The organism is Thainema salinarum CENA647 (assembly GCF_057732415.1).
The window spans coordinates 1-57671 of the sequence record NZ_JBYJZJ010000013.1; the positions used below are offsets into that span (position 1 = coordinate 1).

The following is a 57671-nucleotide window of genomic DNA, read 5'->3' on the forward strand; positions in this document are numbered from 1 at the left end:
AGATGTAGGATTGAAGCTTTTGAGTGATGTACTATGAGCTCCTTCACTGCTGTCCTCTTTTTTGACTATTCATTTTATTCTTGATTGAATTATGGATTTTCTTATCTTTTAGACGGTAATGGATTTATAGATAAGGACGCGTGGGTAAGCATGGAGAGAGCATGAAGATAGAATATTTTTGCAGCTGAAAGGTTTGTACAGCAACGACTTTAGGGTGTTTGTTTTGAACTTGAGTAGCGATCTTGAGGATGTTCCCATGCTTGACACCAAAAGATAGGATAAGATAAATAGGGATAAAATAGGGCGAACAGGCAAGATAAGGATGATGGATAAGATAAAAATAGTATTGATGTCGTGTGCCACGATAATTGTCAAGATTGTGCCAGGATAATGGCCATAGGTGCTAGAAGTACGCTATATCAAGGGTTTCAGTTGATTGGTGTTGAATTAAGCGGGATCGTTAGGGTCGATTTTTGAAGGCTGAGGCTGAGGCTAAACCGTTTATATTACGAGAGTTTCGAGGTTTTGATGGCAAATAACGTGGCACGAGTTGGATGACAAAAAGCGTGGCACCGGAGCGAGGCTGGTAAAGAAGGGTGAAGAGGATGTGCTGCGGTTGATGAAGAGCATTTAACGTAGCGGCATCAAATTTCTAAGTGATGACAAATAACGTGGCACATGAGAGTAGCGAAAAAAGTGAACCTCTGGCCCTGCCGCAACTAGAGGCGCTGTCTTCTGAAGAACGCCGCCGCCTAGAGGTCATTCAACGTTTAGAGAGCCATCGGGGGCAATCCACGTATCGAGAGGCCGAGACCGAAGCGGCGGCCACCCTGAACCTGAGTGTGCGGAACATCAAGCGCTTAGTGCGTCAGTATCGCGATCGCGGTATCGCGGGCCTGAAACGCCAACCTCGGGCGGACGAAGGCCAATCGAAAGTGGATGAGCGCTGGCAGAAATTCATCCTGGAGACCTACCGCAAAGGCAACCGAGGCACCCGCCAAATGAGCCGCGCCCAAGTGGCCAAACAGGTGGAAAGCCACGCCGCCGAACTAGCCACCACTGATTATCCGAGCCGCCGCACGGTCTACCGCATCCTGTCCCCCATCATCGAACAACAAGAACAGAAACAGAAAAAGCGCTCGATTGGCTGGCAGGGCGAGCAGCTCCATCTGACTACCAAAGCCGGTATCGAGATTGCCGTTGAATATAGCAATCAGGTGTGGCAATGCGATCACACCCCTGCCGACATCTTTGTCGTCGATAGCCACGGTGACCCCCTTGGTCGCCCCACCCTGACCACCGTCATTGATACCTACTCCCGGTGCATCATGGGGATTTACCTGGGCCTGGAGCGTCCCAGTGCAGCTGTCACCGGGCTCGCTCTGCGCCACGCCATCCTGCCCAAACAGTACCAACGGGGCTACGAACCCCAAAATTTGTGGGAGAGCTACGGCGTTCCCCAATACCTCTATACCGATGCCGGTTCCGACTTCACCTCCGCCCACATTGACCAAGTGGCTAGCCGCTTCGGCATCGTCCTGTGCCTACGTCGCCGTCCTGCCGAAGGCGGTATCGTCGAACGGCCCTTTGGCACCCTCAACCGAGAATTCTTCGCCACCCTACCGGGCTATACTACCGCTGAAGCCAAGTCCCACCTGAAATCCATCAAAGCGGATGCCTGCCTAACCCTAGAGCAACTCGAGGGCTTGCTGATCCGCTACATCGTGGATAACTACAATCAGCAAATCGATGCCCGCGATCGCCAACAGCGCCGGATTGATCGATGGCGATCGGGCCAGATGGCCCGAGGCGTGCCTCCCGAGGAGCGCGAACTGGATTTACTGCTGATGCGCCAGAGTCGTCGTCGGGTTTACCAGGGCGGCTACCTGCGCTTTGCCAACCTGATTTATCGCGGTGAATACTTGGCTGGCTACGTCGGAGCTGAAGTGGTCTTGCGCTATGACCCCCGCGACATTACCACTGTTTTGGTCTACCAACCCCAGGGAGCCCACGATGTCTTTCTGACCCGTGCTCACGCCCAAAACCTGGAAACCGAACGCTTGTCGCTCGCCGAAGCCAAAGCGATCAGTCGGCGCTTGCGCGAGGCGCGTACCGAGATTACCAATCAGTCAATCCTCAGCGAAATCCGCGATTGCGTGCAGTTTATCGACGAGCTGCTGTCAGAACCCTCTCAGCCCTCTCAACCCCCTCCTGTCGAGTGCGACGACGCCACCACCTCTGCTGAGGAAACCAAACCTGAATCGTCCCAGACCCCTAAGCCCTTGCCTGCCATTCGAGTCTACGACTACGAGCAACTGCGTCAAGAGCATGGCCTTTAAGTGCTACCCAATGACTGACGTTCTATTCTGGAGCTTCTACCGATGTCTAAAACCCCTGATTCTGACCCCAGTGATGCCAATAACCTCAATATCGCCATTGCCGATACCAATGAACGCATTCGACAACTGGGTCGGCGTCGCGTCCTGGAATTGCCTCAGATGGTGGAATTTCATACCTGGCTAGACGGTAAACGGCTGGCCAGACAATCCTGCCGTGTTGTCGGTGAATCGCGGACGGGCAAGACGGTGAGCTGTGATACCTACCACCTCAAATCCAAAGTGACGCAGCGGCCAGGGGAAGCTCCCATCATTCCGGTGATGTACTGGCACTGCCGTGAGAATCTCTCTGTCAGTAGCCTGTTTGTCGGCCTGCTAGAGAGTCTTCAGTATCAAGCCACGCGAGGGCGCGTCCCCGAACTCCGTGAACGGGTTTACCACGTGCTCCGGAGTTGCCAGGTGGAGATGATTATCTTCGACGAAGCCCAACGGGTATCCGCTCAAGCGATGTCTGAAATCAGAGACATCTCAGACATTTTAGAAATTGCGGTGGTGTTGGTGGGCACCGATTGCCTCAATGCGGTCATCAATCGAGATGAACAAGTGCTCTATCGATTTTTATCGGCCTATCGCTTTGCTCGACTCGGAAGTGAAGAACTTCAGGAGATGACAGCCCTCTGGGAAGAACATGTTTTGCAACTACCGGAACCCTCGAATCTAGCTAACCCGAAAGCGCAGAGCTTGCTGCTCCAGGCCACACGCGGTTATATCGGTGTCCTGAATCAAATCCTCTGTGAAGCGGCGATTCTGAACCTTGCAACGGGGGCAAAAACGCATTGAGTTGCCCTTACTGAGACAGGTGGTGAAAGAATGCTCATTGGCGGTTAAGTAAGGACGAGGACTGATGCCGCTAATGAAAACCTCCTCACAGTCCTCAGTCGAGCCTTGGCTGTTTCAGGTCGAGCCCTACCCGCAGGAAAGCTTTAGCCACTTCCTGGGACGTTTTCGGCGAGCGAATCATCTCAGTAGTGCTCATCTGGCCGCGATGCTGGGAGTGCGATTCGATGTCGTCGCTTATTGGGAAAGCCCCTCTCGTCAGCGGCGACCCGACCCCTCCCAGCTGCAACAACTCTCGCAATTCACGGGTGTGGAGATTGCCCAACTCCAGTTAATGTGGTTATCATCCGACGTCCCGTTATGTTGGCCCACGCGGTTGTGTCCTGACTGCTACGCTGAGGCTCCCTGGCATCAACTCACCTGGCAACTGGCCGACCAACTCCATTGCGAAGTCCATCAGCGATTGCTCGTTATCGCAGTGTCCTCGCTGTCACCATGCCTTTCAACTGCCTAGTTATTGGGCAACAGGCCAGTGCGATTGCTGCCAGCTTGCGTTTGTACAGATGCGGTTTTACCAGGCCGCTGCCGAAACAACTTGAAGCTAAGGGGCCAATTTAATGGACCAGATCACCTCACGTCCTGCCACTGGCTCGTGAGTTTGTTGAAACTGTCGCTTTTGCTGCTTCAAGCGTTGTTCTTGTTCAATGATGTTACTTGGGTAATCCCACTTGCCGGGAGTTAGCCGACGAAAGATGAGAGCCTGCTGATGTTGGAATTGAGAAGCCTCTTGAGTCATGCAGGCATCAAAGAAAGCCGGTTTCAGGGCCTCAATTTGGGATTCGAGTTGAGCGAGTTGTCTTCGGAGGGCCACCATTTGGTCAATCACATCGCTAGGCTTAGCCGCTGTTGTGTTCATAGATGCACCAAAGCATTTCGTTGCTCATCATGATAGGGGTGAGGCAGAATCCCTCATCCCAGTCTGGTTATTCTGACCACTACTACAACACATTGAGATCGCTATGCCCTAACGGTTGAGATCGTGCTTTTGAATCAGTCTGTTGAGGCAGTCAGCACCAGGACCTTAGCGGAATAACCCAAGTGCGATCGCAGGACAGAGATCGCACTTGGTGTGATTATCTGTCCTGCCACGATAAATGCCCGAAAGAGTGTGTCACGATATTTGGGCTTATTCCAACATTAGGTGATGATCTAAGAAGCTGATCAGGAAGAGGATCGGAAGATTTTGAGCGTCGATTCGATGTGCGATCGTAACCTATGCAACCTCCCTCGCTGTTGATCAAGAGTGAGTTCGACTGTGGGTTATGGTATGAGTCTGCAATTCTATGCTGTGCGCCCTCTTATCTTATCTTATCTTATCTTATCTTATCTTATCTTATCTAATTGTTTGATTCGGACTTAACTTTAGAGACGCCGCGATTGCAGAGAATCCAGGCTATCCAATGAGTTCATGTTCTGAAGTAGAAGAGTGTATCCGCACGACTTTAGTTAGTTGCTACTAGTGGTGCGTCAACAAATAGATGACGGCCAGCTAAAGTAAGAAAAACACCTCTTACTTTCGGTCATGGTCAAGAAATACATCGTGGATTTGAGTGCTGAAGAACGGACTTACTTAGAACAGTTCGCGACAACGGGCCGTCGCGCGGCGGATCACATTACCCGTGCGCGCATTCTGCTCAAAGCCGACTGCAATCAACCCAACGGCAGTTGGTCAGATCAGGCGATTGCGACGGCCCTCGACGTCGGGGTTCGCACGGTCGAACGCGTCCGCCGTCGCTTTGTGGAGTTCGGGCTGGAGGCATCATTAGTGCGACGCACCGGGGGTGGACGGAAACAAAGCTGCTTGAATGGCGAACAAGAAGCCCATTTGATTGCCTTGGTCTGTAGTGAGGCTCCGGCGGGTCAGGCACGGTGGACATTGCGCTTGCTGGCAAGTCACATGGTGCAACTCGGCCATGTTGAGAGCGTGAGTCATGAAACCATTCGGCAAACGCTGAAAAAAACGAATTACAGCCTTGGAAACAAGACTGCTGGGTAATTCCGCCAGAACAGAATGCCGAATTTGTCTGCCAAATGGAATCCGTGCTGGAAGTTTACCAGCGCCGCTATCACCCTGACTTCCCCATCATCTGCCTTGACGAAGCGATGAAACAGCTCGTCAAAGAAACCGTCGCACCAGTGCCGGCACAACCGGGACAGCCACAGCGACAGGATTTTCAATATGAGCGCAACGGCACCGCCAATCTATTCATGTTATGTGAACCGATAGCGGGGTGGCGACACGTTGAGGTGACGCGACAGCGCACCGCTGTTGATTATGCTCATTTGCTCAAAGATGTTGTCGATTTGCATTATCCCGATGCCCTGCTCATCACGGTGGTGCAAGACAATCTCAACACCCATACACCCGCCTCTCTCTACAAAGCCTTTGAACCGGCCGAGGCGCGTCGCATTCTCAATCGCCTGGAATTTTGCTATACCCCTAAGCACGGCAGTTGGTTGAATATGGCCGAGATTGAGTTGAGCATTCTGGCTCGTCAATGTTTAGACCGACGCATCGCTGAATTTGAACCCCTGCAACGTGAAGTTTCAGCCTGGGTAGAGACCCGCAATCAGCAGCAAACGTGGATTGATTGGCGCTTCACCACCGAGGACGCACGCATTAAGTTGAAACGACTTTACCCGTCAATTAATTCTTGACTAACCACTAGAAGCTCTCTGGTTACCAACAAGCGTTAGAACCAATGATAGAAGCAGCCAAAGACTCCCATCGGCGATCTCATCCTCTGCCAAGAGCACACATTCTAGACAAATGTCATTCAATTGTCGACCTGCGATTGCCGATGTTGAGCGAAGCGATTAAATTGCTGAAGTCAGGAAGCTAAAAGAATATAGGCTTTGGTGATTTGAAGGCTGGAATGAGCTGATGACCTGTCAGAAGCCTGTTTTTGTGCAATGCTGATGTATCTCAAACGGGTTCTGAATTGGATGTAGGATTGAAGCTTTTGAGTGATGTACTATGAGCTCCTTCACTGCTGTCTTCTTTCTTTACCATTCATTTTATTCTTGATTGAATTATAGCCTTTCTTATCTTTTAAGTAATAATAAATTTATAGATAAGGATGTGTAGGTAAGCATGAAGATAGAATATTTTTGTAGCTGAAAGGCTTGCACAGTAACGTTTTTAGGGCGTTTGTTTTGAACACGAGTGGCGATCTTGAGAATGTTTCCATGCACACCAAAAGATAGGATAAGATGTTTAGAGATAAGAATAGACAGGATAAGTAAGATAAGGATAATGGATAAGATAAAAATAGTATCAGATACTATTTTTATCTTATCCATTATCCTTATCTTACTTATCCTGTCTATTCTTATCTCTAAACATCTTATCCTATCTTTTGGTGTGCATGGAAACATTCTCAAGATTGCCACTCGTGTTCAAAACAAACGCCCTAAAAACGTTACTGTGCAAGCCTTTCAGCTACAAAAATATTCTATCTTCATGCTTACCTACACATCCTTATCTATAAATTTATTATTACTTAAAAGATAAGAAAGGCTATAATTCAATCAAGAATAAAATGAATGGTAAAGAAAGAAGACAGCAGTGAAGGAGCTCATAGTACATCACTCAAAAGCTTCAATCCTACATCCAATTCAGAACCCGTTTGAGATACATCAGCATTGCACAAAAACAGGCTTCTGACAGGTCATCAGCTCATTCCAGCCTTCAAATCACCAAAGCCTATATTCTTTTAGCTTCCTGACTTCAGCAATTTGATCGCTTCGCTCAACATCGGCGATCGCAGGTCGACAATTGAATGACATTTGTCTAGAATGTGTGCTCTTGGCAGAGGATGAGATCGCCGATGGGAGTCTTTGGCTGCTTCTATCATTGGTTCTAACGCTTGTTGGTAACCAGAGAGCTTCTAGTGGTTAGTCAAGAATTAATTGACGGGTAAAGTCGTTTCAACTTAATGCGTGCGTCCTCGGTGGTGAAGCGCCAATCAATCCACGTTTGCTGCTGATTGCGGGTCTCTACCCAGGCTGAAACTTCACGTTGCAGGGGTTCAAATTCAGCGATGCGTCGGTCTAAACATTGACGAGCCAGAATGCTCAACTCAATCTCGGCCATATTCAACCAACTGCCGTGCTTAGGGGTATAGCAAAATTCCAGGCGATTGAGAATGCGACGCGCCTCGGCCGGTTCAAAGGCTTTGTAGAGAGAGGCGGGTGTATGGGTGTTGAGATTGTCTTGCACCACCGTGATGAGCAGGGCATCGGGATAATGCAGATCGACAACATCTTTGAGCAAATGAGCATAATCAACAGCGGTGCGCTGTCGCGTCACCTCAACGTGTCGCCACCCCGCTATCGGTTCACATAACATGAATAGATTGGCGGTGCCGTTGCGCTCATATTGAAAATCCTGTCGCTGTGGCTGTCCCGGTTGTGCCGGCACTGGTGCGACGGTTTCTTTGACGAGCTGTTTCATCGCTTCGTCAAGGCAGATGATGGGGAAGTCAGGGTGATAGCGGCGCTGGTAAACTTCCAGCACGGATTCCATTTGGCAGACAAATTCGGCATTCTGTTCTGGCGGAATTACCCAGCAGTCTTGTTTCCAAGGCTGTAATTCGTTTTTTTCAGCGTTTGCCGAATGGTTTCATGACTCACGCTCTCAACATGGCCGAGTTGCACCATGTGACTTGCCAGCAAGCGCAATGTCCACCGTGCCTGACCCGCCGGAGCCTCACTACAGACCAAGGCAATCAAATGGGCTTCTTGTTCGCCATTCAAGCAGCTTTGTTTCCGTCCACCCCCGGTGCGTCGCACTAATGATGCCTCCAGCCCGAACTCCACAAAGCGACGGCGGACGCGTTCGACCGTGCGAACCCCGACGTCGAGGGCCGTCGCAATCGCCTGATCTGACCAACTGCCGTTGGGTTGATTGCAGTCGGCTTTGAGCAGAATGCGCGCACGGGTAATGTGATCCGCCGCGCGACGGCCCGTTGTCGCGAACTGTTCTAAGTAAGTCCGTTCTTCAGCACTCAAATCCACGATGTATTTCTTGACCATGACCGAAAGTAAGAGGTGTTTTTCTTACTTTAGCTGGCCGTCATCTATTTGTTGACGCACCACTAGTAGCAACTAACTAAAGTCGTGCGGATACACTCTTCTACTTCAGAACATGAACTCATTGGATAGCCTGGATTCTCTGCGATTGCGGCGTCTCTAAAGTTAAGTCCGAATCAAACAATTAGATAAGATAAGATAAGATAAGATAAGATAAGATAAGATAAGAGGGCGCACAGCATAGAATTGCAGACTCATACCATAACCCACAGTCGAACTCACTCTTGATCAACAGCGAGGGAGGTTGCATAGGTTACGATCGCACATCGAATCGACGCTCAAAATCTTCCGATCCTCTTCCTGATCAGCTTCTTAGATCATCACCTAATGTTGGAATAAGCCCAAATATCGTGACACACTCTTTCGGGCATTTATCGTGGCAGGACAGATAATCACACCAAGTGCGATCTCTGTCCTGCGATCGCACTTGGGTTATTCCGCTAAGGTCCTGGTGCTGACTGCCTCAACAGACTGATTCAAAAGCACGATCTCAACCGTTAGGGCATAGCGATCTCAATGTGTTGTAGTAGTGGTCAGAATAACCAGACTGGGATGAGGGATTCTGCCTCACCCCTATCATGATGAGCAACGAAATGCTTTGGTGCATCTATGAACACAACAGCGGCTAAGCCTAGCGATGTGATTGACCAAATGGTGGCCCTCCGAAGACAACTCGCTCAACTCGAATCCCAAATTGAGGCCCTGAAACCGGCTTTCTTTGATGCCTGCATGACTCAAGAGGCTTCTCAATTCCAACATCAGCAGGCTCTCATCTTTCGTCGGCTAACTCCCGGCAAGTGGGATTACCCAAGTAACATCATTGAACAAGAACAACGCTTGAAGCAGCAAAAGCGACAGTTTCAACAAACTCACGAGCCAGTGGCAGGACGTGAGGTGATCTGGTCCATTAAATTGGCCCCTTAGCTTCAAGTTGTTTCGGCAGCGGCCTGGTAAAACCGCATCTGTACAAACGCAAGCTGGCAGCGATCGCACTGGCCTGTTGCCCAATAACTAGGCAGTTGAAAGGCATGGTGACAGCGAGGACACTGCGATAACAGCGATCGCTGATGGACTTCGCAATGGAGTTGGTCGGCCAGTTGCCAGGTGAGTTGATGCCAGGGAGCCTCAGCGTAGCAGTCAGGACACAACCGCGTGGGCCAACATAACGGGACGTCGGATGATAACCACATTAACTGGAGTTGGGCGATCTCCACACCCGTGAATTGCGAGAGTTGTTGCAGCTGGGAGGGGTCGGGTCGCCGCTGACGAGAGGGGCTTTCCCAATAAGCGACGACATGAGATCGCACTCCCAGCATCGCGGCCAGATGAGCACTACTGAGATGATTCGCTCGCCGAAAACGTCCCAGGAAGTGGCTAAAGCTTTCCTGCGGGTAGGGCTCGACCTGAAACAGCCAAGGCTCGACTGAGGACTGTGAGGAGGTTTTCATTAGCGGCATCAGTCCTCGTCCTTACTTAACCGCCAATGAGCATTCTTTCACCACCTGTCTCAGTAAGGGCAACTCAATGCGTTTTTGCCCCCGTTGCAAGGTCCGAATCGCCGCTTCACAGAGGATTTGATTCAGGACACCGATATAACCGCGTGTGGCCTGGAGCAGCAAGCTCTGCGCTTTCGGGTTAGCTAGATTCGAGGGTTCCGGTAGTTGCAAAACATGTTCTTCCCAGAGGGCTGTCATCTCCTGAAGTTCTTCACTTCCGAGTCGAGCAAAGCGATAGGCCGATAAAAATCGATAGAGCACTTGTTCATCTCGATTGATGACCGCATTGAGGCGATTGGTGCCCACCAACACCACCGCAATTTCTAAAATGTCTGAGATGTCTCTGATTTCAGACATCGCTTGAGCGGATACCCGTTGGGCTTCGTCGAAGATAATCATCTCCACCTGGCAACTCCGGAGCACGTGGTAAACCCGTTCACGGAGTTCGGGGACGCGCCCTCGCGTGGCTTGATACTGAAGACTCTCTAGCAGGCCGACAAACAGGCTACTGACAGAGAGATTCTCACGGCAGTGCCAGTACATCACCGGAATGATGGGAGCTTCCCCTGGCCGCTGCGTCACTTTGGATTTGAGGTGGTAGGTATCACAGCTCACCGTCTTGCCCGTCCGCGATTCACCGACAACACGGCAGGATTGTCTGGCCAGCCGTTTACCGTCTAGCCAGGTATGAAATTCCACCATCTGAGGCAATTCCAGGACGCGACGCCGACCCAGTTGTCGAATGCGTTCATTGGTATCGGCAATGGCGATATTGAGGTTATTGGCATCACTGGGGTCAGAATCAGGGGTTTTAGACATCGGTAGAAGCTCCAGAATAGAACGTCAGTCATTGGGTAGCACTTAAAGGCCATGCTCTTGACGCAGTTGCTCGTAGTCGTAGACTCGAATGGCAGGCAAGGGCTTAGGGGTCTGGGACGATTCAGGTTTGGTTTCCTCAGCAGAGGTGGTGGCGTCGTCGCACTCGACAGGAGGGGGTTGAGAGGGCTGAGAGGGTTCTGACAGCAGCTCGTCGATAAACTGCACGCGATCGCGGATTTCGCTGAGGATTGACTGATTGGTAATCTCGGTACGCGCCTCGCGCAAGCGCCGACTGATCGCTTTGGCTTCGGCGAGCGACAAGCGTTCGGTTTCCAGGTTTTGGGCGTGAGCACGGGTCAGAAAGACATCGTGGGCTCCCTGGGGTTGGTAGACCAAAACAGTGGTAATGTCGCGGGGGTCATAGCGCAAGACCACTTCAGCTCCGACGTAGCCAGCCAAGTATTCACCGCGATAAATCAGGTTGGCAAAGCGCAGGTAGCCGCCCTGGTAAACCCGACGACGACTCTGGCGCATCAGCAGTAAATCCAGTTCGCGCTCCTCGGGAGGCACGCCTCGGGCCATCTGGCCCGATCGCCATCGATCAATCCGGCGCTGTTGGCGATCGCGGGCATCGATTTGCTGATTGTAGTTATCCACGATGTAGCGGATCAGCAAGCCCTCGAGTTGCTCTAGGGTTAGGCAGGCATCCGCTTTGATGGATTTCAGGTGGGACTTGGCTTCAGCGGTAGTATAGCCCGGTAGGGTGGCGAAGAATTCTCGGTTGAGGGTGCCAAAGGGCCGTTCGACGATACCGCCTTCGGCAGGACGGCGACGTAGGCACAGGACGATGCCGAAGCGGCTAGCCACTTGGTCAATGTGGGCGGAGGTGAAGTCGGAACCGGCATCGGTATAGAGGTATTGGGGAACGCCGTAGCTCTCCCACAAATTTTGGGGTTCGTAGCCCCGTTGGTACTGTTTGGGCAGGATGGCGTGGCGCAGAGCGAGCCCGGTGACAGCTGCACTGGGACGCTCCAGGCCCAGGTAAATCCCCATGATGCACCGGGAGTAGGTATCAATGACGGTGGTCAGGGTGGGGCGACCAAGGGGGTCACCGTGGCTATCGACGACAAAGATGTCGGCAGGGGTGTGATCGCATTGCCACACCTGATTGCTATATTCAACGGCAATCTCGATACCGGCTTTGGTAGTCAGATGGAGCTGCTCGCCCTGCCAGCCAATCGAGCGCTTTTTCTGTTTCTGTTCTTGTTGTTCGATGATGGGGGACAGGATGCGGTAGACCGTGCGGCGGCTCGGATAATCAGTGGTGGCTAGTTCGGCGGCGTGGCTTTCCACCTGTTTGGCCACTTGGGCGCGGCTCATTTGGCGGGTGCCTCGGTTGCCTTTGCGGTAGGTCTCCAGGATGAATTTCTGCCAGCGCTCATCCACTTTCGATTGGCCTTCGTCCGCCCGAGGTTGGCGTTTCAGGCCCGCGATACCGCGATCGCGATACTGACGCACTAAGCGCTTGATGTTCCGCACACTCAGGTTCAGGGTGGCCGCCGCTTCGGTCTCGGCCTCTCGATACGTGGATTGCCCCCGATGGCTCTCTAAACGTTGAATGACCTCTAGGCGGCGGCGTTCTTCAGAAGACAGCGCCTCTAGTTGCGGCAGGGCCAGAGGTTCACTTTTTTCGCTACTCTCATGTGCCACGTTATTTGTCATCACTTAGAAATTTGATGCCGCTACGTTAAATGCTCTTCATCAACCGCAGCACATCCTCTTCACCCTTCTTTACCAGCCTCGCTCCGGTGCCACGCTTTTTGTCATCCAACTCGTGCCACGTTATTTGCCATCAAAACCTCGAAACTCTCGTAATATAAACGGTTTAGCCTCAGCCTCAGCCTTCAAAAATCGACCCTAACGATCCCGCTTAATTCAACACCAATCAACTGAAACCCTTGATATAGCGTACTTCTAGCACCTATGGCCATTATCCTGGCACAATCTTGACAATTATCGTGGCACACGACATCAATACTATTTTTATCTTATCCATCATCCTTATCTTGCCTGTTCGCCCTATTTTATCCCTATTTATCTTATCCTATCTTTTGGTGTCAAGCATGGGAACATCCTCAAGATCGCTACTCAAGTTCAAAACAAACACCCTAAAGTCGTTGCTGTACAAACCTTTCAGCTGCAAAAATATTCTATCTTCATGCTCTCTCCATGCTTACCCACGCGTCCTTATCTATAAATCCATTACCGTCTAAAAGATAAGAAAATCCATAATTCAATCAAGAATAAAATGAATAGTCAAAAAAGAGGACAGCAGTGAAGGAGCTCATAGTACATCACTCAAAAGCTTCAATCCTACATCTCGGCACTGGTCGGCTAAAAGGTGATAGAGTGTAGACCTTGCGTGGTCAGGAGTTCGTGGGTTGAGATGGGGCGATTACAATAGCCCATCGCCATCGCGGGTGTGGTATTGCCGCCGAGGCTCCAATGAGGCCGAACCCAGTTATGCAGCAAGCGCTGCACGTCCAACACCCGTTGCAGTGCGTCCACCGTCTTGGCATAGAGATTCTGCCGCCGTCGGTAGGCACTGGCTCGTCGTCGGATGGCTGCATTGTGTGCCTCGTTGTGGTTCGCATGCACTCCATTGACAGGACTCAGTGCTGTATAGGGATGCTCCGACTTCACCCATACAACCCGCCGCCTGCCTTGAGACCCCTTCACTTTCATCGCCACTTCTAAGCCAAATCTCCAAACCTTGCGGTGCGGGTAACTCGCAGGGGTCTCTGTACGCTTGAGCCAAACGCTGGCAAGTTTCCATAAGGCCAACCCATAGCGCCGCTCCCCATCGGTGAACCAGCGAATGAACCGGGCTGACTTCGCCCAACCCCACGCTGCTGCCGTCCCGGTTTCAAACAACTCCTTATCCTTGCGACCCGCTCGAGCTTCAACCCAGTAGCGGCTGTCTCGTTCGATGAAATGAATTGTCCAGCCTTCGCTCTCACCGGGGGGGAAGGTTCTGCCCTACACGGGTATAGACTTCATCGCCTTCGAGCGTCACATCCAACTCCGCTGGTGCAGGGGGCGACCAGTGGTCGATATGACCTGCCAACCGCCGCTCCCAATTGATGATGGTCGAATGAGACTTCGCGAATGAGCGCCCGGTGGCTCTCACTCCGAGTCCTTCACCCCGTACGTTGATGGCAGCGGCTACAATGGCTGGGGCAGTTCTTAAGCGAGCCATCGGCGTATGGGTGCGTTCGTTGAATCGTTTTCGGCACTGCCTGCATAAATATCGTTGTTGACGACTCCCATCCTTGAGGGTGGCTGTGCCATTCTTTACGGTTTGTTCACTCTGGCAGTGCGGACATCTCATCGCCTAAAACCAATGCATCACATCCATCTTAGCAATCACCCTCTAGACGACCAGTGCCGAGATGTCTTTGAACCAATGGGGTTTGACGCTTTTGGCATTCACCGCGAAAACTTTGTCATCAAACAAGGCATTCATCCCCAGCAGCTTACGGCTCAGAACGTCGAGCGATTCCGCGAAACTCAGTTAAAACACATTGGCAATCGCTTTGCCTGGAAGGCCGAAGTCCAAACCACTGATCCGGCTTATTACAAATGGACGCAAAGGACAGTGGAAATGAGTCTGGATAAAGCGCTCGCCCGCTAGATCTGGGCTATTCAGGGGGTTACAGGATCGACTAAAACGCAAACTCAACCCCCAGGCGAATGAAGAATCCTTCTAGGCTCAAATCGCCTTCATCTTGAGTGATCACGCCTGTGCCGGAGTTATCGACAAAGCGAGTGGTATCGGCAACGTTGAACCAGTTTTGCAGCTCATAGCCTGCGGCAAAAGTAAGGTTGGCATTGTCACCAATGCTCGGCTGCCACTGTAAACCAGCAGCAACTTCGACAACCGGAACAACTCGCTCATCTGCGCTCCGTTCTAGCGCCACGATTAAATCGGCTCCATTGTTGTCGGTTTCTTGCAGCCGGGAGTCAAAGTTCCCGACCAGTAAAGACCCTGCGGCCCGACCAAACAGGCTGACGTCACCACCGAAGTTAAGATGTGCTTCACCACCAGCCCGTAAGCCATAGCCCGTAAAGTCGCGAGCAATCTGAATTTCCGTGTTGGTGAAGTCGCGACCGCCGTAGCGAACCACATTGTCTTGATGGATATCAGCAAAGCGTAAGCCACCAAATAGCCTTGCATCTAAGCGATCGCTATCGGTCACAGCATAGCCCACTTCCACATCGGTGACAGCATGGTTTAAATCAATCTCAGAGCTAGCGGTGTCGGCGTTTTCGTTCTGTACCGGAGCAGCCAGCGTTGACAACAGAAATCCATTGGGGTCGCGCTCAACCGCTAGTGAGCCGGAACTGCTCAAGGTTGTATGGGTGACGCCGATATCGACGCGGCTGTCCGGTAGATGATAGTTGGCTCCAATGCGGATCGCAGTATCGCGATCATATTCCGGTGCAACGACTTCTCCACCAGCAAATAGGGCTGTACCTGGATCGACAATGGCGAAATCCTGGGGCTGACTGGTGTTGGGTTCCAAGAACAGCACTTCTGTAGAGATTTCAATACTTTGAGGTCGATCAACGCTGCGGTTAATAGCTGTCTCTGTATTGGGATCAGTCTGGGTAACACTAGGTCGATTAGCCGGGTCGTTGATCTGTTGCCGCAGGTTTTGTAGTTCCTGCTCTAGCTCTTGCTGCTGGCTTTCCAGCTCTTGCAGGCGCTGCTGTAGTTCTTCGTTGGTGGGTTCGGAGGCGATGGTGATGGGTTGGTTAGTGGTTGATGGGTTGATAGTTGATGGAGAAGTGGTTAATGGGTTAGTAGTTGATCGGCTGATGGTTGATGGATTAGTGGTTGATGGGTTGGATGGTTGGTTGGTGCCGTAGTTGGGTAGGGATGTGGTGGGAGTTGGGGCTGTGATTGGTTGGTTGGAATCTGCTTGATCGCTGCTTTCTGGAGAATCAGCTTGGCGGTTGCTGTGGCTGGTGGATTCGGTAGGAACGACGATGGCAGCGGGAACTTCAGTGACTGAAACAACAGTGACGGCGGAATTGCGATCGCGATTTCCATCCTCCGCTTCATTCTCCTCTACAGCCACGACTGCATCTACAGTGTTTGATGCTGTGTTGGGCTGATTAGCTGCTTCTACAACCGATTCAGTTACCTGATTGATGAGGTTGCTAGCGGCATCAACATCAGCCGTAACAACGGCTCTAGCCGATGGAATAGAACGTTCTGCTAAAGTCTGTTCCATCTGTTCTGGCTGAGCAATTTGAGCGTCTGGTTCGATTTGGACGACTGCGATCGCAACTGAAGACTGCTCATCACTTGCTTCTGCCGGATCTAGCGGTTGCTCGTTGGGGTTTTCATCAGTAAGGGGCAAAGGAGAAGCGGTTGCGGCAGCCTGAACCGTTAGCAGTGCGGCAAATGCGGCGGTGAATCCCAGCGTTGTCTCTATCTTTTTCATGGTTTCTAGTTTTTAATCTCCCCACAGTGTTTCGTCATATAAAGTCCGGTTGAAAACCCATAATTTATTTTTTGCGAAATGCTTGCGGAGCAAGCGTTTCACAAAAAATAAATTGGGTTTTTATACGCGGATTGATATCATTTGTCGGTAGGTCATGCCATCCCGGATATTGCAGCCACCTTGCGAAACTGGAACCCTGGGAGGCTATTTTGCCGCCGCGCGGCGGCAAAATAGTCCTTTGGTTTGGCTGCAAGATGGGAGTTTATGATCTTTTTTCTTCTCCGGTAGCGCTAATTCAGGATGGTTCCAAAAAGTTTACCGTTGAGGGCTGGTGTGTTTTGGAACTGCACGATTTCTCGCAGATAGCTCTGCATGGCTGGCGACAGTAGAGCGGCTAGATGGGCATCGATCACAGGTGCGATCGCAGTTTCATCCTGACGAGCCGGATTAGTGGTGCGAATCACATTTTGGCCGCTACCGCCGTTGAGCTGATCGGCTTCCTTACCGCCAAAGATAAAGTCGTTGCCGTTTTGACCAAAGATGGCGTCAATGTTGCTCAAGCCGAACAGGATATCGTTGTTGTTGCCGCCGCCGATCGCGTCTTGTCCCAGCGTTGTGCTACCGACTCCAGCTTGCCGATAGAGGTAGTCATAGGCTCGCGGCAGCAGATGACGGAAGTTATGGGCTTCGTCGCGGGTATCAAGATTGCCGTTTTGCAGCGCTAGCGACAGATCAACCTGATTGGCGACCCAGGGCAGGATAAAGGTTGCCGCATCACCCAGAATGAGATCATCGCCATTATCACCTCGTAGGGTGTCGTTACCCGCCGATAGGCTATTAGCCTGATTCTGCTGGTTGAAGTTGATGCCGAAGGTGTCCTGATGCAGGTCGCGGATGAAAGCATTAACGTCGGTGATTAACAGATCGAGACTCTGCTCCAACACCAGTCGCTGATTGGCATTGCGCGGTGCCGTGTTCACAATCGGCGCGAGAATAATACTATAGTCGCCCTCAATCAGGTCGTTACCGTTACCGCCATTGACGGTATCGTTGCCAACTACGAGATTATAGCCCCGCAGCGGCTGAATACGGCTGCTAAGCTGATCGCCAAAACCATAGTTCCAGAAAGTGTTGCGCTGATAGGGTAGTGGATCAACAATCGGTGCCAGCAGGAGCTGATCATCACCTGTAATCTTGTCGTCGCCGTCATCACCATTGATTACATCAAGGCCAATCCTGAGCGTATGGGGCTGATAGCCTGAACCGTTCACTGAAAGGCTAGTGCGTAGGCGATTGACCGATCTGCTAAAGTCTGTAATCACCTGCCGCAGTTGCGTTACCGTTTGACCCAGACTGCTCTGCAAGCTCAGTGACTGAGTTGAGAACGGCCCGATTGCGAAGCTATCATCGCCCACGATTGAATCTAGCCCGCTACCGCCAGAGATGGCGTCTTGACCAAAGGCAAAGGTGTGAGCAGATGTGCGATCGCGATAATCTAAGCCCAGTTCTAGATCCTGTAAGCCAATGCCCAACTGGTACACATCACGAGTCAGCCGATCCAGTTCTTGGTTAAATGCTCCATTGGTTGAGCGCAGCGGCACAGCATTGGTATAGTTATCACCCACGATGGTATCCTGACCATCTGCACCTTGAATCGTGTCATTGCCCGATAGCAGATCATAGTGCCCCGTCATATCTGGAATGACTGAAGCAAATACCGTTAGCTCTGTCCCGTTCAGTCGTCGCAAGTTGCCAATAGTTGGCACAGGTGAAGCATCCCGCGTCAGGGTTGGCATCAGCGCGATCGGCGAGAAGAGGCCCTGAATCATCTGCGGCGCAATCTGAAGATGGGGAAGGACAACCGTGCCGTAAGTCCCCAAGTTCAGGTCAACTCCAGTCGCTGCATTAATTAAATGGAAGCCGCGCTGCACAATGGGTTGCTGGGTGCTGAAGGCGGCCAGATTCAGGCCGTCATCTCCAATCAGGAAATCATCACCAGCTCCACCATTTACGCTGTCATTACCCGCATTGCCCTCAACATAGTCTTGACCGTTGCCGCCCTGCACTATGTCGTTGCCGCGCTGACCAAAGACCTGATCATTCCCGTCCCCGCCATCGACAATGTCGTTGTTGGCTAACTCCAAATCAATCCGCTGAATCGTGGAGTTGCTGACGCCACCTTGATTGGCTGCTCCAGTGAGTAACAGGATATCTGCGGCAATAGCTGCTTCGGGTAGCTGGGCACCTGAATTCGCTGTGCCAACGACTGTTCCGACATCGGTCAGAATCACATCACGGTGCCAGGAGCCGTCTGCATTGATTCGCGGTCGGCCATTGGCTAAGTAAGCACGGGTGATGATACCAACATCGCCCAGCATTGTATCCTGACCGGCATCGCCATTCATGGTGTCGTTACCGAGTTCACCATACATCTCATCATCGCCAGCCCCGCCTCGCATACTGTCGTTGCCGCGCTGACCATGCATGATGTCGTCGCCGGTGCTGCCCTGCATGACATCGTTGCCAAAGAACTGCGTAAAGCCCTGTACTGCCTCGGCATCGTCGAACCGAACAACATCCCGAATCACATCAGCAAAGGGAGCTGGATACCGCTGCCAGGTACCGTTGATGCCGGGGCGGCGCGTAATTTGGCCGTTGTCTCCCAGCATGACATCCGCTTCGCTACCACCATTCATTGTGTCACCTGCATCGGCTCCACCTTGGACATTGTGGCCGCCCAGCATATCATCCTCGCCACTGTTGCCGTAGAGGAAGTCGCTGCCCTGCTGACCTAGAATCGTGTCGTCGCCTTCATTACCGTAGATCAAATCGTTGCCGCCACCGTCACCTGCACCAGTGTGGATAGAGAGGTAGTTCTGTTCAGCAGGTAAAGCTTTATAGAGTGCTCCGTGGTCGCCCAGAATTAAATCATCAGCACGGGCCGGTAGCAGATGACTGCGATCGGTAATAGTGAGGCTGTCATCTAGATACCAGATCACGGTTTGACCTGTTTGACCATTGCGCCAAGCGAGATCAGCAGAACCATCTCCATTCAGATCGCCGCTGGCCTCCACTTGCCAGCTTAGATTTCTCACAGCAGAACTTAAATCGCCACTGTCGATCTGATCGAAGCCGTCCATAAACCAGACGCGATTGATGCCATTGATCCGATTCCGCCAGAGGATATCAGCCTTACCATCCTGATCAAAGTCGGCTACCGCTTCCACCTGCCAGTTAGATGGAGGAGCAACACTCAGCTGACTGCTATCTAATCGCGTAGCACCATCCATCAGCCAGATAGAGAGCTGATTTGTGGACAGATTCCGCCAGAGGATATCAGCGTTACCGTCTCCATCAAAGTCACCTGCGCCTTGAATTTGCCAGTTCAGCGCGACGGGGGGCAGCAGATTGCCGCTTACTCGGCTGGAGTAATTCATCAGCCAAATTGAGATTTGTCCTGTTTGCTCATTGCGCCAGAGCTGATCAACATGACCATCACCATTAAAATCAGCGGTTGCATCAAGCTGCCAGTCTGAACTTGAAACCGTTGGCTGTATCGCCGTGACAGCATTGATCATAGAATGACCTGCAATATCGGCACTACCAAGCGCGGCGGCAAATGAGTGACCATTGAAGGTATTGCGCCAGAGCAAGCCGACGTTAGCGGTCTGGTCAATGGTTGTAATTCCAGCCAGTTGCCAACCTTGATTAACCGGATTCAGAGAATTAGTGCTGCTTAGGTTGAAAGGCTGTGTAGCCGTTCGGGACAAGCTATTCATGAACCAGGCTGAGGCTGCACCGTTATTAGCATTGCGCCAGAGCAGCTCGTCTTTACCGTCACCATTGAGATCGCCAGCGGTCGCCAACTGCCAATCCAACGTCGGTGATGCGCTCAGTGGGCCACCGCTTTGTTGAGCCAAACCGTTCATGAACCAGGCTACGGTTGTACCGTTATTAGCATTGCGCCAGAGCAGCTCGTCTTTACCGTCGCCGTTGAGATCGCCAGCAGTCACCAACTGCCACTCCAGAGTCGGTGATGTGCTCAGTGGGCCACCGCTTTGTCGAATCAAGCCATTCATGAACCAGGCTACGGTTGCACCGTTATTAGCATTGCGCCAGAGCAGCTCGTCTTTACCATCGCCGTTGAGATCACCAATTGCATCTAGCTGCCAGTCGAGGTCAGGTGAGAGGCTGAGCGCACCACCACTTTGCCAAATTAAGCCATCCATCAGCCAAGCTGACGTTTGCCCAGTTGAGCTATTGCGCCAAATAATGTCGGTGTCGCCATCGCCATCAATGTCGCCAATGCCCTGCACTTGCCAGTTCCGATTCAACACCTGCACATTTGGACTATGGGCCTCGTGCTGACCGTTGGCACGACGAATTTGTATGGTAATTTGTCCGGTTGCGGTGTTCTGCCAGAGAGTATCTTCTAGTCCGTCCTGATTGAAGTCAGCGGCTCCCATCAGTGACCAGTTTAAGTCGGATAGATTGAGTGATCCATCACCAAAAATGCTGTCACTGTCCGTACCTCCAAAGATGTCATCTTGGTCGTCACCGCCAGCGATATAGTCCTGACCACCTTGAGTGGGATCGGTACTCTGAATAATGTCGAGCGTTGTGCGATCGCTATCAGCTCCGACTTGGCTATCTCCAGCGAAGGTGTAGTCCAAGCGACCGTGATCGCCGAGAATAATATCATGATCCTCGTCACCATGCAGCACGTCGTCACTGGCACCACCCAGGATAATGTCGGAGCCAGCGTTTCCGGAGATGGCATCGCGACCACCACTGGTCGGATCAGTAGTCTCAATCACATCGATTTGATTGTCAACCAGCAGGATTTGGCCGTTATCGCCTAGCAGAATGTCGTTCTGCTGATTGCCCATAATCGAGTCATCGCCTGCACCCCCAATGGCAATATCGTCCGCCTCATTGCCTTCAATTACATCGTTGCCGCCAATGGTTGGAGCAGTACTTGCAACCTGATCGAGAGTTGTCAAGTCACTATCGGCTGCGTAATCCAATCGGCCATTGTCGCCCAGCAGAATATCGCGATCGCGGTTTCCTTGAATCTGATCATCTCCAGCCCCACCCAGGGCAATATCGTCACCATTGCCACCTGCGATCGCATCGTTACCGCCAATATCCGGATCGGTGGTTTCAATGTGGCTGATCTGCCCATCGGTGAAGACAACCTGGCCGTTGTCACCCAAAAGGATATCGTCATCTTCATTGCCGCTGGTATGGTCGTCATCGGCCCCACCCAGCACGACATCTTGACCTGCGTTGCCCTGAATCGTGTCCTGTCCGCCAATGCTTGGATCAGTGGTGGTGATGCGATCAAGGGTGGTTAGATTGCCATCTTCCGCATAGTCCAGCAGGCCATTGTCACCCAGGATAATGTCATCCTCACTACCGCCCGTGATGTCGTCATCGGCTGCGCCACCTAGAATTCGATCAGCACCGCTGTCACCTGCGATCGCATCGTTGCCGCCGATATTTGGATCGGTGGTTTCAATTCGGCTAATTTGGCCATCCGTAAACAGAACTTGGCCATTGTCACCCAGGATAATGTCATCCTCACTGCCGCCCGTGATGTCGTCATCGGCTGCGCCACCTAGAATTCGATCAGCGCCACTGCCACCTGCGATCGCATCGTTGCCGCCGATATTTGGATCGGTGGTTTCAATTCGGCTAATTTGGCCATCCGTAAAGAGAATTTGGCCATTGTCGCCCAGCAGAATATCGTCGCCTGCATCACCGCTGATGTCGTCATCACTGGCTCCACCCAGGATAATATCGGCTTCACTGCCGCCACTGAGGGTATCAGTGCCGCCCACTGACGGATTCAGCGTGGTTACCTGCTGGAGTTGGGGTGTACCCGATACGTCTGTATAGATGAGCTGACCTTCATCACCCAGGATTAGATCCTCGCCTGCATCGCCTGTCACATCGTCGTTTCCGGCTCCGGCCAGAATCCGGTCGTTATCGTCGTTACCGGCAATTTCATCATTGCCACCAACGCCGCTGTCAATGGTTTCAACCTGTAGCAGTTGGCCAGAATTATTCAGCGTCACCTTGCCGTTGTCGCCCAGCAGGATATCGTCACCGATACCGCCCGCCATCCTGTCGTTGTCGTTGCCGCTGTCGCTGTCGGAACGGGCTGTCAGACTGGTTTCAACACCGCCATCCAGCACAACAATTTCACCGCCATCACCGAGGATGATGTCCGCTGCGCCGCTGGTCGCATCCAGCACCGTAATTTCGCGCGTGACTGGATCAATTGTGGCATTGTCACCTGCGATCGCATCGTCGCCTGCGCCGCCGTAGATGTAGTCTCGACCGTCTTCGGCATCGGCAATTGTACTACCGCCAATGATGTTGTCGTTGCCGCCTTCACCGTAGATGGTATCGTCGCCTGCACCGCCCTGTATGGTGTCATTGCCTGCGGGAAGCTGGGCTGTTGCGACTGGACGCGTACTGGGCGGGTTGAGCATGGCGTCACCGGAGAAATCGAAGCCTGCATACACCGGATCAGTTGCTACAGCTGGGAAGCTAGAGTCGCCGTAGATTTCGTCATTGCCTGCGTTGCCATCAATCTCGTCATTGCCTGCTCCGCCGCCAATCAGGTCATTGCCAGCCCCACCAAGAATCTCATCATCATCATCGTCGCCGTTGAGAATCAGCGCCAGCGTTGCAAAAGAGGCATCAATAATGTCATTACCACCCTGGCCATTGACGACCAGAATTGGATTAATCGGTAAATCAGGCGCACTGACGGTAATCGTGTCGTTATCGGCATCACCGTTGATGGTGGTGGCTCCAGCTACTGACTCAATCGTCATCGTGTCTTCGCCATCGTTGCCGTAGACCGTAGTCGAACCGCCGTGGGTGCCTTCAACCGTGAAGGTATCGCTGCCTGTTCCTAGGCGAATCGTTAGGTCTTCCAGCGTTTCGTAGCGGATACCAACCGTCATGCCTAGACCCGTAATCGTATTATCGGTCAGCGTTCCTATATTATTGGTGGCATCGCCCGAATCATCGACATTCAGAATGTCAAACCCGTCGTTACCGTTGATCACCAGTGGGCCACGATAGTCAACTCCGTCAATGTCGTTGACCGTTGGCACTGCCCCAATACCAACATTAAACGTGTCGTTGTCCTCATCACCATTAGCCGTGACGGACATGGTGGTGGGCGTACTGGCAACATTCAGTGTGTCATCCCCAGCTCTCAGGTTGAACAGCATGATTTCCAGACCGGAGTCGCCGCTGCCAGAATCATAGTTGAGCGTTGCTGTCATTGGCTCGCCAAAGGTGATCTGGGTATTCGTCAAGCCAATAATATCGGCATCATTAGTACCTTCAATAATTAAGCGATCGCGGTTGTAGGTTGGCCCCGTATCACGGATTTGCAGATCGCCTAAATTTGGCCCTGCATAGACAATGTAATCGTCGTCGCCGCGCTGTCCGTCTAGCGTCAGCAGATTGGTACCTGTGGCAAAGACTTCAAAAATATCGTCGCCGCGACCGCCCAAAATCCGTTCGATATTATTGGCGCTATGCTGTACCCGATTCGATAGGGTAGTGACGACCATTGACCCAAGCTCTAGCCGAATGTTCAGGTCAGTGGTGACTTCCAGCAGTCCTAGATTAACGGTGGAAAAGTCTAGGCGAGTGTTCTTCAGGTCATTGCGTAAGCCAGTCAGGATGCTGGTAAACTCGGAGAACTGCCAGGTGTCCTGAGTTCCACCCGTCGGCGTTTCCAGTACCGTATCTATGCCCCAGTTGCTAGCAAACAGATAGGTATCATTGTCGTCGCCACCGTCTAGCGTGTCATTCCCCAGGCCGCCTTCTAGGGTATCCTCACCCTGCTCACCGCGCAGGTTATCGCCATTGCCTTCGCCGCCCGAGAGATAGTCTTCTCCTGCGCCACCAAATAGATCATCTTGCCCCTGCTCACCAAACAGCAGGTCATTGCCGCCGTTGCCGTAGATGTCATCGTCACCTTCATTACCGCGAATGATGTCTCGATTAGAGCCGCCCCGCAGCGTATCCTGACCGATGCCACCTGAGAGTTCGGTCACGACCTGAACACCGCTCAAATCCAGAACGTCATTACCTTGCCCACCCTCAGCAATGATCTTGGTAATACCTGTAAACGTCTGTGAACCGAGATCAACACCGTTGACTGAGCCGGAGACGGTGATCGTACCGCCCGACTGAGTAACGGTAAAGTTCTCGTTACCATCTTCAATATTTCCATAGATGCGCTCACTGGCAAATCGCCCGGTATTCAGGCGCAGGACACCGTTGCCAATATCGGTTGCCAAGACGGGTTCCGGCTCACAGGTAAAGTCAAACTCAAGTAGCTCAAAATCTGCGATCGGGAAATCTTTGCGAGCTGCACCGAAAAACGCTTCTACAAAGGCATAGAAATCGAGAACGACATTGCCCGTGATATCAAAAATGCATTCATAATCGCCGTCCTCAATAAACTGAGCAATCTCGCTAATCCGAATCTTGCCGTCATCATTGGGATCATTCAGATTGAAGTTCGCGGTGCCTGTCAAACCGCCACCTACACCACCACCGGCAATGCCGATGTCTACTCCGCCCTCCGCAAAGATTCTGGCTCGCAGGACTGTTTCTGGCTTATCAAAGCCGTTGCTGTCGAGATCACCAAAGAAGAATCCATCAAAGACATCGGTAAAGTTATCGCTCTCAAAGAACTTGCGTAGTCCAAAGGTGTCGTAGCCAAAGTCATAGTCAAAAGCGGCTCCGATGCTACCACCCAAGGTGAACTTAATTACGCCCAGCACTCGGAACTCCTGTTCGTAAGGGAACGTGAAGTCGAATTCAGGCATGTCGTAGAAGAATAAGTCCGCATCCTGACCAAACAGCAGACCAATCACGGAACCCGGATCGGTCAGAATTGGGAACTTGATGCCACCGTTGGGCGCGTTATTAATTTGACTAATAAAACTTTGCGTTTTGCTAACTACTGCTGCATCATTGGCTCCACCTCCCGATTGCAGCGATGACGACGGATCAATGGCAGAGAAGCTCAAGCTGTTGAATTGGGAACTGAGCTGACTGGATGACGTACCGCGCAGATTGAGATTGAGGTTGCTACTGAAGCCTTCACCGACGACGAAATCGCCGAAGGGAATCACAACGCTACTATCATCTGGGACGGATGCCACTAAATCGACTAGGCTGCGGATCACCTGAACGGCTTCGATAAACTGACGCGCGGTTCTAGTTCCAACTTATTTTGTGTCAGCGTTCCTGAGCAATGGTCTTCTGCCATTCAACGATGAGGCAATCAGCCAATTGCGAACCCAGTTGTCGTGATAGCGGAAGCCGTTGAGTTGCTCAAAGGGGCATAAGCACCCGCCCATTGCTTTGCGAGTCTTGCGACAAAAGGGATGGAAGTTCCAGAGTAAGGCCATCGAGCGCACCGACTGTTCCGCCGAGTCCCAGAATCCATGAAAATCTTGCATGGCATACAAGATGCGGTCAAGATAGTTCATCGGACGGTCAACCTGATTGCTGGTGCGATAGGCGTCAGGGAAGTCAAAGGCGCGTTGGAAGACGTGAGATTTGTCGTTGAGGCGTCGCAAGCGAGCGTCAATGGCCTGGGGCAACGCGTGGGTGTTCACCCACTCCAGCAACCGACGCAACCGTTGAGCAAAGTGACGTTTGCTCTGGCCCCGATACAGATGCCAAAGCTTGTCGGCTAGTTGCTGACCCAGGACTGGTTTAGAGCGGCACCCATCGCGAATTTTAATCACCTCATGCAGGAAGCACAGAATCCAGACCAGGCCAGGGAATAGCTCCTCCCAAGCGGCTCGGGTGGCCTCCCAACCATCAGTCGTCACCGTCTCGGGCGCATAGTCGGGAACATGATGGGCAGCTTCCTGCTGGAATACCCCATAGGCTGCGGTTAATCCATCCTGACCCGCATTGGCACTGAGACTGGCTCCCAGGACGCACCCTTGCGCCGCTGTCACTGCCAGATAGACTCGCTGCCCGTGCCAATCACAATGCTTCTCATCGGCAACTAGATGGGGGGGAGCGCCGTTTCCCTTTTGAGGGTACTGCCCACAATCGAGGCTCGACCGAACGACTGACAGAGCCGATACCAGTGCATCTCAGAACGGCCCAGCACATAGGCAATCCCCTCATACGACAGGCCATGCTTTCTTAAATAGAGCGCTTTGTCGGCCATCTCCGCCGTCTCGCTCATGTACGGCATCACCAAATCGGGACGCAGTTGATAAGCCTCTCCGGTACTCGGCAGCAAAATCCGCCGGGTCTTGAGCTGTTGACGAGAGGACTCGACCCATCCGTGAAAGCGATAGCCTGCCTCAATCCCGTCGGGAAACAGTTCCGGGTGGGATGCGATCTGCTCGTTGAGATACTGGCGAAAGGCTTCCCGGTCTTCTACTAAGACCTCGTAGTCAAGGTCGTCTGCAATGGGCAGACAAATCGTTTTATCGCCTGCTGTGCCACGCTTGCGTCGTTGCTGAGCCATCGGCTTTGGCCTGCTGAACTCTCTGCCTCAATTCTACTCAACACAAACTTGGGTGGAACTAGACTTATTTATGTGTCTTATTCAGTCTTTGGTTGCCCCAAAGCTAGCTGCACCGTCATGGTTTTAACTCGTTCTGTTAGCCAGCGCTGAAATAGCCGATTTTCTAGATCTTTTTTCACGGCTCCCTCCAGAATGGCTGACTTAATGTGTTCAACTCGGAAGATGCACCAGCGATTATTTGCGATCGCAACTGGGCCAATCCATTGACCAATAGTTGCTGTATTGACCTGCTGTTCTAAACCATCGGGTAGCTGTTGTCTTCGAGTTGGGCCACGCAGTACCGATAAGTTAGAATCGTTGGCTTGAGAGGCTTGCACTAACTGATCGAAATTGGCAGTACCTGTCGTCAACTGTTGATGGCAGGTCTCTGCTTCAGCTTGATTAGCGGTAATCAAACAAGATAAATCAATGACATCTAAGTTTTGTTGCTGTTCAGTAAAATAAGTCTCTAAATCAGGTTCAGCAATTTTTGTTTTTAATTGATCAAGCTTAAGATTCAGTAATACTGACCGTTGAAACGATTCATAATTCATGCCCTGCTGCGCCAGCCATTTTTGAAAGGCTGCCATATCAGTGAGCTGTCGCTGGAGGCGGAAATCAATAATCGCTTGTTCAAACTGAGAAGCACTGACCTCTAAATCCTGGCGGGCTTGAATTTCCTGATAAATAACGTGCTGCCCAACAATTTCTTGCAGAAACGGCAGCAGCTTGCCCGACACCTGGAGGTACTGGAGTACCTGTCCAAGCGATAGGGTTTGGTCATCGATGTTGAGAAACGGTAGATTCTGAAGGTCAGACATGGTGGAGGAAGTCGGCATTTTGGATGTCCCAATACTGTTAGGCCGCAACAATCCGTAAATTTACGCAAATTGATAGCTACCTCCTCATACACCTGTCTTTCATCAAGTCAGGATGGATTTAAAGAATTTGCACGAAATTTAAAAGTGGAATTTTCGCCTCATCTCTTGCTTGTCTGGTCGGATAAGCTGCGAAAATTAGAAACCGCAAGGCTTTTGGCGGCATGTTTTTTATCAAGATACGTGCGATCGCAGTTTCAAAAACAAGTAAATCTCGCGGGGCGCTCAAATTCCTATCCCCGCCGCAAGCGGACGGGGCATTACGGAATTTGCCCTTCGGGACGCACTCCCGCGCTACCACTAACGTGGCAAGCCACGGGGAATTAGACCCACAGAGATTAAACTCAATGGATTGTAAAGTTAAGGTGTTACCGTGTTTGTTATGTTTCGCAATATACTCGATGTTATCTTGTGTGAAGATACGGTTACTTTTGATAAAGCCAACCGCTGAATAATCGCGTCACCCTCGGCATGACAACGTAGGTAATCAGAACGACCATGATGCCAGAGCTAATCAGCGATGCTAACCAGAATGGCAGCGCTTGTTGAAGAAATGGTGCGATTGTCCAGCCTAAGAGATTGAGCAAAGCATAGACCACAAGCCAGGTCAGCAGCGCCGTTTTATAGCGAGGTGGCGTTTTCAGCACCTGACCGGGAATGGAGAACCAGGCTTCAATGCCGCTGATCTGCTGGATCTGAGGATCTGACTCGACTAGGGGCTTGGCCTTGGCTACCCAATATTTGCGATCGCGGGAGGTCATCCAGTCTTTGAGATGGTCGTAACAGTCAAAGCGGAAGACAACGACGTATTCTGGCCGAATGCCCGGTTGCGGTCGAATCACGTTGGCTCCCATGTGTCCTGGATAAGCACTAGAGACTTTAGTGATGCCGCTGATCCAAGCTTCGTACTCTGCTTCCCGTCCAGGTTTTACCCGTTGAGCTATCACCACAGTCACGGGATCAGTCAGTTGATTAATCATTGCTGCTGTACCAGTTCTCCGAATTAGCATTACAGATGAGGCGAGTGCTGAACCGTATTGCCTCGCTTCTGACTCTTCACGCCTCATGCCAAAAAATATCCACGTTTACCCACTTCAATCCGCACAATATTGGCTGGCACGACGCCTCCAGGTGGTGGCAAAAACATGCCTCCGTTGGTGACAACATAAACGCTAGTTGCATCTTCAGCGCTGCGTCCAAAGGCAACAGCAGTGCTGCCAATTACGCCCTGCTCGGCTTGGGCAATGGTTGCGGTTGCTCCAGTTGGGCTGATGCGAAGAACACTGTTGTAAATATGAGTTGCGGCATAGAGATTGCCCTCCGTATCAAAGGCGAAGTCGTCAATATTCGTAGGCGTAACGAAAACAACAGGTTCTTCTGGCTGATTGTCGGCTGTAATCGGAATCTTCAGCAGCAGCATTTTCTCGGTATTTGACACATAGAGCGTATCGCCGAATCGCTTGATGCCATTGGCCGCAGGAAACGGATTGTCTGGGCTGCTGCGAGCTAGGAGGGGATGCTCCAGCCAAATCGAAACCTGACGAGTGGCCCAGTCGAACTGCCAAATACATCCTTTATAGGAATCTGCGGTGACGTATTGTTCAGCAGTTAAAGGCGTAATACCGTTGAGAAACATGGCTTCCGGCAGTGCAGCTAGCTGCTCAACTAACCCATCTAGACCGATGTACAAAATTACCGACTGCCCTGCGGCATCCCAGCCTGTCACAATCAGACCACCATCGGGAGCAAGGGCAATTCCGGTTACCTTGCCATCAGTGCTAGCTAAGATACTCTGTACGCCTGCTGGTGAAACTTGTAGGATTTGCCCCGCTTCATGGCTGGTAATAAATAAAGTGCCGTCAGCAGCTACAGCGAGGTTTTCTAAGAAGGTATTGGCTGGAAACGAGGCAACAATTTGATGCGTTGCTAGCTCAACGGGCGTCATAGCGTAGATGGGAGGCAAGCCTGCGGTTTGAGTCATGGGTTTACAGCTACTGATAGCTGTTAGCAATCTGTTATTCGCTAAGAATCATGCCTGGTTCAGGAGATTGTCTGCATTCCTGATAACAATCATTTGGAAATTTTTTGGAAGTTAAGTAGATGGTCAAAAGTAAAGGACGCTGTAGAGTGTGTTGAGCGCAGCGAAACGCACCATTAACAGAAAGTGCGATCGCACTTTCTATTGCATATGTTCAGCTCACCGGACGCCGCAACTACACGAAGATGTCGCCAATTGTTCGCGCATTTTATCCGGAAAGTCCCGATTTACTGTCGATCCAGAAGCGGTAAAAGTCCCGAAATATGCTGCGGTCATTATGTTCTACGGCATGTTTTTAGGTACGTTTACAGGTCGGGCATTGAAGCACTTTATTGGCAATCCGGATCAGGGACAAATTGTTGATTACTTTAATGCGCGAAAGGTAATCAATGGTTTGGATAAGGCGCGTCAAATTGAGGGCTGTGCCAAAGAGTTTGAGCAAGCTTTGTTTAAAGCTAGAGCATCGGTAATCGATTTTGCTCAAGGAGCATAAACATCACAATCCTTTAAAGGCTGAAGAGGCACTCTTGCCGTATGGCAGAGCGCCCCTTCAGCTTTTGAATTGAAGTTATCGCTCTTCAATGACTCTAGGCAGAGGAAATATTTTGTAGGATTGTAGTTGGAACTCCCCGAAATTGATTCATGAGCCGGATGAGCATCTGAAAACCTCGCGCCAGTTCGGGAATCGGAAACACGTCCAGCCAAGGTTGTAAACGATTTGAACTCACCCAAGGCAAGAGAATTAACCGTAGGTTATTGAGCCAGTTCTTCCATCCGTTGCCCATATTCCAATCTGAATGCTGCGTGAACGAAGACACCACAATCGAGTCATCCTGTTCCGGTGGAATCGCCCCCTGAGGACGCATCGGGGGGGTGTTTAAGGTGACCATCAAATAGGCACTCATCACGACTTCCCACCACTTTTCAATTACAGCATAGTCGGTGACGCGAAAGTCCGCCCAGCCCAGTTCATTTTTGCTTTGCTTGAGACCATATTCCACCCAATTTCTTAGACCATAGAGGTCTCCAACCTGGTGGTAAGAAATGTCCTTAACCCACGTCATCACCATCCAGGTTGACGCGCTAGGTAACGTTTGTGGATCCGTTGTCAATTCCCAGTAGCGCTGGGAACGACGTTGGCCATAAATAATCTCTCGAATGAAGCGAGTTTCACAACGACCATCACTCAATGTTCGCTGATACTGACGCCAGCGATTGCTTCTGACCCGTTGCTCTTTGGGCAAGAGCACCGCATGGTTTGAGCGAATAGCCAACACATACGGGAGCTCTAATTGATGTAATGTCCGCACAAAGCTGCTGCCGCTTTCTCCATAGGCACTATCGGCCAAAACAAGTTCAAACTGAAATCCCAATTCACAGAGTTCTTGAACCATTGCTGCCGCAATTTCGGGTTTGGTGTGATGAGAGTCTCCTGCTTTTAATCGCTCTTTCGGCTTGTAAATTCTAAAACTTAACGGGAAGGTCAAATTGTCAATTACCCCATAAGCATCCACCGAAACAATGCCGTTTTCGATCTTACCTAAGTTGCCGATGTACTGTCGTTTCACATAGTCGGTGGTCTGTCCCTTTTTGCGGTCGCCCGTTTCATCAATGACTAGGATCAATTTTTGTCCCCCTAAGAGACCTAAAATCAGCTCAATGCGTCGTTGCCTGAGGTCTTTAGCCTGCCAAGGTGAGCTGACTAAAAACTGTTGTAATGACTGAGCATTGGGTAGTCCTGTAACCTTAGCAATGGTTGGTAGCGACTTACGCTTGACTTCCGATATCATCCCGACATGCAGATGCTTAAAGGCTTCAAAGCTTCTGACTTCTGCAAACAAGTCTTGGTAATAGTCACAATATTCATCGATGAACCGGACGGTTGGCTTGGCTTGTCGGGGAGCTACCATTGATTCTCTCTACCATTCAGCCCTTTTACTCTAATTTATCTCTGCCTAGAGTCATTGAAGAGCGTTATAGCGGTGTGCAGATTGATTAAGCACAGTAGCACCCGTAGGTGAACCAGTGACGCACATCTTCTAAGGTGATCAGAGAAAGCCCCTGAGCGATCGCCTCATGCAAGGCTTGCGGAGTTCGTGCCTCAACGGCTCTCAAATACCCTTTCAACTTTGACCACAGGTTTTCAATCGGATTGAAATCTGGGGAATAAGGAGCCAGATAAATCACTCGTGCCCCCACGGCCTCAATGGCTTGCCTGACGCCGTCCACTTTATGGGCAGGCAAATTATCCATCACCACGACCGCTCCCGGCCATAGGAGTGGACAGAGAAGCGTTTCGATGAACCACAAAAACACATCGCCTGTCGTGCCACCCGTAAAGCTGAGGCCCTCAAGGAACCCAGCCTTGAGGCTCATGGCACCGAGGATCGTGAGGTTTTTGCCACGGCCTTTCGGTTGCTGGGCATAGGCCCGTTGACCTCGTTGAGCGCGCGCATACAGCAACACCATGGCCAAGTTAACTCCCGTTTCGTCAAGAAACACCAAATCTTCGACGGCTACATTCCGAATGCTTTGCCAGTAGTCATAGCGTTGCTGCTGTTTTGCTTCGCTATAGACCTCACTGGCCTTGAGACTTTTTTTTTCGCGTGATGCCCAGTTTGCTGAGGGTGCGACTGATGGTGCTACCGCTCACCTGGATGCCGGTTCGGGCGGCTAAGCGCTCAGCCAGTTGGGCCAACGTGGCATCATTATCCGCTTCTACTAGCTCCCGTAACACCTCATGGTGACTGGCTTGAAGCGTGGGTTGAGGGCCCGCCGACATAGGGTTTGGGGGCGATGCTTCCGGTAGCTCGATACTGTTTCACAAGCAGACGGACGCTATCTTGACTCACTTGAAAGCGCTTGGCTAATTGTCGAATGGATCCTTCACCTTGCTCGTAAAGGGTGACGATACGGTGACGTAAATCAGCGGAGTGGGGACGCATAGGCATGACCAAAGCAGTACAAACGAGCGTACTGCATAATTTTGCAAACCGCTATATATGTTTCTTCAAAATTGGGCTACAGAACAAGGGGCTTAAGCCCCTTGTCTACCGAGATTATGTGTAGTTTTAATTTGGCGAATCAGTATTACCCAATCCGCTTCACATTATCAGGGAAGAAAGCAACACCAATGTTTTTCACTTTGGCCCAGCCTGTTGTGGGTCGCAGATAGAGATCCGGCGGAATAAACATGCCTTCACCATCGGGGCCAGTGGGCGTAAACTGCCGTCCTTGCTCCACCAGTTCAGCCATGACTGCATCGCGTTCCGCTTGGGACGGATACACCTTGCTCAGAGCAGGAATGACCGCACCTTCAACATACTGATCAAATGCGGCTGCTACCTGGGGGCTGACTCCGGCCAGTTCCTTAAACTTCTTAGCCGCTTCCTTGAAGGCATGGATCTGCACCTGGGCAACCTTGGCATTGTATTCCTTGCCCGCTGCTAGTTCATCTCCGGTCAAGCCAGCTAGATCCCGGCGTGGATAGGTATCGCGGATAGAAGCGTAGGCGATGTCGGTAAAGTCATAGTACATGAACGCTAAGCCTGTACCGGATTGGTCGGCATTGGGACAGCGTTCGGTAATTGGCTTGAGGTCAACGCTCTCATCGACCATCGTCAAGGGGATGTACTTTGCGTTGGGATTGCCGTTGTTCTGTAGAACTGCGCCGGATTCAATCTTCTCGCGCACGACTTCGTACAGATTCGGATAGCGGTCTGCGCCAAGGCGCTGCTGAAGCTGATTAATGTAGGCTTTGTTGAGGATGGTGTTGGTGCCGATGTTGATGCCAGCACTGACCAGTTCAGCACAATAAGCTGTGTTCTCGCTGCGCTTCAGCCATTCAATTGCCGCTTCATCACCGTAAACTGCCAGAATCAGCTTTTCACCCGCCTGCTTGATTTTGTCTACGTTGTGGATACCGAGCGGGTCTTGACCGTTGAAATTTTCTTCCGCAAATGGGATATAGCTATTTGCGATCGCAGTCATGGTCAGGATGTTCTTGCAGTAGGCTTGCTTTTCCGCGTCACTCAGTTCGGCGGGAAACTCGATTTTTTCAAAGAAGAAGCTGCCGTAGCCAGAGTTATTAAAGCCACCACTGAAATAGCCCTGCGGATTGTTAATCGTCATCACGCCCGCTTTGCCGTCTTTCTCAACACCGACCGCTAGACCTGCGTGACCGATGTTGCGCTTGTGGGGAATTTCGTTCTCATGCAGATCGGGATAGTAGCCGCAAACTGCGATCGCAATGTCACCGGGACGGATGAGGCGAGCTAGGTCAGTTTGCACAAACGGATCGCCGCTAATTTTGACCTGGAACAGCTTGATCTCAGCATCGGGACTGGATAGAACCGGATAACCGACAACTTCGCTGCTGTCCGGCAGTTTCGTCACAATAGCAAGGGCATCCTGAACCGTTGGATATTCTGGCGTTGCGTCCCATTCATAGCGTGATGCAACTTCAGTCATCCTGGTATGCGAACCAGAACTGGGACGAGCTGGAGACTCGGCGGGAGCTGATGGAGTGGTATTCGTGCCCTGAGCCGGGGAAACGGGGGTTTGAGCGTTGTCAGTAGTATTGTTTGGTGCGTTGTCTGAGGCCGATGCGGATTTTTGGGGGCTTACCATAAGATCTGAATCCCGATGAGAAGGACAAGTAATATTAAGTCCGTGTACAAGAACCCAATTTATTTTTTGATTTAGTTTTTTGTGAAAGACGGGCTGAGCTAGCCTTTTACAAAAAATAAACCATTGGGTTTTAACCGGACTTTGTACAATTTGAGCCGATTGCTTTCCGTATGTGTTTACGCTATCGCAACCACTCTAGTTCTTTCTTCGAGGTGAACGGGGGAATTTCCGGCAACCGGGATTGAAAATCACCCACCAAGGGCAAGATTGTGTCTTAATTCATCGCTAGCGATCGCACATCTGTTGACGATGTCAGTGGCGATGTCAGTGACGATGCTAGGATTTGCGATCGCAGTAAAATTAGTGGTTTCGGGCGATCAGCAAATGCGCTATTGAATGAGATATTGAACAAGTTATTGCTTGACTCGCTTCACAAAACTACATTGTCACACTGCATCAAAGTGCATCGTGATTTTGCACTGAGAGGTAAGAACGCTAGTCCGCAAAATGCAACTGTGATTCCCCTTAGCTAAAACTCGGCAGTCAGCTTATCAATTATCAGCTTCTAATTATTTGTCATTCACCACTCTCAATTTGCGAGGTAAATCATGAAATCTCAATTTCTGGTTGCAGCTCTGTTAGGTTTTTCGTTTGCTGTTAGTGGCTGTACGTCACTGTCCCAGCCAGGGGGATCTGCAGGTGATGTCCAGGCTGAAACGCAAACGGTAGAACCCGTTGCAATGGTTAGCCAAGACGGTTCAGTTCAAATCACGGTTTCGGATAGCTGGGAAACTGCTCAGCTCAACGACGGTGATGTTTCGCAGAACATGGTGCTGAAACTTCAGAATCGGCGGGGAGATCTGCAAATCGCGATTCAGGCATTTCCAAAAGTGAATGGCCTGGAACTGGTTGATCCTTCAGTGCTCAATGGAGGAGTCGTCAGTGCAGCGAAAGCCATGACTGGCAGCGAAGGCACCGTGAACCCTACCAGCTTGACGGCTATCAGCGGCCTGACTGCTGTTCAGTATGAAGGCCGAGGCAAATTTTCTGGCTATCCCGTGGCTGTATTGGCAACTGGAGTAGACAGTCCTGATGCCTACTACAACATTTTGGTGGCAGGTCAGCAGTCTGAATTTGACGAGGCGCGAGCTGAAATTGATCAGATTGTGCAAAGCTCTCAGCCCGCTGCGCCAGAGCAGTCGTAGACAACGTTTGTTTGATGGCACAGCTTTAGCCCTTACTCCGAACTCCTCTTCCTCAGGCAAGGGGGCTCCCAGCTTTTACTTCCGTTGTCAATTCATAGAGGCATTTTGCTGCCGCAATGCGGGGCCAAAGTGCCTCTCTTTGCTATAGACGGTATAAATTAGGTGTTACTGATTTCGGGGATGAACAAGTGAAATGTTGAGCTCTTGCCGCCATTGTTCCAAGGGTTTTTCTCAGTCTTCTTCCTATTTTTGAGCAAAGAGTGGTTTAGCGGCTTTACCCATTTGTAATCCTTGTGCGCTCTCAAATCCACTCAAACTACAGCCCATCATGGTAAAACCAAAACTAAGAACAGTTGCCAGCAGAGCTTTCTGTCTATTCTGTACAGTGGAGAGTTTAGGAACTAAGTGCAATGGCACATGAGGTTATTCCCAGTCAAACTTTTCGACTCCCACGATTCTGGCGTGATCCATAAAATAAGAGTGGAAACAACGTGAGATGCCATTATTACTAAGTTTAGTAAATCACAAAGAATCTTTGAAAGCCTTGCCTAGCAGTCATCTCACAAAATGGAGGAAACTCTTGAAAGCCCTATTGAATAAGCTCTCTGGGAGCTGAGCTACTTATTCAGCCTTGGCCATCTTCAAGGCAATTGGAGAATGAAGTTGGCTGATACCAATCCGCCATGAAGATGAGCATAACTTAAAGCCTGGAAAGCTTGTGATTCAATGCTTTCAGCTCATGAAAATGCTTGGCTTCATATTGTTTTGGTATGAAATGCCTATTCTTCCGTTAGTTTGTGATCTACTGAAGTTAGAAGATCAGATGATGCATAGCCAGCGTTTACGTTTTCAACTCGCAGCAGCACAGACTAGATTAACTTGCGCTATCCAGACACAGTGCTTTGGTGTTGAGTTGACTTCGCTCAAGAGACACAAATGGGAAAATTTAGGACAAAATTGTACCGTCTTCGTCTAAAGATGTGATGATTGGCTAGCTAGGTGAGAAGGTTCAGGCACCATTGGAGAAGGGGAAAGCGGATGCGGCAGTGATTGAGTTATTTGCTAATCACTTTGGGATTGACAAAAACTAAAGTGAAATCGCCAGCAGTCATTCATTGCCCACCAAAGTGCTGCTGAAGGTTTATCGGATGAACAGGTTGTAAATGCACTTAATTTCTAAGAGTATTTAGTCTAAAACCTTGTTTGTGATGAACTGCGAATAATCTGAGGGCACTCTAAGTGTGTAAACTCTAAGTGCTAATAAAAGAGGCAAGATATGACATCTCCTAGGCTGGTAGCGAAGATTGAGTCCGAAGAACCTACACTTCGCTTAGCCGTTTTAATCGACGCTGATAATGCTCAAGCTGCTGTAATTGAAGGACTTCTTGCTGAAATTGCACGTTTTGGGGAAGCAACTGTTAAACGCATATATGGGGATTTCACCACTCAAGCAAGTTCATCTTGGAAAAAAGTGTTACAGAAACATGCAATTAAGCCTGTCCAACAGTTTGCGTATACTACTGGAAAGAATGCAACAGATAGCACACTAATTATTGATGCTATGGATTTGTTATATACACGAAAATTTGATGGATTTTGTTTAGTTACAAGCGATAGTGACTTCACTGGTCTCGCGATGCGTATTAGAGAAGAAGGTCTCACTATACTAGGATTTGGAGAACAAAAAACGCCGGAATCTTTCAGGAATGCTTGCCATAAATTTATTTTTACAGAATTGCTACGCCCTTCAGCTTGCGAAAATTTACATATTTCAGAAAAAACAAATGAGCTACAGAATTCTTTAATCCACTCTTCTCAGAACAACTCTTCTAGTTCACAAATAGCTTTCCCAAAACAGTTTGTTTTGGATGCTTTGGAGCAGTCAGGTGATGATGATGGATGGGCAAATCTTGGAACTTTTGGTAGCTATTTAAATAAGCTTCAACCTGATTTTGATTCTCGTACTTATGGATTCAAAAAGCTTTCTCTTTTAGTAAAGGAGATGAAAGATATTTTTGAGGTCAAAGAAGTGAATAAAGTACTGTATGTTCGAGCTAAAAAATAAAACAAATAATTTGTACATTGTTTTCTTAGACACATTTAAAAAAAGATGAGAGTAGGCAGATCACTCCACGATGGAAATCTGCCTACTTTGAAGTTTAGCGCAACTTGTGACTGTTACAAGCGAGATAAAAGCTCCTGTTTCTTCGTCAAAAACTCTTCTTCAGTTAAAATGCCTTGATCTCGCAACTGACCGAGTTTGGCCAGCGCTTGATAAATATCGGCAGCCTGATCGCCCTGTTCGTTCTCTAGATCAGACACATAGCTCTTGCCGCGCTCAAATGCCGATTCATACGCCGACTGCACCTGTTCTTCCACAAAGTTGCTGAGCGAACCACCGCTGGAAAAGTGGCTGATGGCGACCTGGCCAACCGCATAGGTAGAGGCTCCAGATGTAATGGCCATCGAGGCTCCACCGATCAAGGTGCCAACGCCCGGAATCGCCTTGATGAAGCTTGCACCAATGCGAGCCAGCGTCGTACCCGTGAGGGCAGAGACAAAGGCTTTACCCATACTGCGGTTGTAGTTGACGCCGTAAAGCTGGGCAAGCTGCTGAAGCATTTCCAGTTGAATGGCGGTGACAGCGGCAAAATCAACCAGCGGAATCGGGATCAGTCCACCACCCATTGCCCACAGCACATGGGAACGAATAATCGCGTCGGCTTGAGATCGTTGGCTCATCGGTATCACCGGATAAAGAATAGTGAGAGAATTGCGGCCTGTGTTTAAACTACCCACAAACTAAATCCATCTTGCACAAGTCCTTAAATACCAGTTTTATACATCAGCGCTACAAATGAGTTTAGGGCTGAGGGCTGAGAACTGAGGACTGAGTGCTAAAAATTAATCTATAGCCACAGTTTAGAAAAACGGTATCGGCTCAGACTTTTCATGTGCAAGAAGGATAGGTGTCCTTATCCTTCTACAAGCTGATGAAATACAGATTCGCAAAGGTTTAGAGAAATTCCAAAAACTGCGATCGCTTATAGTGCCCAATTGCTCAAGTGACCGTTGTTTACAGTGTCCAATCATTGGGAAAATCACCGGATGCTTGATTCGGCAGATCAAAGCACTGTTGTGGTGTGCTGGCTAAGTTGTTGACAGCTTGATAAGCCCAATCGGTGGGATACACATCGGAAAAGGCTGAGGCAAATTGGCCTGGAGGACAGGTGACTCGGCTGGGATTAACGGTCGGTTCAGATCGTTGGGATGTAGTGTCAGGAGTGGTGGTTTCAGTTGATTCGGCTGAATGAAATACCCCGCCGCAAGCGGACGGGGTATCAGAATCAAAAAAGAGCAAGTTGATTATCCCGATGCAATTTGAGGTAATCTTTGCCTTGGGCTTGAACATATTTGGCGATCATTCCTTCATCCCCGTGGCGGCCTACTGTACTCGCAAAATATCCATCACTCCAAAACTCGCCTCCCCAAAGTTTCTGCTTCACTTGAGGGCATCGTTTGAAGACTTCTCGTGCAGTTAAACTTTTCAGCATCGTTACCAGTTTGGTCACACTATAGGTCGGCACGGACTGCACTAGAAAATGGACATGGTCTTTGTCCACTCCAATTTCGACAAACTTCACCTCGTAGCGTTTCTCGATTTCGAGGCAGACCTCTCGCAGAACCGCATCTACTTGCTCATCAAACACAACCCGTCGATACTTTGCTGGAAACACTAAGTGGTATAGCAAAACTGTTACGTTATGACTCTTGTGGATGTACTCACTCATTCTTAGATCTTACGCCGCAGAGCGGCGGGGAATGGACCCCAAGAGATTCAACGGTTATCGTTTCGACAGGTTGATTGGATGATGCAGATGGTGCAGGCAGTTCAGATGGTGCAGGTGCGATCGCACTTGCCAACACGGACGCAATGAGAAGATCCATAGTCACCGCTTTTATAACGTTTAGGTATTACAGACATGCTACTCAATCATTTGTTCCGCTGTCAGTGCAGCCCTCAACATGAGATGCGTTATGTATTTCAGCGATCAGCGTTTCGGCTACTTCGCAAGTTACAGGGGCGTTGAATAAATAGCCTTGGCCCATGTCGCAGCCAAATGATTTGAGCTGCTGGAGCTGTTCTGGTGTTTCGATCCCTTCTGCAATCGCTTTTAGACCAAGCTGGCGCGACAGTCGAACAATCGTTTTGGCAATGCTGAGATTGCGCTGACTCTTGAATAGATTGCTGACAAACGAGCGGTCAATCTTGAGATTATCAACCGACAGAGAATGCAGATAGCTCAAAGACGAAAACCCAGTACCAAAATCATCAATACTAATTTGAATCGCAAGGCTGTTCAGCGTTTGCAGTCGCTGGTTAATCGCTTTAATGTCTTCCATAAACATGCTTTCGGTGATTTCCAAGGCTAGACAGCGTCCCGCTAGCCCCGTTTCCTGCAAAATCTGCTCTACTTGAGCCACCAGTTCGGGTTCCTTGAGCTGCTTCATCGACAGATTGACGCTGATCTTGAGGTCTGCCGCTGCCGGAAACTGGGCCTGCCACTGCGCCATTTGACGACAGGCTTCCCGTAAAACCCAGGCTCCGAGTTGCACAATTAGACCCGTATCTTCGGCAATCGGGATAAAGTCGACTGGGGAAATAAACCCTTTTTTGGGATGCTGCCAGCGAACGAGTGCCTCAAAGCCAGCTAGCTTGCCAGTCGAAAGGGTCATAATGGGCTGATAGCGGAGTGTAAATTCCTCTCGCTCTAACGCCTGCCGTAGCTCATGCTCCAATTCCAGCCGCTGGAGTGCTTGCCCATACATTTCCTGATTGAAAATGGCGTAGCGCGATCCGCCTGGATGCTTGGCTGAATACATAGCGATATCGGCATTCCGGAGCAGGTCAAGTCCGTCTGTATGTTCAGCCGTGCCCAAGACAATGCCCACGCTCGCGCCAATCACCACATTTTGCTGAGCCAGCGGTATCGCCGTTTTGAATTCAGTCACAATTTGCTCAGCCGCTTGCACTGCCGTCTTCAAGCCCTCAATGTCTTCCAGCAGCAGGACAAATTCATCGCTACCAATCCGTGCCGACAAATCAATGTCGCGCGTCATCTGCTCTAGCTTCTGGGCCACAATCCGCAATAGCTGATCACCCATCGAATGGCCCAAGCTGTCGTTGATAATCTTGAACCGATCTAAATCAACGAACAGCACCGCAAAGTAAAAATCGGCATGGCGCTTTGCCCGCTCAATGGCCAGATCCAGCCGCTCTAGCAGCAAAGCTCGATTCGGCAGTCCGGTCAGGCTGTCGTGGGTGGCACCGTGCTCAAGCTGCTGCTGGGCCAAAACTTTGTCGGTGATGTTGCGGGAACTGGTTTGGATGTAGGCCGGAGCATTGGCAGAAGCTGGAATGACCTTAATCAAGGTTTCTAGCCAGATATAGCTGCCGTCCTTTTGGCGGCATCGATAAACCAGAGGATCGGAACGATCGCCGCTGGCCGAGTGCTTGAGCTGTAGCCGCACCAATGCGCGATCATCAGGATGGCAGTAGCGATAGGGATGACTGCTAATCAGCTCACCCGGCTCAAATCCAAGGAGGGACTGACAGGACGGGCTGAGATAGAGAAATCGACCGGATACATCGTGCAGACAGACTAAGTCTTTGACGTTTTCGGCCAGTAAGCGAAAGCGAGTTTCGCTTTCTTGAAGAGCAATTTGGGAATATCGCCGCTCCAATTCAGCCGTTGCTCGGTTGGCAAAAATCTGCAAAATCGTCATGTCAGTCAGCGCGATCGCACAATGGCTTTTTACTAATTGCGCTGAGTGTTCCTAACACGTCTCCGGCAGCGTTGATCAGGGCTACCCCCGCGTAGCTTTCGGCTTCTAGCTGCGGCAGGTAAAGATTATCCGCAAACACCTGGGATACCTGATGATTACAGCAGTATCTGCCCTCTCGCAGCACAACCGCACAGGGCGTGTTATCGGGACGATAGGCAATATTGGGTCGGAGCCGCCCTTGCGCCCAAAACGCGATGGTCTGTAATCGTTCTCCAGCTTGCTCAGAGTCTGATGGTTGAGATCTAGATGGCTCAGCTCCAATCCGCTCGGCCACAAAGACGTAATCGGCATCCAAGGCAACCGCTAAATACTGCACCAGCTTTTCAAAAAATGCTCGGCCCGTGACGGCTGCTGTGCCCTCCATCAGGCTTTGCAGCATCTCATGCGAGCGTTTCAGATCGGTAATGTCTCGCTTGATCACGACATAGCGATACACCCTTCCCGTCTCATCTCGAATTGGGAAAGAGCGATCCCAAATCCAGCGGACGCTACCATTGACATCGACAGTTCGATACTCCTCATTGATAAACGAAATACCTTGAACCTCAAGGTCAATCTTTTGCGCCACCCAGTCTCGATCATTGGGATGCACATACTGTAGCCACGTGTCTGGAGTTGTGTAGTCTGTATCTGGATCGCTATACAGCCGCTTATACCCTGCATTGCAAAAAATCATTTTGCCAGTGTTGATCTCGCGCAGCAGCAGGGGATCTTCGATGCCGTCCACAATTTGCTGGAGCTGTTTGCGATCGCGCTGTAGAGACTGTTCCGTCTGCCGCAGGGTTTCGAGCTGGGCTTCCAGATTGGCATTGGCGATTTGGAGTTCTTGTTCTTGATTGAGGAGATTCGTCAGCAGTTGATTTAACGCGCGGGATAAGCGAGTAATTTCGCTCCGTCCGCTCGTTTTGGGCAGTTTGGCTTGACGGTTGCCTGCTCGGATTTGATCGGCTGCGATCGCAATCTTCAGCAGTGGTTTGGTGATCAGACTAGCCGCCAACCAGCCAATGACCGCAAAGCCACTACCCAGCACCACGCCACCAATCAGAATTTGCCAATACAGCGTCCGAGCCGGACTAAATGCGATGGCTGCAGGCTCATACACTAAAATCGTCCAGCCCAAGCCAGAATAGGTCAGGTATCCCTGGCTCTCAACAAAACCAACCAGATAGGTGTTGCCATCTGGCCAGCGTTCAACCGTGTAGCCCGAATCTGCAACACCCGCTAGACGCAGGCTTTCCAGTTCCAGCGTTTGTCCTTGCCACCGCTCCGACCCAAGTAACACCGTGCCAAACTGATCGACAACCAAAATGTCCTTGTCTTCAGCATCTGGCATATTGAGCAGCGTCGTCTTCACGTCTTCAGCCCAAGCCCAGCTCAGGTGAGCCCCCAGTACGCCCTGAAAGTTGCCGTCAGCATCGCGCACCGGGCTGGCCACATCAACAAATCGCAGCGGAGTCTCGGTGGGATTGGGCAGCAGTTCCGCCAGCAGTACGGCTTCATGCACATCCCCCACAAACGGCTGTTCCTGAGCTTGCACAAACCAATCTCTCTGGGCAACGCTAACGCCTTCTAGAATTCCTTGCGTGCTGGCTTGTACAGTACCCTGCTGATCTGCAAAGCCAATCCAGGCATAGATTGAATAAGTACGCTGCAACGTATCAAGAATAGCCTGTATCTCGGCATCGGGAGTTTGCGGATTACGAAACGGTTCTAATCCTGCAATAATCTGAATTTCGCGATATCGCTCAAATAGATTCTGATCTAAACTACCTGCCATCTGCTGAGCAATTTGGGTCAAATCCTGACCAATATCCTGCTTGATTTGCTCTTCAGCTAAGTTGCCGGAGATCCGACCTAAGATGGCGGACAGCAGGATAGTAATACTGCCAAACGCGATTCCAAGACGAACACCCAGACTGGCACCCGTCCAAGCTGTAACAAGTCGATTCATAAGGACGTAGAAATGAGCGGCGAGAAGCTATGGACGATAGAAGGAATTTGCACTAACGGAACACACATAGCGCATCTCAATTGGTCTGATTAAACCGCACTCAAAACTCTAGCCCTACTCGTAGCTGCGTCGCGCAAATTAATCTCTCAAGAGACAATTTCGCCGACAAAAGCGCTCTTTTGCTGTTTGGGCAACGTACGAGACTAGCTACCAAGATAATTGGTTTTGAAAGATATGTAAACTTACGCGAATTCTCAGGATTCACCTTTGGGGAACATCGATATGTTTAAGCTAATTTTGAACGTATCATTTAGCAGAGATTGACAATCAAAAACGAATTTAATAGATCTCTAAAACGCGAGTAGAATTAATGTCTCCTATAGCTTCACCAAGATATAAAACAACGTTTTTTCTACTCATCTTGTAATATGAGTTTCATCATCGAGATCCAAAGTCATATTTCCGTGAAAAGCTTATGTCAATCGCCTTCTAGCGATCTTGACTCTAAAACCTGGCAGTCAGATTAAATTACAATTTTCAAGATCAAGTTTATACTTAATCACCTTATTTCTTTGTATATTTTTTTTACCAAAAGTTTCTTGAAGAGAAAAATACCTTTTAAGGTAGTAGATTAATAAATATTAATTGTTATTCAAAAGATCTTTTAAGAAGTAGGAAACTAATAATACCCATATCTTGTAGGATGCATTACGGCTAATGCATCCTACGGTGGCTGAAAATTATTCAATCCTGCATTTCGATCAGCTCTTGAAACGACATCAGCGCTTGCTTAAGCTGATCGCCTGCAACCCAGGCAAAATCGTCGTGCCCAGCCTCTGCAATCCAGAGAAAAGCTTTGGGCTGTGGAGCCGATTCATAGAGCGTTTGACCATGCTTAAAGGGGATGGTTTGATCGACCTCTCCGTGCATAATCAGAACGGGCTGATCAACGTCATCCAACTTGCGCAGATTGGCAAACTTATCGAATGGCAGTAGAGGAAAAGGTACAACAACGCGAAACGCCGAAGTAAAGGTACTTTCTAGGATTAATCCGGCTGTGGGATATCGAGTCGCGAGTTCCGTTGCTGACCCACCACCCACAGAGCGACCGTAGACGATAATTTGCTCCGATGGAATGTTGAGTTGTTGCGTCAGGTAGGTGTAAGCAGCATCCGCATCCTGATAGGCGCGACGCTCATCGGGTTTGCCATCACTGGTGCCATATCCCCGATAGTCGTAGGCAAAGACGCTGAAGCCCCAGCTATGCAGTTGATCGAGAATGGGACGAATGTGGCCCAAGTCTTCCGCGTTGCCGTGAATATAGAGCAGCGTATAGGTGGCTTGTGCGTTTGGTAAATAAACTGCCGAAATCTCTTCTGTCTCATTGACAGGGACTTTCAGAATCTCTTCCGTATCCGAGTAGCTGGCGGGCTGGGGCAGAAAAATCATGCTGTCGGCCCGAAAATAGACGTAAAGCGCAAAAAACGTGTAGATGAACAACGGCGATCGCACCCATCGCTTCCAGGTGAATTCGCCAATCAGCACTTTTCGGAGCGTTGCCCGATTGATATTCATATGGGTTTACCAATGTTTGGCTTTATATCGTGAATTGCAGAGCCAACAATCCCAGAATTCCCGCCAGGACAATGTAATACAACGTAGGCAACAACAGCCGCCGAATCAGTAAGCCTTCGCGACCGATCAGGCCAACCGTTGCCTCTGCCGCCACGATATTGGAGACACAGATGATGTTGCCTGCCGATGCTCCAACGCACTGTAGTCCCAGCACAACGGCAGTGGACACGCCAATCTGGAGCGCTACTCCAAACTGAAACAGGGAAAACATCAGGTTGCTGACAGTGACGCTGCCCGCAACGAAGGAACCTACTAAGCCAACACAGGGAGCAAACAGCGGCCAGAGCTGACCCGCTAATGCAGCCATGCCGTCTGCGAGAGTCAAGGGCATACTGACTAAGCCCGACTCATTCACGCCTGTATTGATGAAGACTCGCGCCATCAGCACTGCGGCTCCCAAAGCCAAGGTCGTCTTTTGCAGCATCGGTACCGCTAGCCCCACGGCTCGCTGCATTGAGGCTGGCTTCATCCGGTGGATGAAAAAGGTAATTGCCACTACGATCAGAAACACAGTTGGCGGCAGATAGAGCGGCCTAGTGGAAACTGTCACGTCCGTGCCTAGAACGTTGCTCCAGCTCAGTGTGGCAGCTCGGAGCCAGTCTCGAATGGGCAAAAATTCAAACCGAGTCAACATCAAAATTGCGCCAAGCAAGATGTAGGGCAACCAGGCCAGTAGAGCAGGCATCGTTTGAGGTCGGCGTTCGGATGTGGGAGCTAGCTGAAACCGGACATCACAGCTCGATTGAGATGTTTCTGCTGATTGTTGATTTAACAGTTTATGAGGTTGTTCATTGGGTAATTCTGCTTGATTCGACCAGCTATCTGACCATTGATCGGGCGGTGGAAAATCCCAGGTTTGCTTGGGCACAAGAAACCCCCGCTTGGCGCTGGGAATGACGATGCCGAGTCCAACCAGACCACCAATCAGAGTCGGGAATTCCGGCCCCAGGAAGACCGCCGTCAGCGTGTAGGGAATCGTAAACGCCAGCCCCGCAAACAGGGCAAATTTCCAGGCGGCTAAACCGTCTCGCCAAGACTGCCGTACCCCAAATCCTGCCGTAATCACCATGACTAGCACCAGGGGCAAAAAGGTGCCGATGATGCCGTGAAACAGGCCAGCCCATTGGCTAATCGCCTCTAGATACTGCGGCTGAGTGAGTCCCAAATCGCCAAGCTGCTGCTCAACGGTGGGTACACCTTGTAATCCGGTATCAATACCAATAATGATCGGTGTGCCGACTGCGCCAAAGGTGGAGGGCGTACTTTGGATAATCAAAGCAGCCATCACAGCAGCCATTGCCAGAAAGCCAATCGCCACTAGCAGCGGCACGGTGATCACCGCAGGCGTCCCGAAGCCGGATGCGCCTTCGATAAAGCTGCCAAACAGCCAGGCAATGATTAATACCTGCACCCGCCGATCGCGGGAGATACCTAGCAGACTCTGGCGAATAGATGCGATCGCACCGGATTCTTGCAGCGTATTCAGCAGCAGGATAGCGCCAAACACAATGTAGAGAATTTCAGCGGCGGCCACTAATCCCTGAATACTGGCGGCGGCCACTTCGACAAGCGGAACTTGCCAGATCAGTAGCGCAATAACAACGGTTACCAAATAAGCAATGGGCATGGCTTGCCCCGCTGGTCGCCGCGCCACAACTAACAGCAAAAAGACCGTCGCAATGGGCAGCAGGGCAATCAGCGAGTAGAGGAGAAGTCCCATGAGACAACGTAAACGACGACATTTGACGACACAAGCAGTCTAGCCAATGCCATCGTTTTAGCGCCGTATCGTCTACGTTGCAAATCCACGTAAATCCGCGATCTCTGCCTGATCGGTGCGCAATTTGCGGTCACCATTCGCGCTAAATGCGATTAGTCCATACCAGACATGCAAAAATCGCATAATATCGGCTATTTTGTATCTATGTTAACCAAAATTAAGATCTGTTTTTCCTAACGTTAGGACTATGGCAAGCCATTCACCCACTGTCAGCATGTCCTGTTATTCAGCTTGGCTGCCGTGTCTGTATTTACATTTGAATGCATCTATGTTCAATACACTAGAGGTTGGATGAAAGGTTAGAATAGTGTGCTTGTTCGATCAGTCGCTTTAACGTGCGATGCGATCGCATCTAGTGCAACTCCGGCTTCAAAAACAACTTTCTTGATTATTCTGCAATTCGTAGGCCATTCGTATCCTGTATGAGTTCATCCACCCCCCTCGGCAAAGTTTACTTAGTTGGTGCTGGCCCTGGCGATCCAGGGTTATTCACCTTGAAGGGCAAAACGCTACTGGAGCATGCCGATGTCGTTGTCTACGATGCGCTGGTCAGCCCCGAAATTTTGGCGATGATTAACCCGAATGCCGAACAGATTCACGCAGGCAAGCGACGGGGTCGGCATTCTTTACCGCAAGCAACCACGACGCAAATCTTAATTGAAAAAGCTCAGTCCAATGCTATTGTCGTGCGGTTGAAGGGGGGCGATCCCTTTGTGTTTGGCCGGGGCGGCGAAGAAATGGAAGATTTGGTGCAGGCTGGAGTGCCCGTCGAAGTGGTACCAGGAATCACGGCTGGGATTGCAGCTCCTGCCTATATCGGCATTCCCGTAACCCATCGTTCCTACAGTTCTTCCGTTACCTTTGTCACTGGGCATGAGTCCGCTGGTAAATATCGTCCACAAGTCAACTGGAGTGCGATCGCACATGGTTCGGAAACGATTGTGGTCTACATGGGCGTCCACAATCTGCCCCACATCACTGAGGAGCTGATTAACGCTGGCCTCGCCACCGATACGCCAATTGCGCTAATTCGCTGGGGCACCCGTCCCGATCAGCAGGAGCTACGGGGCACGCTTGGCTCAATCGTGCAGCAGGTAGAGGAAACTGGGTTTGAAGCACCAGCCGTAGCGGTGATTGGTGCAGTCGTCAAGGGAGCGCGTCATCGTTCAAAGAGAGAAAAATGAATATAGGGGAGTAGCCTATCGAAAATTCCCAAACATCAACTATCTTCCTCTGGAGCGTCTGCTGGGGTTTCCATTTGCTGAATTTGGTCTTGCAGCAGTTCTAACCGCCGCTGCTGGGATTGAATCGTATCATTTAGCGTAGCCAGCTCATCTGGAACCGTATCTCGCAAAGTTTTTAGCTGCTCCTGCTGGCGCTGTAGCTGAGTCTCAACTGTCTCCAACTGTTCTAGCAATTCGGCATTCGCTTCAGCCGCCTGCGTCGTCTCTCGCTGGACAATCTGCTCCTGCACCAGTAAGCGGTAAGCAAACCATCCGGTAATCCCGATCGCCAGCACAACCGAAATCACGAGCCCAGTAATCAGCGTTTGCACTAACCCCCGCATTTGATTAGTGCGCTTCTGGAGTTCCTCCACACTAAGCTTGAGATTGTGCTGCTGCTCTTGGAGGCTGATCAGGATATCGTCTCGGTTTTGGGCATTGGGCTGATTGAAACTGGGTTCAGACGGAGGTGGAGTATTCATGATCGTCAGCAAACAGCGATGGTTGGGATTTATACTGGGCACTCATACTAGGTACTAATATGAAATCCGGTTGAAACCCCATCATTCATTTTCCGCAAAATGCTTGCTCCACAAGCATTTTGCGGAAAATGAATGGGTTCTTATACACGGATTTGATATCACATTAGGCATCAAAGCGTCATGGGGGAATCAATGTAGACGGTCGGTTCTGGAACCACAAAGTTCAGGTTTTGAGCCGCTAACTTTTGCGCAATCGCAGAATTTGCCAACTCAAGGAGTCGTTTTCGCAATTCTAAAGAATTCTGGGACGGGCTGGAAATAAAGAAAAACACCCGCGCCCGCGTTGCCGGATTTTCCACATCATCAGTCGTGCCATATTGAACTCGCGTACTGGTCTTATCAAACCCCCAGAACAGTCGGCTTTCCTGCTCAATCGTCCGCGTCACCAATGCCTGCTCATCAAGCCGCAGCGGCCTGGAAAAGTCGAGACACAACATGGCCATCGTCTTTTTACCGCGACTGACATTTTCGATGTTTTTACTAGCCATTGTCGAATTCGGCACAATCATCATCGTATTTTGGGCCACAATCCGAATTTTGGTGGAGCGTAAACCGATGGCTTCCACTAAACCATAGACATCTTCACCATAGGGATTGAAGTTGACGCGAATATACTCACCGGAGACATATGGACGATCCAGATACAGTTCCAATGTGCCAAACAGTCGCTCAAGGGTTTGCTGAGCCGCAAATACGATCGCAACGCCGCTCAGACCAACGCTCGCGGCCAGCGCAACCAGATTGACCCGTAGACCGATCGCAAAAATGATGATCGCCAACACAACAATCAGCACATAGACAAGAGTCTCAACAATCAAGACGACTTCATTGACTTCCCCAAACCAGCGATTGACCAGGCTGATCACCGCTTGATGGATAAACTGCCGAGCCAGCCTCAACGCGAACCAAGCCAGACCGATAGATAGCGTGGTGTAAACAAAAACGCCCAAAAAACTATAGAGGTCTTCATACTGGATGAGCAGATTAAGGGCAACAGCAATGAATAAAAACGCCCCAATCAGCGTAAGGGATGTTCGATAGGTGCGAATTAGCTTTTCATAAGCGATGTGACTATCGATAAGGTTGCGGCGTTCCAGCAGCTTCAGGCCCCGCTTGATTAGATTAAGCAGCCATCGACCAACGAAGGGAGAGATGGCGACAGCCAATGAAAACAACCCTAGCCTTGCCATCAGCTCCAAGACATAGTTCAGGATTTCCGGGTCGAGCTGCACCATTGCTTATCTATCGCGCCGAGCCTAAACATTCATCGGTTGATTGACGTCAATACTGCTTTCTTTAAGGTCAAAACTAACGTCGTACATCTGTCAGCTGCTTCATAATATTCTCCCGCGCCATTTCCAACAATCCTTTGCGTAGTTCCATTGACGTTGCGGTCGCGCCCAGAATAAAAAAGATCACCTGAGCCTGAACGTACGGTTGCCCCGATGGGCTACTGAGGGTTTCAAGATTGACCTGGGTTCAGCTGATGGTCGATGCCCAAAATATCGCGCGTGCTGTTCCAGACGGCAGTTGCTCAATTAAAGACCTTTTTGTTCTTCACTCGACATCGATCGGAAAAACGTCAGCGTCACCATAGAAATCACCCGCTGGGCGTTGGTTAAGTTCTCAATACTAACCTGAGCCAGGTTACTGTCGGGTACGACCATCAGTGTATTTTTACCAGACAAGCGAATTTTGGTTGCGATCGCCAGCCCGTAGACTCCGCTTTTACCCAGTGTCCGATCCGGCAGATGGATATGATCGCCAACGGTAAAGGGCCGATCAATATACAGCACGATGCTCCAGAGGATTTGCTCAATAATTTTCTGCGATCCAAATGCAGATCGCAAAGCCACCGACTCCCAGACTGGCAAATAATCCCACTAGGTTATATTGATGCGCCTGAGCAAAGCAGAACACCATCATCAGCACAATTACCGCTTTAGCAACGAACTTTCCTAGAGTCAGCAGTTCCGTGTTGATTTGGCTCCCGTCTTCTAGCGTTGCGCCCAACAGATAGGCATCGAATAATTTGTCAAACAGCTTGAATCCTAAAACAGCGGCACTGACGGCTAGCACAAAACTTAAGCCAATTTCCAGCCAAGCTAACCAGAGCGGAATTGGATAGGACAATACGACTAAATCGACCAGGGTGGTAATGACAACGATGGCTAACCAAATCCGATAGGGATACACAACTGTCCGAATCGCTTCTAACGGTTCCACTAGACCCCATTGCTGAGCGAGGGGCTGTGTCAGATGGAGCCACTTTGACCGCGATAGAGAAATGCTCCAAAGTACGGCGAGCAAGAGGATCAAACTCAGCAGCACCACCACAATGCTAATTAACACATCCGGTAAATCGAATGTCCAGACCAATGGCTTTTAGAAGACGTACTGATCATATTTCCCTCTTACGTGACTAACCGAGTTGCTGATGAATGCCTAGAAGTGCCCACGGAGACGCTCTAAAGCAACTCTAAAGCAACAGGATTGTGCTTGCCCTACAAATGCAATTATCCCCACTCCGCATCTGCAATCGCAGGCTACTGTGTCAGTGCGAAGTCAGTGCGGAATGAGCGCGGACTAGGATGTTATGGCGATCAGGTACACGAGTATGAATACAGATGCGAGATCGCACTTTATGAACCCATCAACACACTCAAACCCGTTGACGAGAATATTTGGATTGTAGACGGGCCAGTGGTCAGCATGGCCATGTACGGTACGACGATTCCCTTTTCCACCCGCATGACCATCGTGCGACTGGACAACAACGAGCTGTGGTGCCACTCTCCCACTGAACTGACGCCGGAGCTGAAGGCGCAGATCGACGCAATTGGTTCAGTCCGGCATCTGGTTTCGCCCCAATAAGATTCACTATGCCCACATTGGTGCGTGGGCAGAAGCCTATCCAAAAGCGACTGCTTGGGCATCAGCCTGGGGTGCGAGAGCGAGCTGCGCGGCAGAACATTGCCGTCTCGTTCGATGCTGACCTGACTGATGAACCGCCACCCCAGTGGGCTGAACAGCTCGACCAGCTTATCTTTCGCGGCAGTCGCTTTATGGATGAAGTCGTCTTTTTTCACCGTTCGAGCAACACGCTCATCCTGGCTGATTTGATTGAAAACTTTGAAGCCAGTAAAGTCGCTTACCCGTTTCGCTGGCTGATGAAGCTGTCAGGCAGCGTTGATCCAGACGGCAAAGCCCCAATTGATCTGCGTTTCACCTTCTGGGGCCGCAAGGCTCAAGCTCGTCAATGCTTGCAGCAAATCCTACAGTGGCAACCGGAAAGAGTGATCCTGGCTCACGGTCGCTGGTACGAGCAAAACGGCACGGCTGAACTGCGCCGTGCGTTTCGCTCGGCTTGCCTGAAACGCGCCCCGTTTCTCCTATCGCAGATAATCGCTTGACCTACAATAAAACTATCCAGAGATCTGCAGATCGCACATCACCATGCAAGCCAGCGACACTTCTGATCAATTCCAAACAACCGTCCTAGAGCAACTAGAGCGATTAACCACTGACGTTAATGGACTCAAAACAGATGTTGATGGACTCAAAACTGAAGTTGATGGCCTGAAACAGGAACTAGCCCAAACTAATATCCGAGTCGATACCTATCAGAAGGAGTCTACGCAGGTCGTCAATCTGGCCTTTGGCCTAATCGCTACTGCAACCTTAACCATCATTGTCAGCACCCTCGTCAAATAAGCCAACCTGCACGTTCTGATACCGATGCTCTAGATTATGGCTACACCTCAACACTCAGTACTGGGCGCTCGAAAGAGTAAGGCGAGAGTCAGGCATATTGATCACTCAGCTTGATCACTCAGCTTGATCACTCAGCACTGATCTCATCTGTAGCGTTCGGTTTGTAGAACTGGTCTTCATCAAAGCAGGTTTGGAAGAGAATCTTTAGATGGCTCGATTGGTCTGTGTAAAATTCAAGGGCGTGTTAGAGTTAGGGAAATCAAAGCTAGGTAGCGTACTGTTAGTTTGAGCGCCATGCGTCTGCTACCTGGGCGGTACCTACGCTGCGATTGAGAGGGACCCTAATGAGCAATTCTGCTTACTAAATACGATCAGGCTGTCGCTGCTTATCGCGACAGTTGCCGAGATCGCAACAATATCGAATTTCAGCAACCCCTTGAAGAATATTCTGATCTAATCGATAGCGTTATTTATCTCCGCACGAGTTTTTTTCAGTTGGCTACGTAGCTCGATATGACACGCGGCGGCGGCGGATGCTCGGTTTGAATTGTTTGAGAAGACTACCCATAGAAGCTGTTATCACTGATTTTTGATCCATATGCTTGCCAAACCCATGTATGCCAAAGAACTGCTGAGTCGTTATGCAGCAGGCCAGCGAGATTTTCGCAATCTCAATTTCATTGGCGCTAACTTACGAAACGTCAATTTGAGTGGTGCTGATTTGAGGGGCTCTAATTTCGCTAAAGCTAATTTATCTAACTCGAATCTTAGCCGCACCAACTTGACAGATGCCGGGTTTAACGGGTGCGATTTTAACGAACACAAACCTGACGCAAGCCAATCTTCAAAACGTAGACTTGAGCGGCGTTGATCTAAAGCAGGCTATGATTCAGAGGCGCTATTTTGTCTCAGAATATCCAATCGATTAGCCATTCATTGGGGTGCTCAAGTTTGTAGAGTTCCAAGAGACGAGTTTGCTACCGCAATGCGGCGGTAAACTTGTCGGGAGTCCTGCAAAAGGTAATAATTTTTGGGTGTGTGGGCAATGCCCACACACCCAAAGTTATGGCTTAAATACCGCTATCAACTTGTCTCTTATGATTCTTGATTGGCAAATGTATGGCACTACGCTTATAGGTTCATCCGAGATCCAAGCACTAGATGAATCATCCCTCCGGTTATCCCAAACGGTTAAGACGAGTTGGCTAACGCCGAGAACCGATAAGCAGGCAGACAAAAGAGGTCTCGACGGGCAAAAGTGCAATCGCACCTCAACTATCGATAAAAAAGAGCCGATCCAAACGGACTGGCTCTGGTTAAAATCAACGTGAATCAAGCTTTAGTGCATTCCCGCGTTTATCCAGCGCATCTGGCTTGTGATGAATTGCCAGCCGATCCAGTAGCGTTGCACTGGCTTCATTGAGGCCAATCAGGTCAACCGCAACGCCCCGCTTGCGGATGCGTAGGACAACCTTATCTACAGCATCCACTGCTGACTGATCCCAGAGGTGAGCGTGGGTGAGGTCGATTGTCGCCTGCTCCAGCTTTTCGCGGCAGTCGAACGAGTTGATGAAGTTCTCCACGGAAACGAAGAAAATTTGACCATTCACAAAGTAAGTTCGCGCCGTCTCATCCCCAGAGAGCTTGGAACCTACCGAGATCAGTGCTGCTATCTTGCGGCTGAAGAAGATGGCACTCAGCGCTACGCCTATAATCACACCAATGGCTAAGTTGTGAGTCACGATCGTAACCACAACCGTTGTCACCATGACCGCCGTTTCGCTTTTGGGCACAATCCGCACGTTGCGAATCGAAGCCCAGTTCTAAACGTGCTGATTGACACCATAATCATCGCTGCGACCAGTGCCGCCATTGGTACTTGAGCGCTCCAGTCGTTCAGCAGCAAAATGCCCAGCGGCCAGAACACCGGCATATCCTGCAATCGCACATCTACAACTCAAACCAACATCCAAAATCGCACATCCAAAATCACCATCCCAAACAGGCAATAGCTCAAATTGGTGCGAGCTGACTCAGATTAATATAAATCAACGATAAGTATAAACCACTATCAATAGTTGCCGGAACGCAAGGATTGTCGCCTGATAATCTAGCCACGATAAAACCTATTCATAGTTGTTTGTTCCAGATCCATTCCAGATTAGCGGATCACACTGATGAAACTGAACCAAAGTCGATGCAGTATATTCGTTTTTACAATCTGAGATCGCGCTGCTGATACATACAAAGCATATAAAAACGATGAGCATTACAGTTGACTACAAGGCAATTTCCCCTGAAGACTTTGAGCAGTTAAAAGACGATTACCAGGTAATGCAGTTGTTTTTCGAAGACGAACCACCGTTTAGTCTAGAAAAATCATGGCATGTTATTCACTATCTTTTAACTGACGATGCTGGGCTGAGACGATGAAGCATTCACTGATCCTCCCCTCGGCAGTGTCGTTATGGGTGGAACGCCGACTCAGTTTGAATGCACGTATGGCGTTAGGTGCGCTATCTGAAACCTGATGAAGTTGCTTTAGTTGCTGAAGCATTAAGCGAGATTTCTTTAGAAGCTCTTACAGCCAAATGTAGTGCTGAAAGCTTTAACGACGCAGGAATTTATCCTTTAGGACGTGGTGGCGATTGGGATGAAGAGGAGGTTGAGGCTGAAATTCAGTTTCTCCGCGTTTTGTATCCATCTTTGGTAGACTTCTTTCAAAAATCGGCGGCTGACAGCAACGTCGTGCTCATTGCTTGTATGTAATCAACTGAATCTATAGCCCTTTCAAAAACGCCAGCGGCTCACTCTTATTCTCTGCAAACCCGAGAATCGCTGGATCGCGGTATTCATACAGCAACTGCCCTTGACCATCAAATACAAACGTGGCTCCCCGCTGGGTGAGGTACTTGGCGTCGGGGACATAGGTTGACCAGTTGCCCAGCACCTCGGCCATGTTGCGTAAGCGCAGGGTGGCCAGTTCAAAGGGGCGCTGGAACCCCTTGCCGCCTGCGAACTTAAAGAAGGAACCTTTCATCGGCGGCAATTCACCCGTGCGGACAGCTTGGTCATCGGGGATGAGCTGTGGGAGCTTGCCGATCGCCCGTGTAGCCACGCAGGACTTCCTTGAGCGTTCCGGGGCTACCGATACCTGCACACATAAGCATCAGGGTTCAGCCACGCATTTTGCGGTGCTGAGAGTCCGGGCAGCTTGGTGGAGAGTCCTTCATACAGGTCGATCTGCTGGTGTAGTTCGGCCTTTGGGATCAACAAAAAGCTGATCAGTGGGAAAACCCGTGAACTGACAAAACCGCTGGCCAGATGTGCGATCGCCAATGCCAACGGCGCGAATGGTGATGCCCTGAGCCTTAATCCAGCTCGGCTTCTCGCTGGAGCCACCGGGCATATTCCAGGCTGTCGAAATCGCCGAACTGCGGCCAAATCAGAACCAGAATGCGACTGGCTGACTCGCAACCGCTGAGAATGGACTGCGTCTCGCCAGTGCTGACCCGTTCCCGCTGGGTTTGGTGAAGGGTTTCGTAGAGTGTCATGGAATGGATGGGTCAGGTGGGTGGATGAGTAGAGGGGTGGATGGGTGGATGGGTATCTTGGGTTATCTAGTCAAGAAACGTGGATAAGGTGGAAATTTTGGGGTCGGGACACTGGCAATGCCGTGTCCCTACGAAGTGGAACGGTTTACAGGTTATTTAATTCACAATTCTAAGGAATGTCATCTTATCTTCTGGTTATTTATTTGAGAAACGTTATCCTATCCTGCGGCGAATGAGTTCAAATAGGGCACGCAGGCCCATTGCTTCACCGCCTTCGGGGCGACCGGGTAGGCTACGCAGGTTCCAGGCCATGAAGTCAATGTGAATCCAAGGAGTTGATGGCTGCACAAACTCGCGCAGAAACAGGGCTGCCGTGATGGCTCCGCCGTAGGGATTCGTTGCCGATATTGCTGATATCGGCGATTTTGCTACTTAGCATTTCTCGGTAGGGTTCGTGCAGCGGCAGGGGCCAGAGTGGATCGTCTACCTGTAGTCCCACCTGTTCAAACTGCTCAGTGATGGCTGCATCGTTGCAGAAAAAGGCGGGCAGTTCTGTACCCAAGGCGACGCGGGCGGCTCCGGTGAGGGTAGCGCAATCGACCAGCAACTGGGGGGATTCGCTGCTGGCTTCCCAGAGGGCATCGGCCAGGACGAGGCGACCTTCGGCGTCGGTGTTGCCCACTTCAACGGTAATGCCCTTGCGGGATTGCAGTATATCGGAGGGGCGCATGGCGTTTTCGGCGATGCTGTTTTCGACGGCGGGAATCAGAAACGCGCAGCCGCACAGGCAGCTTCATCTGCATGATTAGCTTGGCTAGGCCGAGCGCCTGTGCGGCACCGCCCATATCTTTCTTCATCATCTTCATGCCAGCGGCGGGCTTGATATCTAGGCCACCCGTATCGAAGCAGACGCCTTTGCCGACGAGGGTGATTTTAGGCGCGTCAGTGCTGCCCCAGCGGATGTCAATTAGGCGAGGGGGTTGAGCATTGGCCTTACCAACGGCGTAAGGAGTGCATGGGGTATTGCTGATCGAGCAGGTTCTCACCCGTGATCACCTGAAACTCTGCGCCGTGGACTTTTTGCAGATCGCAGATGCGGCGTCCGCCAATTGGGCTGGCCCCATATCGTTGGCTGGGGTGTTAATCAAGTCCCGTACCAGGTATGTTGCTGCCGTAGCCGCTTCAATGTAGTCCTGATCTGCCGATTCGGGAGACGTGGCGGTTTGCCCGCTGGTTTGGAGCCGTTTTCTTTATATTTGAGAAACTGGTATTGGCCCAACTGCCAGCCCAGGCAGAGTTTCGTAGCCTCTTCTGCACTGACGATCATCAGCCAGATGGTAATCAGCGGGTGGCAAATTCGCTGCCAGATTGCCCAGTGTCCAGGTATCTAAGGCGTCACCACGCCCCGCTAATACCTGTTTAATTCCGCCATTGGCATCTGGAAGCAAACAAAACGTGCCAGGGTCAGCCTTAAATTGCGAAAGGTTAATCCAGGTTTGATGATCAGCAAAGTGTTTGCTCAGTTGACTGCTGATTAACGAGAACAATGGGAACAGAATTGGACACGGACATGATTGCTTTAAGGAACTAAAAAGGAACTAAAGGTGGCTAAGAGTCGCTAGCAGTCAGCATAACGTAATACTCATACCCTGTATCAAGTTCCCGAGGCGATATTTGCTACAGCAGGCGACGCCGAATTTCACTGACGATGTTGCGTACCGGCTGTCCGATCGCTACTGGTTTTGGAAAAGGTAATCTGATAGCGATTGTCCTGCTGGAAGACAATTTTGTAGTGGGTACCGTCTTCGATCAGCTCAAACCCCAGCGCACTGAGCGAATTACGAATGGATGACTTCATGCTGCGGTAGTCCCAAAAGAGATGGCGCAGCTCTCCGGCAATTTCGGCTCGACGGTCGGTGGGCTGATTGGCGTTTAGAA

52 protein-coding genes and 4 pseudogenes (1 of these 56 running past the window's edge) are annotated in these 57671 nt (G+C 50.5%); 17 read left to right on the forward strand and 39 right to left on the reverse strand.

Going from position 1 to position 57671, the window contains the following annotated elements; genetic code table 11:
• The first annotated feature begins 659 nt into the window (after window positions 1-659).
• The 3 genes from AC286M_RS01690 to AC286M_RS01700 all read left to right on the forward strand — a co-directional run bounded on the left by AC286M_RS01690 (window position 660) and on the right by AC286M_RS01700 (window position 3687).
• Entirely contained in the window at window positions 660-2339 is a 1680-nt protein-coding gene (locus tag AC286M_RS01690; protein WP_488202742.1) for a TnsB C-terminal domain-containing protein, read from the forward strand.
• A 42-nt stretch (window positions 2340-2381) separates the two neighbouring features.
• Entirely contained in the window at window positions 2382-3176 is a 795-nt protein-coding gene (locus tag AC286M_RS01695) for a TniB family NTP-binding protein (RefSeq protein WP_488202743.1), read from the forward strand.
• Window positions 3177-3249: 73 nt separating this feature from the next.
• Window positions 3250-3687: a TniQ family protein gene (locus AC286M_RS01700; protein WP_488202744.1), complete on the forward strand. Its 438-nt coding sequence runs from the start codon at window positions 3250-3252 to the stop codon at window positions 3685-3687.
• Window positions 3688-3774: 87 nt separating this feature from the next.
• Here AC286M_RS01700 and AC286M_RS01705 read toward each other — a convergent pair whose 3' ends face one another.
• Window positions 3775-4089 carry a hypothetical protein gene (locus AC286M_RS01705; protein ID WP_488202745.1) on the reverse strand — a complete coding sequence of 105 codons (315 nt, stop codon included), beginning with the start codon at window positions 4087-4089 and terminating at the stop codon, window positions 3775-3777.
• Window positions 4090-4755: 666 nt separating this feature from the next.
• Here AC286M_RS01705 and AC286M_RS01710 point away from each other — a divergent pair.
• A protein-coding gene (locus AC286M_RS01710; RefSeq protein ID WP_488202746.1) for an IS630 family transposase occupies window positions 4756-5891 on the forward strand; the annotation gives its coding sequence in 2 pieces (ribosomal slippage) (window positions 4756-5188 and window positions 5188-5891; 1137 coding nt in all).
• 1243 nt (window positions 5892-7134) lie between these two features.
• On the opposite strand, the gene AC286M_RS01715 is transcribed toward AC286M_RS01710, so the two are convergent.
• A protein-coding gene (locus AC286M_RS01715; protein ID WP_488202746.1) for an IS630 family transposase occupies window positions 7135-8270 on the reverse strand; the annotation gives its coding sequence in 2 pieces (ribosomal slippage) (window positions 7135-7838 and window positions 7838-8270; 1137 coding nt in all).
• A gap of 666 nt (window positions 8271-8936) precedes the next feature.
• Here AC286M_RS01715 and AC286M_RS01720 point away from each other — a divergent pair.
• Window positions 8937-9251, forward strand: coding sequence for a hypothetical protein (locus AC286M_RS01720; protein WP_488202745.1), 315 nt, complete (start codon window positions 8937-8939; stop codon window positions 9249-9251).
• 2 nt (window positions 9252-9253) lie between these two features.
• Here AC286M_RS01720 and AC286M_RS01725 read toward each other — a convergent pair whose 3' ends face one another.
• The 4 genes from AC286M_RS01725 to AC286M_RS01740 all read right to left on the reverse strand — a co-directional run bounded on the left by AC286M_RS01725 (window position 9254) and on the right by AC286M_RS01740 (window position 14033).
• On the reverse strand, window positions 9254-9775 hold the full coding sequence (locus AC286M_RS01725; RefSeq protein ID WP_488202747.1) for a TniQ family protein: 522 nt from the start codon (window positions 9773-9775) through the stop codon (window positions 9254-9256).
• A gap of 21 nt (window positions 9776-9796) precedes the next feature.
• The gene (locus tag AC286M_RS01730; protein WP_488202748.1) at window positions 9797-10642 is read right to left on the reverse strand and encodes a TniB family NTP-binding protein; all 846 of its coding nucleotides are present in this window, start codon (window positions 10640-10642) and stop codon (window positions 9797-9799) included.
• Window positions 10643-10684: 42 nt separating this feature from the next.
• Complete coding sequence (locus AC286M_RS01735) at window positions 10685-12364, reverse strand: TnsB C-terminal domain-containing protein (protein ID WP_488202749.1); 1680 nt, start codon at window positions 12362-12364, stop codon at window positions 10685-10687.
• Between the two features lie 672 nt (window positions 12365-13036).
• Window positions 13037-14033 (reverse strand): IS1/IS1595 family N-terminal zinc-binding domain-containing protein gene (locus AC286M_RS01740; protein ID WP_488202750.1). Its coding sequence is split into 2 segments (ribosomal slippage): window positions 13037-13669 and window positions 13671-14033, totalling 996 coding nucleotides; the frame shifts between segments, so codons are not numbered across the junction.
• Window positions 14034-14045: 12 nt separating this feature from the next.
• On the opposite strand from AC286M_RS01740, the gene AC286M_RS01745 reads away from it, so the two are divergent.
• Window positions 14046-14336, forward strand: a complete 291-nt coding sequence (locus AC286M_RS01745) for a hypothetical protein (RefSeq protein ID WP_488202751.1) — start codon at window positions 14046-14048, stop codon at window positions 14334-14336.
• Window positions 14337-14367: 31 nt separating this feature from the next.
• Here AC286M_RS01745 and AC286M_RS01750 read toward each other — a convergent pair whose 3' ends face one another.
• The 7 genes from AC286M_RS01750 to AC286M_RS01780 all read right to left on the reverse strand — a co-directional run bounded on the left by AC286M_RS01750 (window position 14368) and on the right by AC286M_RS01780 (window position 29596).
• Window positions 14368-16155 carry an Lpg1974 family pore-forming outer membrane protein gene (locus tag AC286M_RS01750; protein ID WP_488202752.1) on the reverse strand — a complete coding sequence of 596 codons (1788 nt, stop codon included), beginning with the start codon at window positions 16153-16155 and terminating at the stop codon, window positions 14368-14370.
• Between the two features lie 290 nt (window positions 16156-16445).
• Window positions 16446-25364, reverse strand: coding sequence for an FG-GAP-like repeat-containing protein (locus AC286M_RS01755; protein ID WP_488202753.1), 8919 nt, complete (start codon window positions 25362-25364; stop codon window positions 16446-16448).
• Window positions 25365-25430: 66 nt separating this feature from the next.
• Window positions 25431-26174, reverse strand: a complete 744-nt coding sequence (locus AC286M_RS01760) for a hypothetical protein (RefSeq protein WP_488202632.1) — start codon at window positions 26172-26174, stop codon at window positions 25431-25433.
• Window positions 26175-26224: 50 nt separating this feature from the next.
• On the reverse strand, window positions 26225-26698 hold the full coding sequence (locus AC286M_RS01765) for a hypothetical protein (protein WP_488202633.1): 474 nt from the start codon (window positions 26696-26698) through the stop codon (window positions 26225-26227).
• 77 nt (window positions 26699-26775) lie between these two features.
• Window positions 26776-27576 carry a peptidylprolyl isomerase gene (locus tag AC286M_RS01770; protein ID WP_488202754.1) on the reverse strand — a complete coding sequence of 267 codons (801 nt, stop codon included), beginning with the start codon at window positions 27574-27576 and terminating at the stop codon, window positions 26776-26778.
• Between the two features lie 464 nt (window positions 27577-28040).
• Window positions 28041-28595, reverse strand: coding sequence for a putative antibiotic biosynthesis monooxygenase (locus AC286M_RS01775; RefSeq protein WP_488202755.1), 555 nt, complete (start codon window positions 28593-28595; stop codon window positions 28041-28043).
• An 83-nt stretch (window positions 28596-28678) separates the two neighbouring features.
• The gene (locus tag AC286M_RS01780; protein WP_488202756.1) at window positions 28679-29596 is read right to left on the reverse strand and encodes an SMP-30/gluconolactonase/LRE family protein; all 918 of its coding nucleotides are present in this window, start codon (window positions 29594-29596) and stop codon (window positions 28679-28681) included.
• A 151-nt stretch (window positions 29597-29747) separates the two neighbouring features.
• On the opposite strand from AC286M_RS01780, the gene AC286M_RS01785 reads away from it, so the two are divergent.
• A complete protein-coding gene (locus tag AC286M_RS01785; RefSeq protein WP_488202757.1) occupies window positions 29748-30146 on the forward strand; it encodes a hypothetical protein in 399 nt (132 codons plus the stop codon).
• Window positions 30147-30240: 94 nt separating this feature from the next.
• On the opposite strand, the gene AC286M_RS01790 is transcribed toward AC286M_RS01785, so the two are convergent.
• From AC286M_RS01790 to AC286M_RS01810, 5 genes and pseudogenes are all read right to left on the reverse strand, one after another.
• Window positions 30241-31563, reverse strand: a complete 1323-nt coding sequence (locus AC286M_RS01790; RefSeq protein WP_488202758.1) for an IS701 family transposase — start codon at window positions 31561-31563, stop codon at window positions 30241-30243.
• 85 nt (window positions 31564-31648) lie between these two features.
• Window positions 31649-32209, reverse strand: a pseudogene (locus AC286M_RS01795) (IS630 family transposase); the annotation flags it as partial.
• 22 nt (window positions 32210-32231) lie between these two features.
• On the reverse strand, window positions 32232-32435 hold the full coding sequence (locus tag AC286M_RS01800; RefSeq protein ID WP_488202759.1) for a winged helix-turn-helix domain-containing protein: 204 nt from the start codon (window positions 32433-32435) through the stop codon (window positions 32232-32234).
• Entirely contained in the window at window positions 32392-32604 is a 213-nt protein-coding gene (locus AC286M_RS01805; RefSeq protein ID WP_488202760.1) for a helix-turn-helix domain-containing protein, read from the reverse strand. Before AC286M_RS01805 ends, AC286M_RS01800 begins: the two co-directional genes overlap by 44 nt.
• 139 nt (window positions 32605-32743) lie before the next feature.
• Window positions 32744-34282, reverse strand: a complete 1539-nt coding sequence (locus AC286M_RS01810; RefSeq protein ID WP_488202597.1) for a hypothetical protein — start codon at window positions 34280-34282, stop codon at window positions 32744-32746.
• Between the two features lie 267 nt (window positions 34283-34549).
• On the opposite strand from AC286M_RS01810, the gene AC286M_RS01815 reads away from it, so the two are divergent.
• The 3 genes from AC286M_RS01815 to AC286M_RS01825 all read left to right on the forward strand — a co-directional run bounded on the left by AC286M_RS01815 (window position 34550) and on the right by AC286M_RS01825 (window position 37552).
• Window positions 34550-34678: a hypothetical protein gene (locus AC286M_RS01815; RefSeq protein ID WP_488202596.1), complete on the forward strand. Its 129-nt coding sequence runs from the start codon at window positions 34550-34552 to the stop codon at window positions 34676-34678.
• 212 nt (window positions 34679-34890) lie between these two features.
• Window positions 34891-35487, forward strand: a complete 597-nt coding sequence (locus AC286M_RS01820) for a hypothetical protein (protein WP_488202595.1) — start codon at window positions 34891-34893, stop codon at window positions 35485-35487.
• A gap of 1276 nt (window positions 35488-36763) precedes the next feature.
• Window positions 36764-37552 (forward strand): NYN domain-containing protein, encoded by a 789-nt coding sequence (locus tag AC286M_RS01825; protein WP_488202594.1) that lies wholly within the window; start codon window positions 36764-36766, stop codon window positions 37550-37552.
• 113 nt (window positions 37553-37665) lie between these two features.
• On the opposite strand, the gene AC286M_RS01830 is transcribed toward AC286M_RS01825, so the two are convergent.
• The 8 genes from AC286M_RS01830 to AC286M_RS01865 form a co-directional block, all read right to left on the reverse strand.
• Window positions 37666-38229 carry a DUF697 domain-containing protein gene (locus AC286M_RS01830; RefSeq protein WP_488202593.1) on the reverse strand — a complete coding sequence of 188 codons (564 nt, stop codon included), beginning with the start codon at window positions 38227-38229 and terminating at the stop codon, window positions 37666-37668.
• 334 nt (window positions 38230-38563) lie between these two features.
• A complete protein-coding gene (locus AC286M_RS01835; RefSeq protein ID WP_488202592.1) occupies window positions 38564-38848 on the reverse strand; it encodes a hypothetical protein in 285 nt (94 codons plus the stop codon).
• Window positions 38835-39278 (reverse strand): IS200/IS605 family transposase, encoded by a 444-nt coding sequence (gene tnpA / locus AC286M_RS01840; protein WP_488202591.1) that lies wholly within the window; start codon window positions 39276-39278, stop codon window positions 38835-38837. The genes AC286M_RS01835 and tnpA overlap by 14 nt, the downstream gene beginning before the upstream one ends.
• Window positions 39271-39435 (reverse strand): hypothetical protein, encoded by a 165-nt coding sequence (locus AC286M_RS01845; protein WP_488202761.1) that lies wholly within the window; start codon window positions 39433-39435, stop codon window positions 39271-39273. The genes tnpA and AC286M_RS01845 overlap by 8 nt, the downstream gene beginning before the upstream one ends.
• A 42-nt stretch (window positions 39436-39477) precedes the next feature.
• Entirely contained in the window at window positions 39478-41274 is a 1797-nt protein-coding gene (locus AC286M_RS01850) for a putative bifunctional diguanylate cyclase/phosphodiesterase (protein ID WP_488202762.1), read from the reverse strand.
• A gap of 1 nt (window position 41275) precedes the next feature.
• On the reverse strand, window positions 41276-43285 hold the full coding sequence (locus AC286M_RS01855) for a cache domain-containing protein (protein ID WP_488202763.1): 2010 nt from the start codon (window positions 43283-43285) through the stop codon (window positions 41276-41278).
• A gap of 744 nt (window positions 43286-44029) precedes the next feature.
• Window positions 44030-44860 (reverse strand): alpha/beta hydrolase, encoded by an 831-nt coding sequence (locus tag AC286M_RS01860; protein WP_488202764.1) that lies wholly within the window; start codon window positions 44858-44860, stop codon window positions 44030-44032.
• 22 nt (window positions 44861-44882) lie between these two features.
• Window positions 44883-46640 carry an L-lactate permease gene (locus AC286M_RS01865; protein WP_488202765.1) on the reverse strand — a complete coding sequence of 586 codons (1758 nt, stop codon included), beginning with the start codon at window positions 46638-46640 and terminating at the stop codon, window positions 44883-44885.
• Between the two features lie 482 nt (window positions 46641-47122).
• Between AC286M_RS01865 and cobA the strand changes: the two genes are divergently transcribed.
• The gene (gene cobA, locus AC286M_RS01870) at window positions 47123-47884 is read left to right on the forward strand and encodes a uroporphyrinogen-III C-methyltransferase (protein WP_488202766.1); all 762 of its coding nucleotides are present in this window, start codon (window positions 47123-47125) and stop codon (window positions 47882-47884) included.
• Window positions 47885-47919: 35 nt separating this feature from the next.
• Here the strand turns inward: cobA and AC286M_RS01875 are convergent, their stop codons facing one another.
• The 4 genes from AC286M_RS01875 to AC286M_RS01890 all read right to left on the reverse strand — a co-directional run bounded on the left by AC286M_RS01875 (window position 47920) and on the right by AC286M_RS01890 (window position 50844).
• Window positions 47920-48405 (reverse strand): hypothetical protein, encoded by a 486-nt coding sequence (locus AC286M_RS01875; RefSeq protein WP_488202585.1) that lies wholly within the window; start codon window positions 48403-48405, stop codon window positions 47920-47922.
• 170 nt (window positions 48406-48575) lie between these two features.
• The gene (locus AC286M_RS01880) at window positions 48576-49700 is read right to left on the reverse strand and encodes a mechanosensitive ion channel family protein (protein ID WP_488202767.1); all 1125 of its coding nucleotides are present in this window, start codon (window positions 49698-49700) and stop codon (window positions 48576-48578) included.
• Window positions 49701-50003: 303 nt separating this feature from the next.
• Window positions 50004-50315: a mechanosensitive ion channel domain-containing protein gene (locus AC286M_RS01885; protein WP_488202768.1), complete on the reverse strand. Its 312-nt coding sequence runs from the start codon at window positions 50313-50315 to the stop codon at window positions 50004-50006.
• Complete coding sequence (locus AC286M_RS01890; protein ID WP_488202769.1) at window positions 50281-50844, reverse strand: hypothetical protein; 564 nt, start codon at window positions 50842-50844, stop codon at window positions 50281-50283. The genes AC286M_RS01885 and AC286M_RS01890 overlap by 35 nt, the downstream gene beginning before the upstream one ends.
• A 120-nt stretch (window positions 50845-50964) precedes the next feature.
• Here AC286M_RS01890 and AC286M_RS01895 point away from each other — a divergent pair, with 120 nt between their 5' ends.
• From AC286M_RS01895 to AC286M_RS01915, 5 genes and pseudogenes are all read left to right on the forward strand, one after another.
• The gene (locus tag AC286M_RS01895; protein ID WP_488202770.1) at window positions 50965-51339 is read left to right on the forward strand and encodes a hypothetical protein; all 375 of its coding nucleotides are present in this window, start codon (window positions 50965-50967) and stop codon (window positions 51337-51339) included.
• 8 nt (window positions 51340-51347) lie between these two features.
• Window positions 51348-51878 carry a hypothetical protein gene (locus tag AC286M_RS01900; protein WP_488202771.1) on the forward strand — a complete coding sequence of 177 codons (531 nt, stop codon included), beginning with the start codon at window positions 51348-51350 and terminating at the stop codon, window positions 51876-51878.
• A gap of 43 nt (window positions 51879-51921) precedes the next feature.
• Window positions 51922-52179 carry a ssr2422 family thylakoid membrane protein gene (locus tag AC286M_RS01905; protein WP_488202772.1) on the forward strand — a complete coding sequence of 86 codons (258 nt, stop codon included), beginning with the start codon at window positions 51922-51924 and terminating at the stop codon, window positions 52177-52179.
• A gap of 613 nt (window positions 52180-52792) precedes the next feature.
• Window positions 52793-52984 (forward strand): annotated as a pseudogene (locus AC286M_RS01910) (pentapeptide repeat-containing protein); the annotation flags it as partial.
• Window positions 52968-53108, forward strand: coding sequence for a pentapeptide repeat-containing protein (locus AC286M_RS01915; protein WP_488202773.1), 141 nt, complete (start codon window positions 52968-52970; stop codon window positions 53106-53108). The pseudogene AC286M_RS01910 and the gene AC286M_RS01915, both read left to right, overlap by 17 nt.
• A 393-nt stretch (window positions 53109-53501) precedes the next feature.
• On the opposite strand, the gene AC286M_RS01920 is transcribed toward AC286M_RS01915, so the two are convergent.
• Together AC286M_RS01920 and AC286M_RS01925 are read right to left on the reverse strand one after the other, a co-directional pair.
• Entirely contained in the window at window positions 53502-53972 is a 471-nt protein-coding gene (locus tag AC286M_RS01920) for an STAS domain-containing protein (protein WP_488202774.1), read from the reverse strand.
• 30 nt (window positions 53973-54002) lie between these two features.
• Window positions 54003-54140: a hypothetical protein gene (locus AC286M_RS01925; protein WP_488202775.1), complete on the reverse strand. Its 138-nt coding sequence runs from the start codon at window positions 54138-54140 to the stop codon at window positions 54003-54005.
• Between the two features lie 301 nt (window positions 54141-54441).
• Here AC286M_RS01925 and AC286M_RS01930 point away from each other — a divergent pair.
• A pseudogene (locus tag AC286M_RS01930) lies at window positions 54442-54948 on the forward strand (DUF1877 family protein).
• Between the two features lie 10 nt (window positions 54949-54958).
• Here AC286M_RS01930 and AC286M_RS01935 read toward each other — a convergent pair.
• The 7 genes and pseudogenes from AC286M_RS01935 to AC286M_RS01965 all read right to left on the reverse strand — a co-directional run.
• Complete coding sequence (locus AC286M_RS01935) at window positions 54959-55297, reverse strand: AhpC/TSA family protein (RefSeq protein ID WP_488202776.1); 339 nt, start codon at window positions 55295-55297, stop codon at window positions 54959-54961.
• A 111-nt stretch (window positions 55298-55408) separates the two neighbouring features.
• Window positions 55409-55588 carry an AhpC/TSA family protein gene (locus AC286M_RS01940; RefSeq protein WP_488202777.1) on the reverse strand — a complete coding sequence of 60 codons (180 nt, stop codon included), beginning with the start codon at window positions 55586-55588 and terminating at the stop codon, window positions 55409-55411.
• On the reverse strand, window positions 55551-55733 hold the full coding sequence (locus AC286M_RS01945) for a hypothetical protein (protein ID WP_488202778.1): 183 nt from the start codon (window positions 55731-55733) through the stop codon (window positions 55551-55553). The genes AC286M_RS01940 and AC286M_RS01945 overlap by 38 nt, the downstream gene beginning before the upstream one ends.
• Before the next feature lie 213 nt (window positions 55734-55946).
• Window positions 55947-56463: pseudogene (locus AC286M_RS01950) on the reverse strand (leucyl aminopeptidase family protein).
• Window positions 56417-56779: a hypothetical protein gene (locus tag AC286M_RS01955; protein WP_488202779.1), complete on the reverse strand. Its 363-nt coding sequence runs from the start codon at window positions 56777-56779 to the stop codon at window positions 56417-56419. The pseudogene AC286M_RS01950 and the gene AC286M_RS01955 overlap by 47 nt, the downstream one beginning before the upstream one ends.
• Window positions 56780-56983: 204 nt before the next feature.
• Window positions 56984-57280, reverse strand: coding sequence for a hypothetical protein (locus AC286M_RS01960; RefSeq protein ID WP_488202780.1), 297 nt, complete (start codon window positions 57278-57280; stop codon window positions 56984-56986).
• A gap of 152 nt (window positions 57281-57432) precedes the next feature.
• On the reverse strand, window positions 57433-57671 hold the end of the coding sequence (locus AC286M_RS01965) for a coiled-coil domain-containing protein (protein WP_488202781.1). 781 nt of this gene lie beyond the right edge of the window; only the last 239 of its 1020 coding nucleotides appear in the window; its start codon lies beyond the right edge, outside the window — the gene reads right to left on this strand; its stop codon occupies window positions 57433-57435.

What these genes read in the sequence shown, in the direction of transcription:
- AC286M_RS01745 (WP_488202751.1), top strand. Translation starts at nt 14,046, where the DNA reads ATGCATCACATCCATCTTAGCAATCACCCTCTAGACGACCAGTGCCGA.
- AC286M_RS01730 (WP_488202748.1), bottom strand. Translation starts at nt 10,642, where the DNA reads ATGTCTAAAACCCCTGATTCTGACCCCAGTGATGCCAATAACCTCAAT.
- AC286M_RS01790 (WP_488202758.1), bottom strand. Translation starts at nt 31,563, where the DNA reads ATGGTAGCTCCCCGACAAGCCAAGCCAACCGTCCGGTTCATCGATGAA.
- AC286M_RS01820 (WP_488202595.1), top strand. Translation starts at nt 34,891, where the DNA reads ATGAAATCTCAATTTCTGGTTGCAGCTCTGTTAGGTTTTTCGTTTGCT.
- cobA (WP_488202766.1), top strand. Translation starts at nt 47,123, where the DNA reads ATGAGTTCATCCACCCCCCTCGGCAAAGTTTACTTAGTTGGTGCTGGC.
- AC286M_RS01800 (WP_488202759.1), bottom strand. Translation starts at nt 32,435, where the DNA reads ATGTCGGCGGGCCCTCAACCCACGCTTCAAGCCAGTCACCATGAGGTG.
- AC286M_RS01765 (WP_488202633.1), bottom strand. Translation starts at nt 26,698, where the DNA reads ATGGCTCAGCAACGACGCAAGCGTGGCACAGCAGGCGATAAAACGATT.
- AC286M_RS01725 (WP_488202747.1), bottom strand. Translation starts at nt 9,775, where the DNA reads ATGAAAACCTCCTCACAGTCCTCAGTCGAGCCTTGGCTGTTTCAGGTC.
- AC286M_RS01900 (WP_488202771.1), top strand. Translation starts at nt 51,348, where the DNA reads ATGCCCACATTGGTGCGTGGGCAGAAGCCTATCCAAAAGCGACTGCTT.
- AC286M_RS01805 (WP_488202760.1), bottom strand. Translation starts at nt 32,604, where the DNA reads ATGCCTATGCGTCCCCACTCCGCTGATTTACGTCACCGTATCGTCACC.
- AC286M_RS01705 (WP_488202745.1), bottom strand. Translation starts at nt 4,089, where the DNA reads ATGAACACAACAGCGGCTAAGCCTAGCGATGTGATTGACCAAATGGTG.
- AC286M_RS01860 (WP_488202764.1), bottom strand. Translation starts at nt 44,860, where the DNA reads ATGAATATCAATCGGGCAACGCTCCGAAAAGTGCTGATTGGCGAATTC.
- AC286M_RS01700 (WP_488202744.1), top strand. Translation starts at nt 3,250, where the DNA reads ATGAAAACCTCCTCACAGTCCTCAGTCGAGCCTTGGCTGTTTCAGGTC.
- AC286M_RS01915 (WP_488202773.1), top strand. Translation starts at nt 52,968, where the DNA reads ATGCCGGGTTTAACGGGTGCGATTTTAACGAACACAAACCTGACGCAA.
- AC286M_RS01810 (WP_488202597.1), bottom strand. Translation starts at nt 34,282, where the DNA reads ATGGTAAGCCCCCAAAAATCCGCATCGGCCTCAGACAACGCACCAAAC.
- AC286M_RS01945 (WP_488202778.1), bottom strand. Translation starts at nt 55,733, where the DNA reads ATGACACTCTACGAAACCCTTCACCAAACCCAGCGGGAACGGGTCAGC.
- AC286M_RS01775 (WP_488202755.1), bottom strand. Translation starts at nt 28,595, where the DNA reads ATGATTAATCAACTGACTGATCCCGTGACTGTGGTGATAGCTCAACGG.
- tnpA (WP_488202591.1), bottom strand. Translation starts at nt 39,278, where the DNA reads ATGAGTGAGTACATCCACAAGAGTCATAACGTAACAGTTTTGCTATAC.
- AC286M_RS01695 (WP_488202743.1), top strand. Translation starts at nt 2,382, where the DNA reads ATGTCTAAAACCCCTGATTCTGACCCCAGTGATGCCAATAACCTCAAT.
- AC286M_RS01940 (WP_488202777.1), bottom strand. Translation starts at nt 55,588, where the DNA reads ATGCCCGGTGGCTCCAGCGAGAAGCCGAGCTGGATTAAGGCTCAGGGC.
- AC286M_RS01855 (WP_488202763.1), bottom strand. Translation starts at nt 43,285, where the DNA reads ATGAATCGACTTGTTACAGCTTGGACGGGTGCCAGTCTGGGTGTTCGT.
- AC286M_RS01825 (WP_488202594.1), top strand. Translation starts at nt 36,764, where the DNA reads ATGACATCTCCTAGGCTGGTAGCGAAGATTGAGTCCGAAGAACCTACA.
- AC286M_RS01845 (WP_488202761.1), bottom strand. Translation starts at nt 39,435, where the DNA reads ATGGATCTTCTCATTGCGTCCGTGTTGGCAAGTGCGATCGCACCTGCA.
- AC286M_RS01750 (WP_488202752.1), bottom strand. Translation starts at nt 16,155, where the DNA reads ATGAAAAAGATAGAGACAACGCTGGGATTCACCGCCGCATTTGCCGCA.
- AC286M_RS01880 (WP_488202767.1), bottom strand. Translation starts at nt 49,700, where the DNA reads ATGGTGCAGCTCGACCCGGAAATCCTGAACTATGTCTTGGAGCTGATG.
- AC286M_RS01770 (WP_488202754.1), bottom strand. Translation starts at nt 27,576, where the DNA reads ATGCCGACTTCCTCCACCATGTCTGACCTTCAGAATCTACCGTTTCTC.
- AC286M_RS01780 (WP_488202756.1), bottom strand. Translation starts at nt 29,596, where the DNA reads ATGACTCAAACCGCAGGCTTGCCTCCCATCTACGCTATGACGCCCGTT.
- AC286M_RS01830 (WP_488202593.1), bottom strand. Translation starts at nt 38,229, where the DNA reads ATGAGCCAACGATCTCAAGCCGACGCGATTATTCGTTCCCATGTGCTG.
- AC286M_RS01690 (WP_488202742.1), top strand. Translation starts at nt 660, where the DNA reads ATGACAAATAACGTGGCACATGAGAGTAGCGAAAAAAGTGAACCTCTG.
- AC286M_RS01875 (WP_488202585.1), bottom strand. Translation starts at nt 48,405, where the DNA reads ATGAATACTCCACCTCCGTCTGAACCCAGTTTCAATCAGCCCAATGCC.
- AC286M_RS01850 (WP_488202762.1), bottom strand. Translation starts at nt 41,274, where the DNA reads ATGACGATTTTGCAGATTTTTGCCAACCGAGCAACGGCTGAATTGGAG.
- AC286M_RS01735 (WP_488202749.1), bottom strand. Translation starts at nt 12,364, where the DNA reads ATGACAAATAACGTGGCACATGAGAGTAGCGAAAAAAGTGAACCTCTG.
- AC286M_RS01865 (WP_488202765.1), bottom strand. Translation starts at nt 46,640, where the DNA reads ATGGGACTTCTCCTCTACTCGCTGATTGCCCTGCTGCCCATTGCGACG.
- AC286M_RS01905 (WP_488202772.1), top strand. Translation starts at nt 51,922, where the DNA reads ATGCAAGCCAGCGACACTTCTGATCAATTCCAAACAACCGTCCTAGAG.
- AC286M_RS01720 (WP_488202745.1), top strand. Translation starts at nt 8,937, where the DNA reads ATGAACACAACAGCGGCTAAGCCTAGCGATGTGATTGACCAAATGGTG.